The organism is Pseudovibrio sp. Ad26 (genome assembly GCF_001623285.1).
GTDB classification, from domain to species: Bacteria; Pseudomonadota; Alphaproteobacteria; order Rhizobiales; family Stappiaceae; genus Pseudovibrio; species Pseudovibrio ascidiaceicola.
The window spans coordinates 56878-114207 of record NZ_LMCE01000024.1; the positions used below are offsets into that span (position 1 = coordinate 56878).

58 protein-coding genes (2 of these 58 cut by a window edge) are annotated in these 57330 nt (G+C 51.3%); 46 read left to right on the forward strand and 12 right to left on the reverse strand.

Annotated elements, in window-relative coordinates:
* The 3 genes in view from PsAD26_RS04845 to PsAD26_RS04855 are tightly spaced (at most 41 nt apart) and all read left to right on the forward strand, a layout consistent with a single transcriptional unit that may run on beyond the window.
* Positions 1 to 662: the end of a xanthine dehydrogenase family protein molybdopterin-binding subunit gene (locus PsAD26_RS04845; protein WP_063309500.1), read on the forward strand. 1702 nt of this gene lie to the left of the window's left edge; 662 of the gene's 2364 nt are visible here — the last part of the coding sequence; the start codon falls outside the window, past its left edge; it ends in the stop codon at positions 660 to 662.
* A gap of 3 nt (positions 663 to 665) precedes the next feature.
* Positions 666 to 1163: a hypothetical protein gene (locus tag PsAD26_RS04850; protein ID WP_063309501.1), complete on the forward strand. Its 498-nt coding sequence runs from the start codon at positions 666 to 668 to the stop codon at positions 1161 to 1163.
* Positions 1164 to 1204: 41 nt separating this feature from the next.
* Positions 1205 to 2005, forward strand: a complete 801-nt coding sequence (locus PsAD26_RS04855) for a xanthine dehydrogenase family protein subunit M (RefSeq protein WP_063309502.1) — start codon at positions 1205 to 1207, stop codon at positions 2003 to 2005.
* Between the two features lie 32 nt (positions 2006 to 2037).
* On the opposite strand, the gene PsAD26_RS04860 is transcribed toward PsAD26_RS04855, so the two are convergent.
* Together PsAD26_RS04860 and PsAD26_RS04865 are read right to left on the reverse strand one after the other, a co-directional pair.
* Positions 2038 to 2763, reverse strand: a complete 726-nt coding sequence (locus PsAD26_RS04860) for a hypothetical protein (protein WP_208985516.1) — start codon at positions 2761 to 2763, stop codon at positions 2038 to 2040.
* 165 nt (positions 2764 to 2928) lie between these two features.
* Entirely contained in the window at positions 2929 to 3690 is a 762-nt protein-coding gene (locus PsAD26_RS04865) for an SDR family oxidoreductase (protein WP_063291335.1), read from the reverse strand.
* 117 nt (positions 3691 to 3807) lie between these two features.
* Here PsAD26_RS04865 and PsAD26_RS04870 point away from each other — a divergent pair, with 117 nt between their 5' ends.
* A complete protein-coding gene (locus PsAD26_RS04870; protein ID WP_057464194.1) occupies positions 3808 to 4017 on the forward strand; it encodes a (2Fe-2S)-binding protein in 210 nt (69 codons plus the stop codon).
* Positions 4018 to 4071: 54 nt separating this feature from the next.
* Positions 4072 to 4557: a bacterioferritin gene (bfr, locus tag PsAD26_RS04875; protein ID WP_054784322.1), complete on the forward strand. Its 486-nt coding sequence runs from the start codon at positions 4072 to 4074 to the stop codon at positions 4555 to 4557.
* Positions 4558 to 4610: 53 nt separating this feature from the next.
* On the opposite strand, the gene hrpB is transcribed toward bfr, so the two are convergent.
* The 4 genes from hrpB to PsAD26_RS04895 form a co-directional block, all read right to left on the reverse strand.
* Positions 4611 to 7064 carry an ATP-dependent helicase HrpB gene (hrpB, locus tag PsAD26_RS04880; protein WP_063309503.1) on the reverse strand — a complete coding sequence of 818 codons (2454 nt, stop codon included), beginning with the start codon at positions 7062 to 7064 and terminating at the stop codon, positions 4611 to 4613.
* Positions 7065 to 7163: 99 nt separating this feature from the next.
* A complete protein-coding gene (glk, locus tag PsAD26_RS04885) occupies positions 7164 to 8207 on the reverse strand; it encodes a glucokinase (protein ID WP_063309504.1) in 1044 nt (347 codons plus the stop codon).
* A gap of 14 nt (positions 8208 to 8221) precedes the next feature.
* Positions 8222 to 8650 carry a methylglyoxal synthase gene (locus PsAD26_RS04890; RefSeq protein ID WP_063306319.1) on the reverse strand — a complete coding sequence of 143 codons (429 nt, stop codon included), beginning with the start codon at positions 8648 to 8650 and terminating at the stop codon, positions 8222 to 8224.
* Positions 8651 to 8911: 261 nt separating this feature from the next.
* Positions 8912 to 9736: a DUF1194 domain-containing protein gene (locus PsAD26_RS04895; RefSeq protein ID WP_208860247.1), complete on the reverse strand. Its 825-nt coding sequence runs from the start codon at positions 9734 to 9736 to the stop codon at positions 8912 to 8914.
* A gap of 728 nt (positions 9737 to 10464) precedes the next feature.
* On the opposite strand from PsAD26_RS04895, the gene PsAD26_RS04900 reads away from it, so the two are divergent.
* The 22 genes from PsAD26_RS04900 (at position 10465) to PsAD26_RS05005 (ending at position 32748) form a co-directional block, all read left to right on the forward strand.
* Positions 10465 to 11397, forward strand: a complete 933-nt coding sequence (locus tag PsAD26_RS04900; protein WP_244278157.1) for a sugar-binding domain-containing protein — start codon at positions 10465 to 10467, stop codon at positions 11395 to 11397.
* A gap of 69 nt (positions 11398 to 11466) precedes the next feature.
* On the forward strand, positions 11467 to 12465 hold the full coding sequence (locus PsAD26_RS04905) for a BMP family ABC transporter substrate-binding protein (protein ID WP_084403577.1): 999 nt from the start codon (positions 11467 to 11469) through the stop codon (positions 12463 to 12465).
* 306 nt (positions 12466 to 12771) lie between these two features.
* Entirely contained in the window at positions 12772 to 14310 is a 1539-nt protein-coding gene (locus PsAD26_RS04910) for an ABC transporter ATP-binding protein (RefSeq protein WP_063309545.1), read from the forward strand.
* 61 nt (positions 14311 to 14371) lie between these two features.
* Positions 14372 to 15475 (forward strand): ABC transporter permease, encoded by a 1104-nt coding sequence (locus tag PsAD26_RS04915; protein ID WP_063286754.1) that lies wholly within the window; start codon positions 14372 to 14374, stop codon positions 15473 to 15475.
* Positions 15476 to 15485: 10 nt separating this feature from the next.
* On the forward strand, positions 15486 to 16454 hold the full coding sequence (locus tag PsAD26_RS04920) for an ABC transporter permease (RefSeq protein ID WP_057464188.1): 969 nt from the start codon (positions 15486 to 15488) through the stop codon (positions 16452 to 16454).
* A gap of 11 nt (positions 16455 to 16465) precedes the next feature.
* Positions 16466 to 16870, forward strand: a complete 405-nt coding sequence (gene cdd / locus PsAD26_RS04925) for a cytidine deaminase (protein WP_057464187.1) — start codon at positions 16466 to 16468, stop codon at positions 16868 to 16870.
* A 2-nt stretch (positions 16871 to 16872) separates the two neighbouring features.
* Positions 16873 to 17679, forward strand: coding sequence for a purine-nucleoside phosphorylase (locus PsAD26_RS04930; RefSeq protein ID WP_063286755.1), 807 nt, complete (start codon positions 16873 to 16875; stop codon positions 17677 to 17679).
* Positions 17680 to 17693: 14 nt separating this feature from the next.
* Positions 17694 to 18473 (forward strand): deoxyribose-phosphate aldolase, encoded by a 780-nt coding sequence (gene deoC / locus PsAD26_RS04935; protein ID WP_063309546.1) that lies wholly within the window; start codon positions 17694 to 17696, stop codon positions 18471 to 18473.
* Between the two features lies 1 nt (position 18474).
* Entirely contained in the window at positions 18475 to 19791 is a 1317-nt protein-coding gene (gene deoA, locus PsAD26_RS04940; RefSeq protein ID WP_057464185.1) for a thymidine phosphorylase, read from the forward strand.
* 99 nt (positions 19792 to 19890) lie between these two features.
* Positions 19891 to 21111 (forward strand): phosphopentomutase, encoded by a 1221-nt coding sequence (locus PsAD26_RS04945; RefSeq protein WP_063309505.1) that lies wholly within the window; start codon positions 19891 to 19893, stop codon positions 21109 to 21111.
* A 250-nt stretch (positions 21112 to 21361) separates the two neighbouring features.
* Complete coding sequence (locus PsAD26_RS04950) at positions 21362 to 22237, forward strand: phytanoyl-CoA dioxygenase family protein (RefSeq protein WP_063291341.1); 876 nt, start codon at positions 21362 to 21364, stop codon at positions 22235 to 22237.
* A gap of 3 nt (positions 22238 to 22240) precedes the next feature.
* Entirely contained in the window at positions 22241 to 23242 is a 1002-nt protein-coding gene (locus PsAD26_RS04955) for an adenosine deaminase (RefSeq protein WP_063309506.1), read from the forward strand.
* A 243-nt stretch (positions 23243 to 23485) separates the two neighbouring features.
* Positions 23486 to 24721: a DUF1688 family protein gene (locus PsAD26_RS04960; RefSeq protein ID WP_063309507.1), complete on the forward strand. Its 1236-nt coding sequence runs from the start codon at positions 23486 to 23488 to the stop codon at positions 24719 to 24721.
* Positions 24722 to 24848: 127 nt separating this feature from the next.
* Positions 24849 to 25478 carry a uracil phosphoribosyltransferase gene (upp, locus tag PsAD26_RS04965; RefSeq protein WP_063309508.1) on the forward strand — a complete coding sequence of 210 codons (630 nt, stop codon included), beginning with the start codon at positions 24849 to 24851 and terminating at the stop codon, positions 25476 to 25478.
* A gap of 171 nt (positions 25479 to 25649) precedes the next feature.
* Positions 25650 to 26312, forward strand: coding sequence for a phosphoribosylanthranilate isomerase (locus PsAD26_RS04970; RefSeq protein WP_063309509.1), 663 nt, complete (start codon positions 25650 to 25652; stop codon positions 26310 to 26312).
* A gap of 182 nt (positions 26313 to 26494) precedes the next feature.
* On the forward strand, positions 26495 to 27004 hold the full coding sequence (locus PsAD26_RS04975; RefSeq protein WP_208985517.1) for a TIGR02281 family clan AA aspartic protease: 510 nt from the start codon (positions 26495 to 26497) through the stop codon (positions 27002 to 27004).
* A gap of 142 nt (positions 27005 to 27146) precedes the next feature.
* Entirely contained in the window at positions 27147 to 28139 is a 993-nt protein-coding gene (locus tag PsAD26_RS04980; RefSeq protein ID WP_063309510.1) for an aldose epimerase family protein, read from the forward strand.
* A 47-nt stretch (positions 28140 to 28186) separates the two neighbouring features.
* On the forward strand, positions 28187 to 29236 hold the full coding sequence (locus PsAD26_RS04985; RefSeq protein ID WP_063309511.1) for a histone deacetylase family protein: 1050 nt from the start codon (positions 28187 to 28189) through the stop codon (positions 29234 to 29236).
* Positions 29237 to 29486: 250 nt separating this feature from the next.
* Positions 29487 to 29930 carry a DUF805 domain-containing protein gene (locus PsAD26_RS04990; protein WP_063300756.1) on the forward strand — a complete coding sequence of 148 codons (444 nt, stop codon included), beginning with the start codon at positions 29487 to 29489 and terminating at the stop codon, positions 29928 to 29930.
* A 102-nt stretch (positions 29931 to 30032) separates the two neighbouring features.
* Positions 30033 to 31202: a succinyl-diaminopimelate desuccinylase gene (gene dapE / locus PsAD26_RS04995; RefSeq protein ID WP_063309512.1), complete on the forward strand. Its 1170-nt coding sequence runs from the start codon at positions 30033 to 30035 to the stop codon at positions 31200 to 31202.
* 24 nt (positions 31203 to 31226) lie between these two features.
* The gene (locus PsAD26_RS05000) at positions 31227 to 31835 is read left to right on the forward strand and encodes a hypothetical protein (RefSeq protein WP_063309513.1); all 609 of its coding nucleotides are present in this window, start codon (positions 31227 to 31229) and stop codon (positions 31833 to 31835) included.
* A 94-nt stretch (positions 31836 to 31929) separates the two neighbouring features.
* Positions 31930 to 32748, forward strand: a complete 819-nt coding sequence (locus PsAD26_RS05005) for a DUF2189 domain-containing protein (protein ID WP_063309514.1) — start codon at positions 31930 to 31932, stop codon at positions 32746 to 32748.
* Positions 32749 to 32813: 65 nt separating this feature from the next.
* Here the strand turns inward: PsAD26_RS05005 and truA are convergent, their stop codons facing one another.
* The 4 genes from truA to def form a co-directional block, all read right to left on the reverse strand.
* Positions 32814 to 33644 (reverse strand): tRNA pseudouridine(38-40) synthase TruA, encoded by an 831-nt coding sequence (gene truA / locus PsAD26_RS05010; RefSeq protein WP_063309515.1) that lies wholly within the window; start codon positions 33642 to 33644, stop codon positions 32814 to 32816.
* A 151-nt stretch (positions 33645 to 33795) separates the two neighbouring features.
* Positions 33796 to 34335 carry an N-acetyltransferase gene (locus PsAD26_RS05015; RefSeq protein ID WP_063309516.1) on the reverse strand — a complete coding sequence of 180 codons (540 nt, stop codon included), beginning with the start codon at positions 34333 to 34335 and terminating at the stop codon, positions 33796 to 33798.
* 55 nt (positions 34336 to 34390) lie between these two features.
* On the reverse strand, positions 34391 to 35335 hold the full coding sequence (fmt, locus tag PsAD26_RS05020; RefSeq protein WP_063309517.1) for a methionyl-tRNA formyltransferase: 945 nt from the start codon (positions 35333 to 35335) through the stop codon (positions 34391 to 34393).
* A gap of 135 nt (positions 35336 to 35470) precedes the next feature.
* Positions 35471 to 35998 (reverse strand): peptide deformylase, encoded by a 528-nt coding sequence (gene def / locus PsAD26_RS05025; protein ID WP_063309518.1) that lies wholly within the window; start codon positions 35996 to 35998, stop codon positions 35471 to 35473.
* A 232-nt stretch (positions 35999 to 36230) separates the two neighbouring features.
* On the opposite strand from def, the gene rmuC reads away from it, so the two are divergent.
* Complete coding sequence (rmuC, locus tag PsAD26_RS05030) at positions 36231 to 37454, forward strand: DNA recombination protein RmuC (protein ID WP_208985518.1); 1224 nt, start codon at positions 36231 to 36233, stop codon at positions 37452 to 37454.
* Between the two features lie 4 nt (positions 37455 to 37458).
* Here rmuC and PsAD26_RS05035 read toward each other — a convergent pair whose 3' ends face one another.
* Complete coding sequence (locus PsAD26_RS05035; protein WP_063309520.1) at positions 37459 to 38376, reverse strand: LysR substrate-binding domain-containing protein; 918 nt, start codon at positions 38374 to 38376, stop codon at positions 37459 to 37461.
* A gap of 172 nt (positions 38377 to 38548) precedes the next feature.
* Between PsAD26_RS05035 and PsAD26_RS05040 the strand changes: the two genes are divergently transcribed.
* The 13 genes from PsAD26_RS05040 (at position 38549) to PsAD26_RS05100 (ending at position 51269) form a co-directional block, all read left to right on the forward strand.
* Complete coding sequence (locus tag PsAD26_RS05040) at positions 38549 to 38974, forward strand: VOC family protein (RefSeq protein ID WP_063295161.1); 426 nt, start codon at positions 38549 to 38551, stop codon at positions 38972 to 38974.
* Positions 38975 to 38984: 10 nt separating this feature from the next.
* Entirely contained in the window at positions 38985 to 39983 is a 999-nt protein-coding gene (locus tag PsAD26_RS05045) for a carbon-nitrogen hydrolase family protein (RefSeq protein ID WP_063309521.1), read from the forward strand.
* Between the two features lie 255 nt (positions 39984 to 40238).
* Positions 40239 to 41237: a carbon-nitrogen hydrolase family protein gene (locus PsAD26_RS05050; protein ID WP_063309522.1), complete on the forward strand. Its 999-nt coding sequence runs from the start codon at positions 40239 to 40241 to the stop codon at positions 41235 to 41237.
* Positions 41238 to 41325: 88 nt separating this feature from the next.
* Positions 41326 to 42270: a glyoxylate/hydroxypyruvate reductase A gene (locus PsAD26_RS05055; RefSeq protein ID WP_208985519.1), complete on the forward strand. Its 945-nt coding sequence runs from the start codon at positions 41326 to 41328 to the stop codon at positions 42268 to 42270.
* A 132-nt stretch (positions 42271 to 42402) separates the two neighbouring features.
* Complete coding sequence (locus PsAD26_RS05060) at positions 42403 to 42618, forward strand: hypothetical protein (RefSeq protein WP_063286776.1); 216 nt, start codon at positions 42403 to 42405, stop codon at positions 42616 to 42618.
* 108 nt (positions 42619 to 42726) lie between these two features.
* Complete coding sequence (locus tag PsAD26_RS05065; protein WP_063309524.1) at positions 42727 to 43239, forward strand: prepilin peptidase; 513 nt, start codon at positions 42727 to 42729, stop codon at positions 43237 to 43239.
* A 230-nt stretch (positions 43240 to 43469) separates the two neighbouring features.
* Entirely contained in the window at positions 43470 to 44249 is a 780-nt protein-coding gene (gene cpaB, locus PsAD26_RS05070; RefSeq protein WP_063309525.1) for a Flp pilus assembly protein CpaB, read from the forward strand.
* Positions 44250 to 44259: 10 nt separating this feature from the next.
* A complete protein-coding gene (locus PsAD26_RS05075) occupies positions 44260 to 45711 on the forward strand; it encodes a type II and III secretion system protein family protein (RefSeq protein ID WP_084403578.1) in 1452 nt (483 codons plus the stop codon).
* An 11-nt stretch (positions 45712 to 45722) separates the two neighbouring features.
* Positions 45723 to 46457 (forward strand): CpaD family pilus assembly protein, encoded by a 735-nt coding sequence (locus tag PsAD26_RS05080; protein ID WP_084403579.1) that lies wholly within the window; start codon positions 45723 to 45725, stop codon positions 46455 to 46457.
* A 182-nt stretch (positions 46458 to 46639) separates the two neighbouring features.
* Positions 46640 to 47749, forward strand: a complete 1110-nt coding sequence (locus PsAD26_RS05085; protein ID WP_244278155.1) for an AAA family ATPase — start codon at positions 46640 to 46642, stop codon at positions 47747 to 47749.
* A gap of 41 nt (positions 47750 to 47790) precedes the next feature.
* Complete coding sequence (locus PsAD26_RS05090; RefSeq protein ID WP_063309527.1) at positions 47791 to 49272, forward strand: CpaF family protein; 1482 nt, start codon at positions 47791 to 47793, stop codon at positions 49270 to 49272.
* Positions 49265 to 50284 (forward strand): type II secretion system F family protein, encoded by a 1020-nt coding sequence (locus PsAD26_RS05095; RefSeq protein WP_063309528.1) that lies wholly within the window; start codon positions 49265 to 49267, stop codon positions 50282 to 50284. The genes PsAD26_RS05090 and PsAD26_RS05095 overlap by 8 nt, the downstream gene beginning before the upstream one ends.
* A gap of 10 nt (positions 50285 to 50294) precedes the next feature.
* Positions 50295 to 51269 (forward strand): type II secretion system F family protein, encoded by a 975-nt coding sequence (locus PsAD26_RS05100; protein WP_063309529.1) that lies wholly within the window; start codon positions 50295 to 50297, stop codon positions 51267 to 51269.
* Between the two features lie 4 nt (positions 51270 to 51273).
* Here the strand turns inward: PsAD26_RS05100 and PsAD26_RS05105 are convergent, their stop codons facing one another.
* Positions 51274 to 52056, reverse strand: a complete 783-nt coding sequence (locus tag PsAD26_RS05105; protein ID WP_063309530.1) for a tetratricopeptide repeat protein — start codon at positions 52054 to 52056, stop codon at positions 51274 to 51276.
* 212 nt (positions 52057 to 52268) lie between these two features.
* Between PsAD26_RS05105 and PsAD26_RS05110 the strand changes: the two genes are divergently transcribed.
* The 5 genes from PsAD26_RS05110 to PsAD26_RS05130 form a co-directional block, all read left to right on the forward strand.
* Positions 52269 to 53651 carry a leucyl aminopeptidase family protein gene (locus tag PsAD26_RS05110; protein ID WP_063309550.1) on the forward strand — a complete coding sequence of 461 codons (1383 nt, stop codon included), beginning with the start codon at positions 52269 to 52271 and terminating at the stop codon, positions 53649 to 53651.
* Between the two features lie 111 nt (positions 53652 to 53762).
* On the forward strand, positions 53763 to 54113 hold the full coding sequence (locus tag PsAD26_RS05115) for a MarR family transcriptional regulator (RefSeq protein WP_063286786.1): 351 nt from the start codon (positions 53763 to 53765) through the stop codon (positions 54111 to 54113).
* 63 nt (positions 54114 to 54176) lie between these two features.
* Positions 54177 to 55046, forward strand: a complete 870-nt coding sequence (locus PsAD26_RS05120; protein WP_063309531.1) for an NlpC/P60 family protein — start codon at positions 54177 to 54179, stop codon at positions 55044 to 55046.
* Positions 55047 to 55186: 140 nt separating this feature from the next.
* Positions 55187 to 55696 (forward strand): pilus assembly protein N-terminal domain-containing protein, encoded by a 510-nt coding sequence (locus PsAD26_RS05125; RefSeq protein WP_208985520.1) that lies wholly within the window; start codon positions 55187 to 55189, stop codon positions 55694 to 55696.
* Positions 55697 to 56060: 364 nt separating this feature from the next.
* Positions 56061 to 57330 carry the 5' portion of a bifunctional enoyl-CoA hydratase/phosphate acetyltransferase gene (locus PsAD26_RS05130; protein ID WP_057464246.1) on the forward strand. Its footprint extends 152 nt past the window's final position, so 1270 of the gene's 1422 nt are visible here — the first part of the coding sequence; it begins with the start codon at positions 56061 to 56063; its stop codon lies off the right edge, out of view.

Sequence of the window (57330 nt, forward strand, 5' to 3'; positions counted from 1 at the left end):
CGAAGAAGATCGCAGCGCACCTGATGGAAGCGTCCGAAGGAGACATCGAAATCGAGAACGGTGAACTGAAAGTCACCGGAACCGATAAGAAACTCACCTTCACCGAAGTTTCTCTGGCAGCTTACACAGCCCACAACCTGCCGGAAGGCATGGAACCCGGCCTGAAGGAAGGTGCCTTCTACGATCCAACTAACTTCACGTTCCCTGCAGGGTGTTACATCTGCGAGGTCGAAGTTGATCCGGATACGGGCGTTGTCTCCATCGAGAACTTTGTCGCTGCTGATGACTTCGGCACCATCATCAATCCGATGATTGTGGAAGGTCAGGTGCACGGTGGTTTGGTGCAAGGCATCGGGCAGGCCATGCTGGAAAACACCCAGTATGACGAAGACGGTCAGCTGCTTACAGCTTCTTACATGGACTACACCATGCCGCGTGCGGATGATGTGCCGTCCTTCACGCTGGAAACCACAGTCACTGAATGCCCGGGCAATCCACTCGGCATGAAGGGCTGCGGTGAAGCTGGCGCGATTGGGTCACCACCTGCTGTCATCAACGCCGTGACGGACGCCCTTGGCATTCGTGACATGAATATGCCTGCCTCGCCAAACCGCGTCTGGCAGCTCATTCAGGACAACGGCATGAAGCAGGCAGCGGAGTAATCAATGGCACAGGCTGGCGCTAAATCGACATTGGATCACAAGTTCATCGCCATCGAACTCAATCAGCGCGCATGGGCTCTCTTAGAAAATGAGAGCCGCTCGCCCGAGGAAAATGACGAGATGCTCCATGTCGCCCACGCCAGCCTTTGGCACTGGCTTCAGGCCGGAACGAAAGTCCATCACCAACGTGGCTTGTGGCTCGTGGGTCGTATCCATGTTCTGCTTGGAAACCGTGAAGCAGCAATGCGTTACGCCCGGCAGACCATGGACCTGACAGAGGTTCATCAAGAGGATATGGCAGACTTTGACCACGCCTATGCTTCTGAACTACTGGCACGCGCCACATTGCTGGCAGGGGAAGAAAGCGAAGCCTCAGTTCTGTTTGAAAGAGCTGCGCGGCTTGGCCAACTGATCCACGGCGAGCAAAATCGCAAGATTTTCTTTTCTGATCTGGAAGCTATTCCGTACCCGAAAACTGAATTGTCTGAACTTAACTCATAGCAACTCTGCCAAAGACCCCTTTAGGGGATGGGAGGCTAAAAATGTACGAGACCAAATATCATCGCGCATCGACAGTGTCAGATGCTGCGGCAATGCTGAAAAATGCTGATGACGGCAAACTGCTTTCTGGTGGTCAGACCTTGATCCCAACCATGAAGCAACGCCTTGCAGCACCAAGTGACTTGATTGATCTGCGCCACATCGGAGAAATTTCCGGCATTGTGAAGCAGGCTGATGGCTCAATCCGCATCGGTGCAGCAACTTGCCATGCAGATGTCGCGGCCAATGAAGATATCAAGGCTGTCCTTCCAGGACTGGCTGATCTGGCAGGCACAATCGGTGATCCGCATGTCCGCCATATGGGTACGATTGGTGGCTCTGTCGCCAACAATGACCCGGCAGCGGATTACCCGGCAGCTTTGTTGGCTCTTGGGGCAACCATCGAGACCAATAAGCGTGAGTTCTCTGCGCAGGACTTCTTTACTGGTATGTTCGAAACTGCGCTGGATGAAGATGAGATAGTGACCGCGGTTGTCCTCCCGGTCGCATCGAACACCGCATATGCAAAGTTCCCCAATCCTGCCTCGCGCTACGCAATGGCTGGTGTCTTTGTAGCAAAGACCGGAGCGGGTGCTCGTGTGGCTGTGACAGGTGCTGGTCAGGATGGTGTTTTCCGCATGCCTGACATGGAAAAGGCTCTGAATGGCAACTGGTCTGCTGATGCGGTTGCAGGCATGGCGCCATCTGCTGACAACATGCTTTCAGACCTTCACGGTACCGCTGCCTATCGCGCTAATCTGGTGACGGTCATGGCGAAGCGTGCTGTTGCGGCATCCAGCTAACACATTGGGGGAAGGGGCTTTGTCCCTTCTCCTCACTTCTCTGGGGTGACATAACCAGCTTGAATTGATCGCTGGAATGTAATGGCCGCGTACTGGTGAACTTCACCCAGATAGGCGAGCAGGGCAGAGAGAAAGGTCGTCAGACCGACCAGTTCAAACGTCTCTTCCAAAATGTAGAAGATCTTGTAGCCAAGCGCATCATAGCCTTCGCTGCCTGCAAACATGGCTCCCAGCATCTCAAAGCCAATCGCGCCTGCAAGATAAACGCTGCCTGACACAACAAACAGAACAGCGAACCGTCGCGGTAACCTTATGAGAAAGCGCAGATAAACGAGGCCTAGCGTTCCAACTAGAACCACAGCAGGCAGCACCCATGCAAAGTAAAAGGCACCACTCAGGTCAAACGCATTGCGTAGTGGATCGATAGTGACTTCATGGATTGCGATGTTCTCATCAACGGACATGTAGAGAAAACCAAAGGCGAGCACCAACCAGTAGGGCCAATTTTGTGGTTTCTTGGAGTGTCGTTCAATGATGCCGATCACAGCAGTTAGACCAGCAATACAAACCATCACCATGGAAGAGAACCATGCGCCGAGGTTGAGTTCTTCATCGAGAGAAATATGCCGCAGGTCTTTCAAAGGGGTTTCAACACCAATGGTGTCAACGAACACCTGTTGAACAATGCCGAGCAGCACGATCAGAAACACCATACCGTACAGAACGACAGGCACCCTTTTTAAGTTGACTGCTGGCATGTGTTTGATCCCCCAACACTTCTTGATGCAACCAGCTAATTAAATCAGAGGATCCATAAAAAAGAGCTAAGAAATATTGCCAATAATTGACGCCCTTCAGCACGCATGCTGGCAACAAAAAAGGGCGCCCAAAGCGCCCCTTTCACGTTTCACATAAGAACGCGTTTATACGTGCTGACCGCCGTTGATATGTATTTCCGCACCTGTCACGTAAGAAGATGGAGCAGAGCACAGGAAGTAGATGGTGTCTGCCACTTCTGTGGTGCTGCCCAAACGGCGCATCGGAATGGTCTCGACGATTTTCTCGGTACCAGGTGAGAGAATCGAAGTATCGATTTCACCCGGAGCAATCGCATTCACACGAACGCCATGCGGCCCAAAGTCAGCAGCCATCTCGCGCGTGAGGGAAGCAAGAGCCGCCTTGGAAGTGGCATAAGCTGTTCCCGCAAACGGATGCACACGGCTCCCAGCGATGGACGTGACGTTCACGACAGAGCCTCTCGCAGCCCTCAGCTCATCAAACAAACCGCGAGCCAGCATAATTGGCGCGAAGAAGTTTACCTGAAACACATCTCGCCATGTTTGCATTGGGGTTGTCAGGGAATCGAGGCGTTGGCCTTCCTCATCTTTCGGGCTGATACCCGCATTGTTGACGAGGGCATGAAGCATGGAGCCGTTGTCTTTCAGACGCTCTTTGATCTGGAGAACGGCGTTTTCCAGATTATCTGCATCACCCAAGTCCACTTCAATGTGGTCTTCCGGCCCGGATGGCCAAGGGCATTTGTCAGAAAATGGTTGTCTGGAACAGCTAATGACCCGATAACCCGCTGAAGAAAATTTCTTTACGGTTGCGTGGCCGATTCCACGGCTTGCGCCCGTTAAGACGATTGTCTTGCGGAGATCCTTCGTCGTTTGGTTGGTGTTCATAGGGGCTTTGCTCGTGATAGGACTGCAGGAAACTGGAGTATTATTCTCTAGTTTTAAAAGATCTACTGTTTATATAATGCTTTGCAAGCGAAATTGGGAGCCCGAAAGCAACCAACAATGATCATTTGTCACTGCAACGTCATTAATGACAAGGAAATAAAACAAGCTGCACGTGAGCTTTGCGAGAATCCTGAGGGGGGTGTCCCCACTCCGGGCGCGGTATTTCGTCATCTTGGGTACAGGCCAAAATGTGGTGGTTGCTTTAAAAGCATCATCGAAGTTGTATACGCTGAGGCTGAACAAGTTAAAGATGACTCTGGACAGTAACTTGGAATTATTCTAAAAAAGGTCAATACCTCAATTTGTCAAGGAGAGAGTGACATGAAGGGTGAACCTAAAGTACTGGAATATCTCAACAAGGCTCTACGCCATGAGCTGACCGCAGTAAATCAATACTGGCTGCACTACCGTCTCCTTGAAGACTGGGGCTTCACAAAGCTTGCAAAAAAAGAACGTGAAGAATCCATTGAGGAAATGGAACACGCCGATAAGCTTATCGAGCGTATCATTTTCCTCGAAGGCCACCCGAATCTGCAGACACTCGATCCGCTGCGCATCGGTCAGGACCTCAAGGAATGCCTTGAATGCGATCTGGCAGGTGAATACTCCGCTCGTGCTCTTTACAAAGAAGCACGCGAAGTTTGCCGTGACGAAGGTGATTACGTCACCATGAAGCTTTTTGAAGACCTGATGGCAGACGAAGAAGGTCACATCGACTTCCTCGAAACCCAGCTGGAACTTCTTGAGAAGATCGGCGTCGAGCGCTACGGCCTGTTGCAGGCAACTCCTGCAAACGAAGGCGAATAAGCTTTTCACCTATGAGTTTTAGAAGGCCGGAGAGCATTGTGCTCTTCGGCTTTTTATTTGCGCGGTTTCACCCGGCGCGTGGCTTCCGCATCCAGCGGATTGTCCGGCCACGGGTGTTTTGGGTACTGCCCCTTCATATCAGCCTTTACATCTGCCCAGGATCCTTGCCAGAACCTAGGTAGGTCCTTGGTGATTTGGATGGGCCGCTGAGCAGGGGAGAGCAGTTGCAACACCAACTGAACTCTTCCACCGCAAATGCTTGGATGATCCGCAAGACCAAACAGTTCCTGTACGCGAACGGAAAGCATCGGCCCCTGTTTGCCGTCATAATCAATCGGAATGCGCGATCCGGTGGGTACGACAAAGTGCGATGGCGCCAGATTGTCCAGTTCCGAACTCAACTCCCAGGGAACCAGCATTGCAAGCGCGTCCCCCAACGTCCCCGCACTCACTTGAGACAGCGCAGTTTTCCCTGCTAGAAACGGACGCAGCCATTCAAAGTCAGCATCCAGACCCTTGTCACTCAGATCCGGCCATTCCTTACCTGCCGTCTTGCGCAGATAAGTTACGCGTCCGCGATAGCGTAACTGATCCTTGCTCCATGGCAGACGGGCCGCGCCTTTGCGGGCAAACTGTTCCAGCAATGCGTCGATGATCGCTTCAGGATCAGGATCAGAGATTTTCTTCTCGTTCAGCACCAACTTGCCAAGGACCCGCTGCCGAACCGCTTTGATGGCACCGTCTGGCATCAGCTGCACCTGCTCCTTCTCGCGGATGTGCGAGGCAAAGCGCGCTTCGAGTTCACTGAAGGAAAGTGGCGCAGCCAGCAAAATGCGTGCGCGGGCGGCTGTTCCTGTGACTTCGGCAACACTCAGGAACTTCTCGGCATACAGCGCTTCGCTCTCTTCCAGCTGAGCTCCACGCCCATTGGCAAGGCGGAAACTTCCTCGTGCGCCGCGTTGCTGTGCGATACGGTCAGGGTAAGCAAGGCTCAGGATATCGCCCGCATCTTCAAAGTTTGCACGCTCAGAGGAGCGTCCGCCAACAAGTTTCACCCAGCGCTTGGCTTGTGCACGGGCTTCTTTGCCTCGTGGACTCTGGTCTTGCATCAAGCGGCGTAAGCGATCTCGCAGGTCAGTCGATCGACCGCCCAAACCATGTTCACCAATTATCACGGCAATCAGCGATGCCAGCTCCGCTTGTCCCTCTTGCCTCGCTTGCACCAGCATGTGTCCAAGGCGAGGGTGCAGCGGCAGTCCCGCAAGATCACGCCCAGCTTTGGTCAGGCCGCCATCTGCATCCAGAGCGTCTAGTTCTTCGAGCAGCTCTTTAGCTTCAGACCAGGCAGCAGCAGATGGTGGCGTCATGAACTTCAATTGAGCGGGATCAGAAACACCCCAATTGGCGACATCAAGTACCAATCCGGAAAGATCACTCTCCAAAATCTCCGGTTTTTCAGCAGCAGGCAGGGCTTTCGTCTGCGCTTCTTCCCAAAGCCGATAACAAATGCCCGATTCCACGCGGCCTGCGCGCCCTTTGCGCTGCTCTGCAGTTGCCCGAGAAACCTTCACGGTTTCAAGGCGTGTTAAGCCTGTCTGCGGATCATAGCGTGGCACACGAGAAAGACCCGCATCAATCACAATGCGGACCCCCTCAATGGTCAGGGATGTCTGCGCAATGGCTGTGGTGAGTACCACTTTCCGCTGACCGGGCTTGGCTGGCCGAACAGCCAGATCCTGTGCTTTACTGTCGAGAGCGCCATAAAGGGGAGCTATGCTCACATCAGCTGCAACGCGTCCTTCCAGCAAGGATTGCGTGCGTTTGATCTCACCTTGGCCCGGCAAAAACACAAGGACCGATCCGGTCTCGTCCGCGAGTGCTGATCGAACTGCCCGTGCTACCTGATCTTCCAGTCGCCCGCGTGGATCACGGCCAATGTAGCGCGTCTCAACCGGATACTGACGGCCTTCACTCTTCAGGATCGGTGCATCACCCAGCAGCTTGGAAACTTCTGCGGCATCCAGTGTCGCGGACATGGGGACGATACGCAGATCATCGCGCAAAGCTTCCTGAACATCCAAAGCAAACGCCAAACCAAGATCTCCGTCCATGGAGCGTTCATGGTATTCATCAAAAAGAACCGCAGCCACACCGGAAAGCTCAGGATCATCAAGGATCATGCGGGTGAAGACGCCTTCAGTCACCACCTCAATGCGGGTTTTGCCTGAAACCTTGCTGTCCATGCGCACACGGTAACCAACCGTCTCGCCAACGCTCTCACCCAGCGTATGCGCCATACGTCGCGCAGCTGCACGGGCTGCAAGGCGCCGAGGCTCCAGCACGATGATCTTACCATCGCCTCGCCATGGAGCATCCAGCAGAGCCAGTGGCACACGGGTTGTTTTACCCGCGCCCGGTTCGGCAACAAGAACCGCATTGGTGTTTTGCTCAAGAGCAGAGAGCAGATCCGGCAAGATCGCTTCGATTGGCAAAGAGGAAGACGTCATGGGCTCCGCAAAATGTAGGCGTCAAAAAAGAGGAAGCAGCTCCACAGACCTTAATCTATGCAAAGCTGCTTCCAGTCAAATTGGAATTTGGGCTCAGTGCTAGTCCGAGGTTGTGGTGTCCTTGCGGTGCCAGCTGCGGCCAGTCAGGTCTACCAGATAATCATCAGGTGCACGGGTATAAGCCGCAAGGCCTTCAAGGGCAGGGCTCTTATGTGTGATGATGTAAGTCGGAATAGACTTCATGATGCTTTCATGCGGTGCTTTGGCCTCAAAAGCAGCGCGGAACTCACCACCATGCAGCCAATGCGAGATCTTCGGCGGAATGCCGCCTGCCAGATACACACCGCCACGTGCGAGATTGGTGATCGCGAAATCCCCAGCAACACGGCCAAGTGCAGCAGAGAACAATCGCAGCACTTTCTGCGCGACCTCATCACCATCATCTGCCGCTAAAGGCACATCAGATGGTTTCTCATAAGTACGATGCACCCCATCAGCCTGCAGCACAGCCTTAGCAAGGCGCACAAGGCCGGCACCACAGACAACCTGCTCAGCACCAACGCGCCCGCCAATGCGCTCGATATGCGGCCAGATGCGGTATTCTTCCTCACTCAGGGGGCCAAGCTCAACATGACCACCTTCACCAGGAACGGGAATCCATTTTCCGCAGGAGCGGATCATTGCACCTGCACCAAGGCCGGTGCCCGGTCCAACAACAAACTTGGTTGCGTTCTGATCAGCTACACCTCCGCCCACCTGATCCAGATCGATTGGGGATAGGGATGGCAAGGCAAGGGCCTGTGCCTCAAAGTCGTTGAGAATAACCACCTGTTCCAGACCAAGCTCTTTGATGAGAGCCGGCGGCTCAATCACCCAACTTGCATTGGTCAGGGCAATCCGGTCGCTGGAAACGGGAGCAGCAACAGCCAGCACCGCAGACCGAGGTGCAGCGTAGCCTTGTTCCAGAACTCCGGCGCGAATGGCATCCTGAATGGTTGCATGCGCCTTCGTACCTTCCTGACCACAAAGCTTGGTAGGCTCATTGGGGCCTTCGATAAGCGCAAAGCGAGCATTCGTGCCGCCGATGTCAGCGACAAGGACCGGATAGGGTAGGTTTCTTGTAAGCGGAGCAGAGTGCAGCATTTATCAGTTTGACTTTATAGTTGGCTGGAAATTTCTGGTGTTTGCGAGGAAGTGGAAAGCCCCGCCAGGCGTGCAGAGCGCAAAATGATGTCTGCTGTACTGCGGTTCAACGCCATTGGAATATCGTAGACCAGCGCCAGACGCATCAATGCTTTCACATCCACATCATGCGGCATTGGGGAGAGGGGGTCGACGAAGAAGAACAGGCCATCCAGCGCGCGGTCAGCAATCATTGCGCCAATCTGCTGGTCACCACCAAGCGGGCCGCTTTTCATGCGTTCTACATCCAGAGATGGACATGCATCCTGAATACGGCCACCCGTTGTCCCCGTCGCAAAGAGCTTATAGTCAGCGAGTTTGCTTTCGTGCAATTTGGCAAACGCGACCATTTCGTCTTTTTTTGCATCGTGGGCGATAAGGGCGAGAGTTCTACGCTCGGTCATTTGGGCTCCGTCAACACGTCGCTGGCGCGCATCCCTGAAAGGTGGTTCCGTTTTTCGGAGAGGGACACGCAGAAACAAAAACTTAGAGCTTGCCTGAAACTGTGCACGACATGCTCTAAGTCTCTTGGGATTACTTATCCTTTAGCGCGTCTTGACAGGCTTTGAAAGAGTCAACTTGCGCCGTTTGTGCCTGATATCTGAGCGGCGACAAACGGCAGCAGGTCATACACAGGTTTCCGAAACATTTCGGAGCCAGCAGCATCAGTCGAACAAAGAGCACATGACCATATCTCTGCGTGACTTGGCGCGGATGAATTTGGGTTTGTCATCGACAAGACCGGCAATCTCCAGCACAAGTTTCATGCGGATGGCATCACTGAAGCCTTCCTTGGAGCGGACTGGAATTGAGAACGCCCCAGGTCCACCAATGACGCAGTCTTCATAGTAATGGTCCAGATGCAGCATGGATTGCCACGAAATACTCTCTTCCTTCAGCATCAAAGGCAGACCGTTGACTGTCATACCCTGCGCGATTGCAGCATCACGCGCTTCGGTGACAGCACTGCCCTGATTGTTCGGACCATCGCCGGAGATGTCGATGACCTGACGCATGCCGTTGTATTCGTTCGCGATGACCAGATTGACCGCCTGTGTCAGCGCGGAGGAGATGGAAGTGCGTTGCACCCGGCGCAAAGGGGCCTCGGCAATCTTGCCTGCAAACTTACCCGCAGTTGCCTCGTCCGAAATAATGGTCCAGTCCGCAACAACAAAGTGCTCGTCTTTGCCACCCCACTCCATGTAGGCAACAGCAATGCGACCGATGGGGCCGTATTTGATCGCATCAAGCACCTCGTCAGATGTCAGTGCCGCAACATACCCTTCTCTTTGAATGCGCTGTTCCTCTGGATCCATGCTTTGAGAAATGTCCACGGCCAGAACCAGTTCAAGGTCCACCTCCTTGGACATATCGAAGTTCAAAGATGCATGAGTATTGGAAGTTGCCAGAATGGGGGTAGAAAACAAGAAACCACCAAGTGCGAATGCGCCCGCAATCGCAGTGAGGGGTTTTGTGCACATGGGCCGCATTTTCAGCCTCCTTTTTTGCAAGGTTCAGGGTGTCCCGGTCACGGACCTCCCCGCCTCAATTTTTTTATTTTGCTGCAATCGGCACTGAGCTAACGAAAACAGGTTACATCCATAGTATTCCCACGGTCATCCATGAATGTGGAAGACCATTCACTAGCATTGATATATATAGGGTTGTATTAAGCTGGCTCTGCGGAAAATAACTGTTTGATTTGCCAGTAAACGCAATCTGAAGATTTTGCGGCGACAAATGTTGTGCCAGTTAGTGCGTTGAAAATATTTTGTTTATTTTACAAATATTGAGAGTTGATCAAATGTTACATAAAGTTGATTAATTTCTTCATGATTGCTTTGCGAATTTGACCTGAGACGTGAGTCGTAACCTAAGTAATTTCCGCAAGTACTTGAATCGAAACTATTTGATTTTATTAGTATGGCAAAAACAGTGGTTTAGTTAGCTAGCAATAAGATTCTGCAAATCGCGCAGTTTATTTCCTTGACCTTCCGTTTCACCTAATGCAAATGTGTGTTTGAAATATTTCTCACGTGGTGAAGAAATATTCTTCTCTGATTTGGGGGAGTGCTCAGAAGCTCTGAAACTGAGCATTTCGGTAGGAAAATTGGGAATGGATTCTGGAGGTATTTCCAGAAAGCCATATAGGAATATAAGAGGCTAGACCATGAAGGCAGACGAATGGACCACATCTTTGGCCATTAGGGCCGCTTGGATGTCTTTCATTGGCCGAAGCACTCAGGGAGAGATTGCTGGCCGCCTTGGGGTTTCTCCTGCAAAAGTTCATCGCCTAATAGCACATGCTCAAAAAGAAGGCTTGATAAAATTTCATATCGAAGCCCGGCCTTCTGAATGCGTTGAATTAGAACAATTTCTCTGTAAGCGAATGAATCTGGAAAATTGCTTTATTGCTCCGGATCTTGGCAGCGGTGACGAAACAGACTCTTTCACTGCAGTTTCATCTTTTGCTGGCCAATACCTTCATTCACTTTTTACAACGAATCCACCTAAGCGCATTGGCGTAGGTATGGGGCGCACACTCCAGTCCACCATTGAGGCAATGCCTCGTGTTCACCTTCCTGAGCTTGAGCTGTTGTCCGTATCCGGCTCGCTCACCCGTCGTCTTTCTGCCAACCCGTATGATGTTGTGCAGCAGCTATGTGCGAAGACAGGCGGTGAAGGTTTCTATCTTCCTGTTCCTTATATTGCTGAAACCAAAGCAGAAAGAGACACCTTCGTGTCTCAGGGCGCTGTTCAGGAGTTGCTCGCAAGAGCGAAGGCCGCAGAACTCTTCATCATCGGCATCGGGTCCGTTGAGAAGGAAGGCCACCTTGTACAACGCAAGCTGATTACCTCCGAAGAACGCGAAGAGCTGCTGGAAAGCGGTGCGTGTTCTGACGTGATGGGCCGCTTCGTCGACATTGACGGCAACGAAGTGTCCTGTTCTCTAAACGAAAAAGCAGTTGGATTGCACTTTGATGACGTCCGTAAGGCGCATGTTGTCGCGATCGTTGGCGGTTACCGCAAGGCGAAAGCAACACTGGCAGCATTGGCGACCGGCATCATCAAGGATCTGATCATCGATGAGGTTTTGGCCAGAGAACTCGCTGGCCTGCTGAAAGAGAACGAGCTCGAAGCAACGACATAAGTTGGGAGTCTGTTCTTCTTAAGGGAGAGTCCTTTCCGCTCTACGGGAAGATATAATAAGGAAGAAACCGTGAAAACCACAACAATCCTCGGTGCAGTTGCTTTAGCAGCAGTCATGACGACTGGAGCTATGGCAGAAACTTTCAAGCCCGCAGTCGTTTATGATTTCGGCGGTCGTAATGACCGGTCTTTCAATGAAGCTGCTTACAAAGGCGCGTTGCAGTTCGAAGAACGCACAGGCATCAAGTTCCGCGATTTTGAGATCCAGAATCCATCTCAGCGTGAACAGGCTCTGCGTAACTTCGCGCGACGTGGTCTCGATCCAATCATCACGATTGGTTTCGCTCAGGCAGCTGCACTGGAGAAAGTTGCTAAGGAATTTCCTGACACGCACTTCGCAATCGTTGATTCCGTCGTAGACCTGCCAAACGTACGTTCCATCGTCTTCAAAGAAGGTGAAGGTTCATTCCTCGTTGGTCTTCTGGCTGCAATGTCAACTGAGTCTGACACCATTGGTTTTGTTGGCGGTATGGATATTCCGCTGATCCGCAAGTTTGCATGTGGTTACAAGCAGGGCGCGAAATACGCGAAGCCTGACATTGAAATCATTGAAAACATGACTGGAACCACCGGCGCAGCATGGACTGACCCACTTAAGGGTGGTGAGCTTGCTCGTTCACAGTTCGCGCGTGGCGCAGATGTTGTGTTCCATGCAGCAGGCCTGACCGGCACTGGCGTTCTTCAGGCAGCAGCAGATGAAGGCAAGCTGGGCATCGGTGTGGATTCCAACCAGAACCACCTGCATCCGGGTTCCGTTCTGACTTCCATGATCAAAGCGGTAGATGTTGCTGTCGATAAGACGCTGACAGACGCTAAAGAAGGTACTTGGACTTCAGGTGTTGAAGTTCTTGGCCTTGCTGAGAATGGTGTTTCCTGGTCTTACGACGAGTATAACAAGCCTCTCATCACAGCAGAAATGCAGTCTGCAGTTGAACAGGCAAAGATGGATATTATTTCTGGCAAAGTAGAAGTTCACGATTACATGGTGGATTCTTCCTGCCCGTTCTAATCTAATGAAAAGTGCCCGCACTATCTGGTGTGGGCATTTTCGCTTACGGTGGTTCTTCGGAACGACCACTCCTTCCAGACTTTCAGTCTTGAAGGGATTTATGAGGGACTTGCGCCCCTGTAGCCCGAGTAGAGTTTTCAGCCTTTGGGAGCGAAGGTTGAGGGGGAAACGAGGATAACTGCATTGGGATCTGTTCTCTGCTTCTCCTGGGGGTGGGGCAACGCTTTTGAAACGGTGTACTTCGAAAGCAGGAACGAGATTGATGCGCAAGTTATTGATTTGATAGACCAGAAAGGCCGGGCAACAGTGGCTGAAAGCAATGTACCTGCCATCGAGTTAATTGGCGTAAGTAAAAGTTTTGGGCCTGTTCAAGCCAACAAGGACATTGACCTTGTTGTAGGAAAAGGGTCCATTCACGGCATCATTGGTGAGAACGGAGCGGGCAAGTCCACCTTGATGTCGATCCTCTACGGTTTTTACCATGCCGATAGCGGAACAATTAAGATCGATGACAAGACAACCACTATTCCTGATTCGAAGAGCGCGATTGCGCAGGGCATCGGTATGGTGCACCAGCATTTTATGCTCGTCGATCCATTCACAGTTCTAGAAAACGTTATTCTTGGCGCTGAGGGCGGCGCACTGTTGAAAGATGGTGTAGCAAACGCACGTCGCGAACTTAAGCGTTTGGCAGACGAATACGACATGACAATTGACCCAGACGCAGTCGTGGGTGAGTTGCCAGTTGGTTTGCAGCAGCGAGTAGAGATTCTGAAAGCTCTGTACCGTGGTGCAGACATTCTCATTCTTGATGAGCCGACCGGTGTTTTGACACCATCCGAAGCTGATCACCTCTTCCGCATTCTTCGCGTACTGCGGGATCAGGGCAAAACAGTTCTGCTGATCACCCACAAACTGCGTGAGATCATGGATGTGACCGATACGGTCTCCGTGATGCGTCGTGGTGAAATGGTGGCCTCTCGCAAAACTGCAGAAACCTCCATGGAAGAACTGGCTGAACTTATGGTTGGCCGTAGTGTTCTTCTGGAAGTGGACAAGCCTGAAGTCGAAGTTGGCAAGCCTCTCCTCAAAGTGGAAGGCCTCAACGTTCGGGATGATCGCGGCGTGATGCGCGTGAAGGATGTTTCCTTCGAAGTGCGTGCAGGTGAAGTTCTTGGTATCGCAGGCGTTTCCGGTAACGGTCAGTCTGAACTCCTCGCAGCTCTTTCCGGCATCACCCGCGCCGAAAGCGGCAAGATGGAGCTGTCAGGCGAGACGTTGGACCTCTCAGCGGCACATAATGCAGCTGAAATGCGCACCAAGGGAATGAGCCACGTACCTGAAGATCGCCACCGGATGGGGCTGGTCAACAAGTTCGCAGAGTATGAGAACTCCATTCTCGGCTACCATCGCGAACCGAAATACTCAAAAGGTATGTTCCTCAATAAAGATGCGATCCGTAAGGAAGCTAAGGAACGCATCGAGAAATACGACATTCGCCCTCCAACCACCGAAATGACAGCTGCAAAGTTCTCTGGCGGTAACCAGCAGAAAATCGTTCTGGCACGTGAAATTGAGTGCAACCCGGACGTTCTTCTGATCGGTCAGCCGACACGCGGTGTTGATATCGGTGCGATTGAGTACATCCACAACCGGATCATGGACATGCGCGCGCAGGGCAAAGCTGTCCTTCTTGTATCCGTGGAGCTTGAAGAAATTCGTTCACTCTCCGACCGCATCATTGTCATGTTTGATGGCAATGTGGTTGGTGAACGCGGGCCAGAAGCAACAGAGCAGGATCTTGGTCTTCTCATGGCTGGTGTCAATCAAGAGGCAGCAGAATGATCATGAACTCCCTGTTTAACAACAAAATTTGCTTTGACCTGACATTTGGGGGAACACAGAAATGAGTAAGGGGCAACTTCCTCGTTGGGTTGACTACGGTGTTTTACCGGCCCTCAACCTGCTCGCGGCATTCATCATCTCTGGCTTGGTCGTTGTAGTAATTGGCGAAGATCCATTCGAAGCCGTTAAATGGCTCGTCTGGGGCGCGCTGGGTTACGGTGAAGGCTTTGGCTATACCCTCTACTACGCAACCAACTTTATCTTTACGGGCCTGGCTGTGGCAGTCGCTTTCCACGCTGGTCTGTTTAACATTGGTGGTGAAGGTCAGGCCTATGTCGGCGGCCTGGGTATCGCTCTGGTCTGCCTTGCCATGGACCGCTTTGTTCCATGGTGGGTGACGTTCCCATTCGCGATTATCGGTGGTGCTGTATTCGGTGCAGCCTGGGCATTCATTCCGGGATACCTGCAGGCAAAGCGCGGCTCTCACATCGTTATTACGACGATCATGTTCAACTTCATCGCATCCGCGTTGATGGTGTACCTGCTGTCTAACATCCTGATCCCTCAGGGTACGATGTCCCCATCCTCTCGTAACTTCGAGGCTGGCGGTCAGCTTCCATTGCTCAGAAACGTCTTCTCAAGCTTCGACTTCGGTCAGTCTCCTGTGAATCTGGCGTTCTTCCTCGCTCTCGCTGTTTGCGTGGTGGTCTGGCTTTTGATCTGGCACACCAAACTTGGCTATGAAATCCGCAGCTTTGGTGCAAACCCGGATGCAGCTGCCTACGCTGGTATCTCCCCGGTTCGCATCACTGTTGTAACCATGCTGATTTCCGGTGCTCTCGCTGGCTTGATGGGCATCAACGTTGTGATGGGTGAGCAGACACGCTTGCTTCTCGACTTCGCAGGTGGTGCAGGCTTCGTTGGTATCGCGGTAGCGCTGATGGGACGAGGGCATCCGATCGGGATTATTCTCGCCTCCATGCTCTTTGGTTTGCTCTATCAGGGCGGCGCAGAGCTGGCGTTCGAAATCCCAACAATCTCACGTGACATGATCGTGGTCATTCAGGCCCTGGTTATTCTCTTCGCTGGTGCTCTTGAGCATATGTTCCGCCCAGCAGTCGTAGCGTTCTTTGATCGCTTCTCATCAAGCACAGCAGAAGCATAGGGAGACGGACATGTTAGACACAATCATTCTTGTTCTCGACAGCACATTCCGCCTGTCAACTCCTCTTCTGTTTGCGTGCCTTGCTGGCCTGTTTTCAGAACGTTCTGGTATCGTTGATATCGGTCTGGAAGGTAAGATCCTCGGCGCAGCTTTTGCTGCCGCTGCCGCAGCCTACGTCTTCCAGAGCCCGTGGATCGGCCTTCTGGCGGGTATCATGGTTTCCGTTATGCTGGCATTGGTGCACGGTTATGCATCTATCAGCCAACGCGGTAACCAGGTGGTTTCCGGTGTGGCGATCAACTTCCTTGCAGCTGGTCTGACCGTATTGCTGGGTCAGGCATGGTTCTCTCAAGGTGGACGAACACCGGCTCTGTCTCCGGCAACCCGCTTTGAAAGCCTCACGCTGCCATTCGCCGACACTCTGGCAAACGTTCCTGTGCTGGGTCCGATCTATGCCAATCTGATCTCCGGTCACAACATTCTGGTTTATGCATCTTTCGCTGCCGTACCGTTGACCTGGTGGATCATTTTCAGAACCCGCTTTGGTCTGCGTCTTCGCGCAGTAGGCGAGAACCCTTCCGCAGCTGACACAGCAGGTCTATCAGTAACACTGCTACGTTACCGTGCGACAATCATTTGTGGTATTCTCTGCGGGTTCTCTGGTGCTTACCTGTCTGTTGCTCAGGGCGCCGGATTTATTAAAGATATGAGTGCGGGCAAGGGCTTTATTGCTCTGGCAGCTCTTATCTTTGCAAAGTGGAAGCCAGTGAACGCCATGTTCACATGCCTTCTCTTTGGTTTCCTAGATGCATTGGCAATCCGTCTTCAGGGCCAGGAAATTCCTGGAATTGGTGAAGTGCCTGTTCAGGTCTTCCAGGCTCTGCCTTACGTGCTGACTGTGGTTCTTCTTGCCGGCTTTATCGGTCGCGCAATCCCACCGAAAGCATCTGGTATCCCATATGTTAAAGAGCGTACATAAGGACAATAATAATGAGCGCATTTGACAAGCTTTTTGAAGAAGCAAAGGCGGCACGAGAAACCGCCTATGCGCCATACTCCAACTTCAAGGTGGGCGCTGCATTGCTCACCACTGATGGCAAAGTCGTCTCCGGGTGTAACGTCGAAAACGGCGCCTACCCGGAAGGCACCTGTGCTGAAGGCGGAGCAATCGCGGCAATGATCCGCGGTGGCTCCACCAAGATCAACGAAGTTGTAGTGCTGGCAGACGCCGCGCTGTGCACACCATGCGGTGGGTGTCGTCAAAAACTTTCTGAATTTGCAAGCAACAAGCAGATCAAAATCCATGTAGCCAACCTCGAAGGTCTGCGTAAAACCTTCACCATGGAAGAACTGCTGCCTGCTGGCTTTGAATTGAATGAACAGATTGAGGATTGATTATGAGCGGATTTGGTAAGGAATCAGCGGAAATTGTACGCGCTGCTCGCCCAGGTGATTATAAAGTTGGGATGATCCTCGGTTCTGGTCTGGGTTCTCTGGCTGACGAAGTGGAAGACGCGGTTCGCGTGTCTTACAACCGTCTCACCGGTTTCCCTGTTTCTTCTGTTACCGCGCACGCAAGTGAGCTGGTTGCAGGCACTCTGGAAGGTGTCCCGGTTGTTATTCTGTCCGGTCGTGCACACTACTATGAGAGCGGCAACCCATCCGTGATGCGCACTCCGCTTGAGACCCTCAAAGCACTTGGCTGTGACACAATCGTTGCAACCAACGCTGCAGGCTCCCTGCGTGAAAATATCAAACCGGGTTCTCCAATGCTGATCAATGACCACATCAACTGGTCTGGTCTGAACCCGCTCATCGGCGAAGAAGATGAGAGTCGTTTCCTCGATCTTTCCGCCGCATACGACCCAGAGCTTCGTGAGCAGCTCAAAAAAGCAGCTGCTGAAACAGGTGAAGACCTCGAAGAGGGCGTCTACATGTGGTTCTCCGGCCCGTCTTTCGAGACTCCGGCAGAAATTCGCATGTCTCAGGTGCTCGGTGCTGATGCCGTTGGCATGTCCACCGTACCGGAAGTGATTATGTCTCGCTTCCTCGGCATGCGCGTCGCAGCAATCTCCACCATCACCAATATGGGAGCTGGCCTACAAGCCCACGGCCTCTCTCATGATGAAACCAAGGAAATGGCCCCGCTTGGAGCGGCCAAGATCAAAAAGATTTTGCGTGCCTTCCTCAAAAACATGGCTTGAAGGAAACTGGCAAAATGACCGAAGCATCAACAAAAGAAATAGCAAAGCGTGCTCTAGGACTTATCGATCTAACCAACCTGAATGATGACTGCACTGCAGAAGATGTAGCAGCACTTATTGAGCGCTCAACTACACCTTACGGTCACACTGCAGCCATCTGCATCTGGCCTCGCTTTGTTAAGCAGGCTGCTGAGCTGCTGAAGAACTCTCCAGTTCGCATCGCGACTGTTGTGAACTTCCCTGCTGGCGGTGAAGACACTGCAGCAGTGATCGAAGAAACCAAAAAGGCTGTTGCTGACGGCGCGGACGAAGTTGATCTCGTCATGCCATATCGCGCATTCGCAGAAGGCCGTCGTGGTTTCGCTGAAGATCAGATCAAACAGGTTCGTGGCGCAATTTCTGCTCCAGCACAGCTCAAGGTTATCCTTGAAACCGGTGAGCTGAAGGATCCTCGTCTGATCCACCTGGCTTCTGAAATTGCAATTGCACAGGGCGCAGACTTCATCAAAACCTCAACAGGTAAAGTAGAAGTCAACGCAACTCTCGAAGCTGCGGAAATCATGCTCAACGTACTGCGTGAAACTTCCAAGGAAGATCACCGTGTTGTTGGCTTCAAGCCAGCTGGTGGTGTGCGCACTGTAGAAGAAGCAGCTGACTACCTGAAACTGGCTGACGACTTGATGGGCAGCAACTGGGTATCCTCAGCAACGTTCCGTTTCGGCGCAAGTGGCCTGCTTGATGCAGTGCTCGCTGGCATCGAAGGCCGTGATAACGACACTAAAGAGACCTACTGATATGCTTCCTCAAGAAATCGTTCGTAAGAAACGTGAAGGCGAAGTCCTGACAGCTGAAGAAATTCAGTTCTTTGTAAAGGGCATCACTGATAACAGCGTAACCGAAGGACAGGTTGCTGCTCTGGCAATGGCCGTGTTCTTCCAGGGTCTCAGTGTTGACGAGCGTGTTGCACTGACACTCGGCATGCGTGATAGCGGTGACGTTCTTGACTGGTCCGACATCGGCGCACCAGTCGTTGACAAGCACTCCACGGGTGGTGTTGGCGACAACGTTTCTCTGATGCTTGCGCCTGCACTTGCTGCAAACGGTGCTGCTGTTCCAATGATCTCCGGTCGCGGCCTCGGCCACACCGGCGGTACTCTGGACAAGCTGGAAACCATTCCGGGCTACTCCGCAAAACCATCCAACGAACTGTTCCGCAAGGTTGTTCGTGAAGTTGGTTGTGCGATCATCGGCCAGACTGGCGACCTCGCACCTGCTGACAAGCGCTTCTATGGTATCCGTGACGTGACCGCGACTGTTGAGAGCATTGATCTCATCACCGCGTCTATCCTGTCCAAGAAGCTGGCGGCTGGCCTTGAAACTCTGGTTCTCGACGTTAAGTGGGGCACCGGCGCATTCATGGCGAACTACGAAGACGCGAAAGCTCTGGCTGAAAGTCTCGTTCTTGTTGCAAACGGTGCAGGTCTTAAAACCACCGCATTGCTCACAGATATGAACGAGTCTCTGGCATCTGCAGCTGGTAACGCGATCGAAGTTCAGAACGCTGTAGACTTCCTGAAAGGCACCCACGTTGACAATCGTCTGTGGGATGTGACCGTTGCAATTGGTGCAGAAGGTCTTGCCAATTCAGGTCTTGCTGACAGCGTTGATGACGGTAAGAAGAAGATGGAAGAAGCCTTCACCTCTGGTAAGGCAGCTGAACTCTTCGGCAAGATGGTCGGTGAACTCGGTGGTCCAAACGACTTCATGGAGAAGCCGGAAGCATACCTTGCAAAGGCTCCGATCCAGCGCGCAATTCATGTGCCAGAAGCATCTTTGGTGACTGGTGTTGATGCACGTGCAGTTGGTCTCGCAGTTGTTGAACTTGGTGGTGGTCGTCGTGCCGCAGCGGATGAAATCGATCCTGCTGTAGGTCTCACAGACATCGCTGGTGTTGGGACTTCCGTAGACAGCGAAACTCCAATCGCCGTCATCCACGCACACACCGAAGATCAGGTAGAGCGTGCAGAGAAAGTTCTGCGTGATGCTTACACCTTCGGTTCTGCAGCGGACGTTAAAGAGTTCGACACAATCCGTGACCGTATTGCGCCTTAATCTGCGCAGCAATAATTAACTGGCAGGACAGCCTCTCACCTCTTTTGAGCAGACAATTATCTGATTGAGAGCTGTCCTCCAAAAACTAAGGAAACGCGAATGCCACGCGCAATTATGTGTGTACTCGACAGCTTCGGTATCGGCGCAGCCGACGATGCTGACAAGTTTGGCGATGTCGGCTCCGACACCCTTGGTCACATTGCCGATGCATGTGCAGAAGGTAAAGGCGATAAAGAAGGTCTGCGCAGCGGTCCTCTCTCCTTGCCAAACATGGATCGTCTTGGACTGGGTGCTGCCGCTCGTGCATCCACTGGTAAAGACATTAAAGGCCTGGATTTCTCCGGCACGCCAGAATCCCATTGGGGTTTTGCTGCTGAAGTTTCCAACGGCAAAGACACACCATCCGGTCACTGGGAAATTGCTGGCGTACCAGTCACATTCGACTGGGGCTACTTCCCGGATGAAAACCCGTCATTCCCTGCTGAACTGATCGAAAAGATCATCGAAGTTGGTGAACTGCCGGGCGTTCTGTGTCTGACGCACGGTTCTGGCACTGTTGTCATCGAGGAATTCGGTGAAGAGCACGTCAAAACTGGCAAGCCAATCATCTACACCTCTGCTGACAGTGTTCTTCAGATCGCTGCCCACGAAGAGAGCTTTGGCCTTGAGCGCCTGCTGGATCTCTGCGTGAAATGCCGCACGCTGGTAGACGAATATAACATCGGTCGTGTGATTGCTCGTCCGTTTGAGGGTTCTGCTGAAGCAGGCTTTGAGCGGACTTCAAACCGTCGCGACTACTCTGTTCTGCCACCGGCTCCAACTGTTCTGGATCGTCTGGAAGATGCTGGCCGTCAGGTGATTGCTGTCGGTAAGATCTCTGACATCTACGCAGCACAGGGCATCACCAAACTGCTGAAGGGTGCTGGCAACGATCAGCTCTTTGACCGCACGTTGGAAGCAATGGATCTGGCGAAAGACGGAGACCTTGTGTTCTCCAACTTCGTTGACTTCGACATGCTCTACGGCCACCGCCGTGACGTGCCGGGTTATGCCGCAGCTCTGGAACACTTCGACAAGCGTCTGCCAGAGCTGATCGAAAAGATGAACGACGGCGACTTGCTCATTCTGACTGCCGACCACGGTTGTGACCCAACCTGGAAAGGCACAGATCATACACGTGAGCATGTTCCTGTACTGGCTCTGGTGAAAGGCGAGAAGGGTTCCAACATCGGAAAACGCCCGACTTTCGCTGATATGGGCGAGTCCGTTGCCAAACATCTTGGAATTTCAACTGGCGAAAACGGAAATAGTTTTCTGTAGATCCAGTAGGAAATTTTGAAAATAAGCCGGGCAAGCATTGTTTGCCCGGTTTAGTGTACCGCGATATATTTCTGAATTGCCTATGATTTGCAATTGTTAGAGTGCGTTCCGTTTGTTTGGACACAATCAAACGGCAAGAATTCACTCCAATAAAAATGTTAGAGCATGATGCGTGACTTTAAAGGAACGCGGCATGCTCTGAGGATGCTGGGAGAGGCATCCGTCGTGTTACATGAGAGGGGAATGCAGCATGCAGGCTCGCACGTTTACTGCACAGCAAGATGGAAGCTTAACGCCTGAGATGAAGCAGGCGTTTGAAGAGGACGGCTTCCTCGTTCTTGAAGGATTTGCATCGCCGGAAGAGTGCGATCAATTGAAAGCACGCATGGCTCACCTGATTGACGAGTTTGACCCGTCAACAGTCGCGTCCGTGTTTGAGACCAATGCGCAAACGCATGCGAAGGACGCTTATTTCCGTGAAAGCGGTGATAAAATCCGTTTCTTCTTCGAGGCAGAAGCATTTGACGAAAATGGTGCTCTGACCAAAGACAAACATCAGGCACTGAACAAAGTCGGCCATGCCCTGCATGACTATGACCCTGTGTTTGAACAGTTTTCACGCTCCCCGAAAATGGAACGTGTTGCCAAAGATATCGGACTGACAGAGCCGCTGCTTGCTCAGTCCATGTACATCTTCAAACCGCCTCACATCGGCGGAGAAGTAAACAACCATCAGGACTCTACATTTCTCCACACAGCGCCGTTGACCTGCACAGGCTTCTGGTTCGCTTTGGAAGATGCGGATGAAACCAACGGTGGTTTGTATGGCGTTCCAGGCGGTCACCAAGGACCGCTTCGCAAACGCTTCCATTACAACGGCGAGGGCCTTGTGATGGAGACCCTAGACGAAACCCCACTCGAAAAATCTGCAGATGATGCGGCGCCACTTGTTGCCCCGAAAGGGACCCTTGTTATCCTTCATGGACTTGTGCCGCACAAATCTGCTCCGAACCGCTCTGATAAGTCCCGTCATGCCTATGCAGTGCATATGGTAGACGGAACTGCAAAATGGTCGGATGACAACTGGATTGTTCGGGCTAAAGACAAGCCAATGCACGGATTTTAAGAAATGAGACCAAAGCAGAACGTGGTGCCACGTGCCGAACTGCACTGCCACATTGAAGGTGCAGCACCTCCAACGCTCGTAAGAAAGCTGGCTCAACGCTATGATGTAGATCTGGGTGATCTGTTCGACACCAACGGAGCCTACAGCTGGCATGACTTTACCACCTTTATTCAGCAGTACGATGTTGCAGCCTCTCTGTTTCGCCGTCCGGGCGATTATGCAGAACTGACTGAAACCTACTACAAAATGCTGGCAGCTGAAGGCGTGATCTATGCGGAAGTGTTTATCTCTCCCGATCATGCAATCAAAGCAGGCCTGAGCTACAACTCCTATCTGGAAGGCCTTGTCGCTGGTCTGGAACGCGCGAAAGCAGACACAGGCATCGAAGGTCGTCTGGTTCCACTCGGCGTGCGTCATGAAGGTGCTGAGTCCGTTGAAGGCGCAGTCAAGGCTGTCATCGACAACCCACACCCAATGGTAACGGGTTTCGGTCTGGCTGGTGACGAGCGCATTGGCCCGGCAAAGGACTTTGAAAAAGCCTTCGCTATGGCCCGTGAAGCTGGTCTTGGCCTCACAGCCCATGCTGGTGAGTTCGGTGGCGCCGAAAGCGTGCGTGATGCACTGGATTACCTGAAGATCACCCGTGTTGGTCACGGTGTGCGTGCTGTAGAAGACGATGCGCTGGTGCAGCGTCTCGTGGACGAGGAGATCACCCTTGAGGTGTGCCCACATTCCAACATTGCACTCGGTGTCTACTCAAACCTGCGCTTCCACCCGGTAAACATGCTGCGTCAGGCAGGTGTGCGTATCACCCTCAACTCCGATGATCCGCCATTCTTCCACACAACGCTTGGCCACGAGTATGTTGAAACATCTCGTGTGTTTGGCTGGACGCGTGACATCCAGAAATCCATCACAAAGAATGCGCTGGAAGCGGCGTTCGTTGATGAGGAAACCCGTGCTGTTCTTCTAAAGCGTTTGGACACTTTAACTGAAGAAGCATGAGTTTTTGCTTGAGTTGAGTGTGCATAAGCAGGAAAACTGGCATAGCCGGGTTTCTTATGCTCAAAACCTCAGAGCATAGATTGCAAAAAGCCCGTACCTTCATAAAAAGGTGCGGGCTTTATAACGTAGATCAATGGGGCACTTTAAGCTTCAGGGCAGGCGTTGCATAAGGCCGCTTCCGGCAAACCAGAAATACGAGTGCTTTACAGGCCTCAACAGGCAAAACGATAGGAACTGACGAAGATGGAGATGCAAGCATCGCAGGCTTTGTCCTTGCTCAACGCAAAAGCAGTCCGTGAACGCTCACATATGCTTTTGGAGCTGGGATTGCAGGGCGAACTTGAGCATTTTGCTGTTGATCTGTCTCACCTTGCAGAAGCCGCCCGCAGAACGCTTGCTGCGACTGACAACACCTATCCAGATCGGCAAATTCCGTTTCATGCCCGCTGGCGCCAGTTTGAGACCGGCGGTATCGACCGCTGGGGTATGCTGGCAGGTGCACGACGCTTTTCTGATGTGCAGGGCATGGGCCGTGCAGCCTGCGATCTGGCCATTGTTTCTGCGCTGCTGGATGCTGCCGCTGGTGAACACTGGACGTATCGCGAAGCAATCACCAACGAAACCTTCAAACATTCTGAAGGACTGGCGATTGGCTCACTGGCCATGTTCTCGGCTGGCTTCTTCTCTCACGAGCCGCTGGACCCACTCAGAGCAGACGCCATCACCTTGTTCCGTCTGGATAAAGATGAACTGGCAGAAGGCCTGCAAATCACAGAGAAGAACCAGCTCATTGGGCTGGATGGACGACTGTCTTTGCTGAACCGTCTGGGAGAAGCCGTTTCCCTTCGCGACGATCTGTTTGGCAAAGAAGATGAGCCACGCCCGGGCGGTCTCTTTGATATCCTCTATGAGGAAGGCCAAAAAGGCCCACTGGATGCAGAACGTATTCTGGAACTGGTTCTGGATGGGTTAGGGCCGATCTGGCCCAATCGTGAGCAGATTGACGGTGTGATCCTCGGGGATACATGGCGCCATTCCAAGGTCACAACTCAGGACAAAACCACCAATCTTGTCCCTCTTCACAAACTTTCTCAATGGATTGCTTATTCTTTAGTTGAACCTCTGTCGTGGGCTGGTATTGAGATGGCAAACATTGATGGTTTGACTGGCCTTGCTGAGTATCGCAACGGCGGATTGTTTTTGGACACGGGCGTGCTGCGCCTGAAAGATCCGAAACAGTCCCTGAACAAACACGAAGTAAGCAGCGAGCTGGTTGTTGAATGGAGAGCGCTCACGATCGCTCTTCTCGATAAGCTCGCGGATTGGATTCGGGCAGATTTGTCTGTCTCCCGGGACCAGCTTCCACTGGCATGTGTGCTGGAAGGTGGGTCTTGGGCTGCAGGACGACAAATTGCCCTTGAAAAACGAGGTGATGGATCTCCACCGCTGATGATTATCAGTGATGGAACCGTTTTTTGATCTATAACCTTTCGTCAATTGCACCCGAAACTATTAGGTGCCTAACTAAGACACGCACTGCCATGTACATGCTGACAAAAGGCAGCTGCATATAAAAGACCCGACTGGGTTGAAAAAGAGGAACACGATGTCCGGCGCAACCGTAATCGCACACCCGCTTGTCCAGCATAAGCTGACCCACATGCGGAGAAAAACAACCCCGACGCAGGACTTCCGCCGCTTGCTGCGCGAAATCTCCTTGTTGCTGTGCTACGAAGTAACACGCGACCTGAAGATGACCACCCAGTCCATCGAGACACCAGTTGCTGAAATGGATGCACCGGTTCTGGCTGGTAAAAAGCTTTGCTTCGCCTCTATCCTGCGCGCTGGTAACGGCCTGCTGGAAGGCATGCTTGAGCTGATCCCATCCGCTCGTGTTGCACATATCGGTCTCTACCGCGATCCTAAGACCCTTGAAGCCGTTGAATACTACTTCAAAGCGCCTCAGGAGCTGGACGAGCGTCTGGTGATCGTTGTTGACCCAATGCTGGCAACCGCAAACTCTGCAATTTCCGCTGTAGACCGCTTGAAGAAGCGCGGCGCAAACAACATGGTGTTCGTTTGCTTGCTGGCTGCTCCTGAAGGTGTTGCACGCTTCAACGAAGCGCATCCTGACGTGCCAATCTACACCGCGTCCATCGATGAAAAGCTCAACGAAAAGGGCTACATCATCCCGGGTCTCGGTGATGCTGGTGACCGGATGTACGGTACAAAATAAACTTTCTTGGTTTAGAAGCGTCAGGCATCAGGTCTGGCGCTTTTTTCTTGGAGGCATCCTCAAGAAATACAGACAGAAATACCGGAGACGATACGCACATCAAAACTGTGTATTCGTCTTTTATGAGGTGTAGACCGTGTTGTAAGGTCATGCGCGCAAGGGGATGATGGAATGCCTAATAAAGCTCGTACCCGTTTGAAGGTTTGCTGTATTTCAACTTCGGGCGAAGCAGCCACCGCTGTTGCTTGTGGCGCCGATGCTGTCGGCCTTGTTGCCCACATGCCGTCCGGCCCCGGTGTGATTGAAGATGACCTCATTCTCAACATCGCCCGGCAAATCCCCCCAGCTGTTGCAACCTGGCTCCTCACATCACGTACCACTGCAAAAGACATCGTCGAACATGTGCTCACCTGCGGCACCAACACGGTTCAAATTGTCAAGCCAATTGATCCGGGCGAATATCAGGAACTGCGTCTGGACTTACCTGCCTGCACACGCATCGTGCAAGTTGTTCATGTCGAAGACGAGTACTCCTTTGAAATCGCACAGGAATATAGCCGCGTTGCGGATGCGGTTCTGCTCGATTCAGGCCGCCCTTCAGAAAATGAACTCGGTGGAACAGGCCGAACGCACAACTGGGATTTGAGCCGCCATATTGTCGAGAAACTCGATATTCCGGTATTCCTTGCAGGTGGGCTGACCCCTCAGAACATTATCGAGGCAATTGAGACTGTCAAACCCTACGGCGTAGATGTTTGCAGTGGCGTGCGTGTGAATGGCCGCCTCAACTCATCTAAGCTCACCGAGTTTGCAGCCGCTATCTCTTGCACCTGAGTCCAACTGTCGCCTCCGGAAAACCTCGGTTTTTAATTAGAATTCTTGCCTTTTTCTTGGCCTCGGCTGTATACCTATGAAAAGTAATGGGCAATACACCGAGCGATCCAAGGTAAAGGCATTCTGCTTTCGTCAGTTTGCGCACTGTGATGTTGTGCTGTCCAGAAGATGTGGGGGCGCGCGTGCAACGTTATATCTGGGTCTTGGTTGTCGTCATTTGTGTCGCGTTGATCGTGCCCAAGGTGCTCGAGGAGCGCTTGCTGGGCGTCGTTGAGGTGCACGAATCTCAATCCGTAAATGAACCTCAGAAAACCTCAAAACGCATCACCAGAATTCGCAAGTCTCCCAATGGCCACTTCATGGCAGCAATCAAAATCAATGGTCATAAGACACCAGCCCTGATCGATACGGGTGCAAGTCTGCTCGCCATACCTTACAGCATCGCCCGTAAGGCTGGCATAAGGGTGCGCAACGAAGATTTCACCGTCGAAGTGCGCACAGCAAACGGCATCACGTCGGGGGCATCAGCCTCAATTTCAAATCTCTATTTGGGCTCAATTCATATACGCAACGTTAAAAGTCTTATCCTTAAAGATGAAGCGCTCTCGCAGGTGCTTTTAGGGATGTCTGCGTTGAACAGGCTTGGCAAAATCACGCTCGGAAACAAAGAGCTGGTGATCGCGCCAAGATAAGCAAAAAAATAAACCCTGCTTTCTACTGCTCTTAGACTGGCGGTATCCTTTTGTCTTGCTTGTACTAATTCTCGTTTCATAGGAGGTTGGTATGGAATGAATGACCTGAGGGGAGGCAGGTCTGCAATGGAAAGGGAAAGCAGTGGCTATTCGTGATTTCGGTGAACTGGAAAACCGGGAAATTGTCAAAGAAGTGACACTGCATGGCGGCAACCTTACCGCAAGCATCCTCACCTACGGCGCCACGGTTCGCAGACTGCAACTGGGAGATCGCGACCTGACGCTCGGCTTTGATAATCTGCGTGACTACGAACTTCACTCCCCCCACATGGGTGCGACTGCAGGCCGCTGCGCCAACCGCATCGCAAACGGTTGTTTTTCAATTGGTTCTGAAGAGTTCCAACTGACGGTGAACGAAGGCGGACGGCACCACCTACACGGCGGACACACAGGCTTTGCCCACTGGATTTGGACCATTGAGGAAGCCAGCGAAGACAGCGTTCTCCTCTCTTTGGAATCTCCGGATGGAGAAGAGGGATATCCTGGCACCGTTCAAATCACCTGCCGCTATACCCTGACCAATGATGATACCCTACGCATTGAGTTTTCTGGCACCACAGACAAGCCAACCCTTCTGAACCCAGCGCACCACAGCTACTTCAATCTGGGAGACCATGAGGATGTCACTAAGCATCAGATCATGATCCCGGCACGCTCTTACCTCCCTGTTTCTGATCAGCTGATCCCAACCGGTGAGATCGTTGATGTTGCAGGAACTCCCTATGATTTCCGTGAGATGCGTGAGATTGCCGATGCGCAGGATTCTCGCTTCGACAACAACTTCTGCCTCCGACAGTTTCGTCTGAAGAAGCCTGAGCTATCCGCTGTGGTGTTTGAACCAGAGACTGAGCTCAAGATGGAAGTTTGGTCAACCGAACCGGGCATTCAGTTCTACGACGGCAGTTCCCTCAATACCCCGGTCCCGGGCTTTGATGGCAAGATGTATGGCCCAAGAGCAGGTCTGTGTCTGGAGCCTCAATGCTGGCCGGACAGCCCGAACCATGAAGAATTTGCGTGTTCCACGCTTCAACCCACTGAGCACTATATACAAGTAACCGAGTACCGTTTCATCTGATGTGCAAAGGAGAGACAGCACATCAGTTGTTGTAAAGGACGATAACAGTGAAGACCATTTTCTCGCCTGATCAGCTGTTGCATGCCCCAACCAAAGAAATCTCTGATGGGAAGTTGGTTCCTGCCAATGAAATCCCGTCTCGTGCCGAAATTGTTCTTGCGCATCTAAAAAAAGCGCAGTTCGGTGAGGTGCTTACACCAAACGAGTTTTCTCTGGACCCAATCCTCAAGGTGCATGATGCGGATTATGTCACCTTCCTGCAGGATTTCTGGAAGCTTTGGCTGGCTGAAGGGCGCACAGTAGAAGAGGTCTTCCCGTTCGTCTGGCCCGTGCATGGTCTTAGGCACGACATTGTGCCGGATCACATCGACGGAAAACTTGGTTTCTATTCGTTCGATGCAGGCTCTCCCATGGGCCAACACACATGGGTTGCAGCGCGCAAAAGTGCAGAAACCGCTCTGTCAGGGGCAGAACTGATCCTGTCAGGCGACAACGCTGCCTTCGCGCTCTGCCGTCCTCCGGGCCACCACGCACACCGCCGCCTCTATGGTGGTTACTGCTTCCTGAACAACGCAGCAATTGCCGCGCAATATCTGCGCGATCAGGGCGTTGGCAAGGTGACGATTTTTGACGTGGACTATCATCATGGCAACGGCACTCAGGCAATCTTCTATGACCGCGCTGACGTGCAATTTCTGTCCATCCATGCAGACCCAAAGGTTGAGTTTCCATATTACCTCGGCCACGCAAATGAACGCGGCTTGAAAGAGGGCGCAGGATACAATCACAATTATCCTCTGCCACACGGTACTGCGTGGGCTCAGTGGGAGGAGGCAATGGAAGACGCCTGCCGCTCCATCGAGAAGTTTGCGCCCGATGTCATCATAATCTCTTTGGGCATGGATCCTTACGAGAATGACCCGATTTCTCAGTTCAAGCTGAAGACGGATGATTTCACAAAAATCGGCGCACGCATTGCCAAACTGGGCAAGCCGACCTTGTTTGTGATGGAAGGTGGATACGCGGTTGGGGATTTGGGCATCAACTGCACCAAAGCGCTAAGCGGATATCTCGATACTGTGAAGGTTGGTTCCTGACCGCCTAACCCACTCGAAATGCTGTGTTTTATGTGATGACGGGGAAAGAACTTTCCTGCCACTTGTGTCTTGCCGCAATGCCCCTCTTGAAAGCGGACCACAATATGCGTACATCCTTGCGAACTGAAATTTCTTAAAGCGTATTCCCGTAAGGTGGGGAACGGTTTACGGATAACAACACGCGAGACCACGAGGGATTAAAGCGGCACAGCCAGTCTGACGAAAGGCGGCTGCTTTAAGTGATCAAAGAATGCCAGAGCAAAATCTAAGAAAAACGAGCCTTCTGTGGTTATTTTGCAATCCGTTCGGACGCATCTCCAAAGGCGTCTACTGGCTGGCAACTGCACTGATCTTCTGTGTTCTATCCATCGCAGTGAATGTTGCCACAAGCTCGCTTGCCGACACCTATATCGAGAACGGAACATCAGATCTCACATTGGCGCAGGCCTATAGTGATTTGCTGACGACAAACCCGTTGCTGTATCCGCTGCTGCTCGTTGCAAACTTCATGGTGTTTATGCTGGTGATCAAACGGTTACAGGACCGCGGTGTCACTGGCTTCGTCGCGCTGACGCTTTTCTTGCCATTCCTGAACCTTCTGGTGCCAATCATCGTTGGTTTCCTAAAGAGCCAGGAAGGCCCGAATAAATACGGCCCGGCATCCAACACTCGCCCATTCCAACGTAAAAAATAAGCGTTTATGTTGAGATTTTACGGTGCTATGTGCCAGTGAAAATCACGAAGTGCTGGCAACTCGTGATTGACCATCAGGCGCAGCACAGCTAAATCTCGAAGCATGACTGATACGCTTTCTCCTGCGGTACAGATCTGCCGCGACCTAATCCGCTGTCCAAGTGTCACACCAGCTGAAGGTGGTGCTCTCACCACGCTCGAAAAGCTGCTCGCTGATGCCGGTTTCGACGTCTCCCGTGTGATGTTCTCCGACGAGAACACACCCGACATCGAAAACTTGTTCGCAACCATCGGCTCCGGCAAACCGCACTTCGTGTTTGCAGGCCACACTGACGTTGTACCAGTTGGAGATGAAGCAGCCTGGACCCACGGTCCGTTCGACGGCACCATCGCAGATGGCATGCTTCATGGCCGCGGAACCGCAGATATGAAAGGCGGCGTAGCAGCGTTTGCCGCTGCTGCAATCGACTATGTTAAAGCGCATCCAAATGGAATTCCCGGCCAAATCTCTTTCCTGATCACAGGCGATGAAGAGGGACCGGCAATCAATGGCACTGTCAAACTGTTGGAATGGGCCAAAGAGCAGGGACACGTTTTCGATGCCTGCATCGTTGGCGAACCAACCAATCCGGATGCTTTGGGAGATGCGATCAAAGTTGGCCGTCGTGGATCTTTGACAGGCACAGTAAAAGTCAACGGAACCCAAGGCCACGTTGCCTATCAGCACCTTGCGGACAATCCGGTCCCGGGCATACTCAAACTTCTGAGTGCGGTTGCTGAGGTCGAGCTGGACAAAGGCAACGAGCGGTTCCAGCCATCCAATCTAGAAATCACCACGGTTGACGTCGGCAACACCGCGACCAACGTCATTCCAGCCCACGTCATGGCGAAATTCAACATTCGCTTCAACGATCAGTGGTCTGTCAGTTCTCTGAGCCAGCACATTGAGAAGCTTCTGAACGATGCTGCACCGGAAGGTCTCGACTGGAGTATTGAGTTCGCCAGAGAAGCTACCGACAGCTTCCTGACCCACGATGAAGCGTTGATCCAGACCCTGTCCAATTCCATCAAAACGGTCACTGGTCGCACACCTGAGCTGTCCACCGGCGGCGGAACCTCAGATGCACGCTTCATCAAGAATTACTGTGCTGTAGTCGAGTTCGGCCTTGTCGGTCAGACCATGCACAAGGTTGATGAACACGTTGCTGTAGCTGACATTGAGCAGCTCGCAGACATTTACCTCCGCTTCCTGCAAGATTACTTTCAGGCTTAAGCTAATAAGGAACAGGGTGTTGTGATGGTTCTTGGCACACAGGAAATTCGCCAATCCTGCATTGCATCCTGGAAGATCATGAGGGGCGAGACGGAAGCCTTGCAGCAGTTTGATCTTTCTGCAGATGGCTTCTGGCGCTCCTTTCTTGTCATCTTCCTCCTACTTCCGTTTTATTTGCTAAGCCTGATCGCAGAACATGCGTTGATGGTTGAGCACATTATGACCCAGGGGCAAGAGAACACTGAGATGGTAACTGGTGGCTTCCAGTTGTATTTCGGAAAGTTCCTCTCCCTGTTTGTCGATTGGATCACATTCCCGATCGTTGTTGGGCTTCTCGCTGGATCGTTGGGGCTGAAGCGTAACTTCGGGCCATACATCATCGTCCGCAACTGGAGCACGCTCATCATCCTGCTCCCGCAGACGCTGCTGTATCTGCTTTATATGGCGGGGCTCATTCCCTCAGAACTGCTGATCATGTTGACCTTCCCCATCATCGGATGGGTACTGTGGTACAGATTCCAGATTGCACGTGTGGCAGGGGACTGCAGCTTCTCAATCTCGATTGGCTTGGTGGTTCTGGATCTGGTGCTTTCCATACTGATCAGTACCTCACTTGACCGACTGTTTGCGTAGTAATACCTATTTTCACATACCCCTTTAAATTTTCAGTAGCGCTCATCCCAGTTTCCGCGCACACTTGACGTGGAGGAAAATTGGGAGGGACGGAATGTCAGACAATCATCTGACTGTGCCTACGGGCGCGCAAAACTCACAGCATAAACCGGCGAAGCCTATCGTTCGTCAGGTTACCCTAGAGGATATAACAAGCTCCCTGAAGCTTGGAATTCTGGACTTTGTGAAGACGCCTGTTATTGGCCTTACCTTTGGCGCCTTCTTTGTCGTCGGAGGGGTACTGGTCACGCTGCTCTCGTTCTGGGTGGACATGAGCTACATCAGCTACCCATTGGCCTGCGGCTTTCTGCTGTTAGGACCATTTGCAGCTTTGGGGCTCTATGAGGTTTCCAGACGACTGCAGGCAGGCGAGACACCGCGCATGAGTGGCCTTTTTACGCTGATGTGGGAGCAACGCCGCGGCGAGATTGCATGGATGGCCTTTGTCGTCATCTTCATCCAGTTCCTATGGATGTTTAAGGTTCACCTGTTGCTCGCGCTTTTCTTGGGCATGCAGGGTTACGGCACATTCTTGCAATTCGCTCAGACGATCTTTGAAACCTCAGACGGTGTCTTGTTCTTGATCGCAGGCCACCTTGTCGGAGCGTTTTTCGCCATTCTGCTGTTCGCGGTCAGTGTCGTGTCATTCCCGATGCTGCTGGACACGGAAGTGGATTTCGTGACTGCAATGATCACAAGCTTCAAGGTGGTGACGGGAAGTCCGGTGATCATGGTGGGTTGGGGATTGCTCATCACGGCGATACTGATGGCTTCAATGATCCCTATGTTTGTTGGCTTGCTGGTTACATTGCCAGTGCTCGGCCACACAACATGGCATCTTTACAAACGGGTCGTGTCATTCGAAGAAAAGTAAGACCTTGTGTAACCGGAGGTGGACGGCCTCCGGTTTCCTAACGACTTAACGGAATGAAGAGAGACTTAATCTTCTTCATCCGCAGGGGCTTCATCAGCACCAACGTTTTTCAAGCTGTCCTGATAGGCAAGGAACGACGCTTCATCCTCTTCTGGACTGCGATAATCGACCTGCGTAAGATACAGCCCCTCAGGTACGGCAACAGGCCCGCACGCTTGTCTGTCACAGGCTTCCAGTGCCGCTCTCAGATCGTCCTTAGTCCAGCGGCCTTCACCCACAAGACGAAGGCTACCCACCATGGAACGAACCTGATTGTGCAGGAATGAGCGGGAGCTGCATTCAAGGAAGACATGATAGCCTTGACGATAAACGCAGATGCGCTCCATCGTCTTCCACGGGCTCTTCGCCTGACAACGCGTATGGCGGAAGGTCGTGAAATCATGATGACCCAGCAGCACTTGCGCCGCGTCGTTCATAGCCTCTGCATCCAGCTCCGGCTTCACATGCCATGCCAGCCCAAGGTCGTGTGTCAGCGGCTCAAGACGGTTTGCGATCTTAAAGCGATAATGACGGCGGATTGCTGAAAACCGGGCATCAAAGCCCAGACCTGCCTTTTCACAAGCCAGAATAGCAACAGGGTCCGGTTGCGCATGAAAGTTCAGCGCATTCTTCACGGTTTCTGCAGGCCAATCCTTTGCAAGGTCCAGATGCGCCACCTGACCGGTCGCATGCACACCAGAGTCCGTGCGTCCGGCACCGCCAATGGTCACTGTCTCACCCGTGAAGGACTTGATTGCGCGCTCAATAACACCCTGGGCTGTCAGCCCGTTCTCCTGACGCTGCCAGCCAACAAAAGGGCGTCCGTCATAATCAATGGTAATTTTGTAACGCGGCATTCTTGTTCTTTGCAAAGGTTAGGCAAGCAGACTGTAAGCCAGTTTGCAGGCGTGAGACAGGTATGAGCCTGCAGGATATCTCTGAAATTTTGCGCTGTACTATCAGATTTGAAAGGGCAAGACCAGACCTGACGGTAAGCCTGAAAGGAACCTATTCGAACTCTCGGAAAGGTGTGGCATAGGTAACCTCAACCGGCAGGTCTTCGCGCCCCGCCTGCGTAAAAGGCAATGCCATGAAGATTGGCCCGGCATACGGCCCTTGCACCTTCTTTGCCAGCTCGCTGTCAAAGCCAAAGCGGGAGTAGTAATCAGGAGATCCCAACACCAGAACCAGATCTTCCCCCAGCCCTTGTAAGTCATCCAGAGCTTCCTGAATGAGCTTCGTGCCTACGCCCTTGTTTTGAGAGGCGGGATCAACACAAACTGGTGCAAGGCAGCTGATTTTCAGGCGGTGTCCTTCTCCCGTACCCGTCACACGAGAAAACGCGAGGTGGCCGAGCAATTTGCCATCATCATCCGTTGCAATCCGCTCAAGAACCAGCGCACCACAAGCACGCAGTCGCTCAACCAGACGTCCTTCGTTGCTCTGACCAAAGGCTTTGACGAGCAAAGACAAAATGGCAGGCTCGTCTTTCTTTTCAGGCGTACGGAGACCAACTTGATCCTCTCCAATCTGGTGGAACTCAACCATGATGCCTCCGTGTTTCCTGATGTTTCTTAAGAAAAGCCTATATGATTAATCAGGGTCAGGAAACCGTGTCTCCGGCACTAAGCTTAGAGCCACGTAAAAATTCCTCAGCAGACATCGCCTTTTTGCCAGCCCGTTGAACCTGAACCAGCTTGATCGCGTCAGAACCACACGCAATCGTCAGCGTAGTATCGTCAACAACCAGAACCTCACCAGCTGCACCAGAACCATCGGCTAAGCTGCTGCGCAGGATCTTCACACGTTCAGGGTTCTTGCCACCCAACTCCATCTCGCACCAGGCGCCAGGGAACGGAGATAGGCCACGAATGTGGTTGTGCACTTGTTCAGCTGGCAAAGACCAGTCGATGCGTGTTTCGCTCTTCTGGATCTTCTTAGCGTAGGTCACGCCCTCATCAGGTTGAGGCGTTGCACCAAGACCACCACGAGACAGAGCAGAAAGTGCACGCATCATCAAATCGCCGCCCAAAGCAGACAGGCGGTCATGCAGCTCGCCTGCTGTCATGTCCGGGGTGATTGCGACGGTCTCAGACATGCAGACCGGACCAGTGTCCAGTCCTTCTTCCATCTGCATCACCTGAATGCCGGAAGCTTTGTCGCCAGCCATGATCGCCCGGTTAATCGGCGCGGCACCGCGCCAGCGTGGAAGCAGCGAGGCATGGCCATTCAAACAGCCGTGCTCGGTGCCCTCCAGAATGGCTTTCGGCAGCAACAAGCCATAAGCGACCACAACAGCCACATCCGCTTCAAAGGAGCGGAACCGTTCCTGTTCTTCTTCGCTCTTCAGTGATGTTGGTGTGAAAACAGGAATACCGAGGCTTTCAGCAGCTTCGTGCACAGGCGTCTTTTTCAGCTCCATGCCGCGTCCGGCTTTGCGTGGTGGCTGCGAGTAACAAGCGACCAAATCCCAACCTTGCCCGACGATCTCAAAGAGTGTCGGAACGGAGAAATCAGGAGTACCCATAAAGATGACGCGCAATGACATAGCTGACCTGCTTGGCTGTAATTCTTGTATTCCAGACTTAATGCGTCAGCTGGTGGGGAAGGACAAGGAAAAAACAACAAAAAAAAAGCGGCTCTCCAAAGAAGGCCGCTTAATCCACTCGCAATACCAAGATGATCAGGCTTGTTTCGCCTGCTTGATCATCTTCTTCACGATCCGGTCACGCTTCAGCCGGGACAGGTAATCGATGAACAGCACACCGTTCAGATGGTCCAACTCATGCTGAATGCAGGTTGCCAGCAAACCGGCAGCTTCAATTTCCTGCTTCTCGCCTTCAACGTTAAGGAAGGAAACGCGCACTTCGCTTGGACGCTCAACATCCTCATAAACGCCAGGGATGGACAAGCACCCTTCCTGATAAGTGCTCTTCTCCTCAGAAGACCAGGTGATCTCTGGGTTGATGAACACCATTGGCTGTTTCTCAACGGAATCGTCTTCTTCGCTCTCGCGCTCTGCAACATCAAGAACGAACATACGTTTCAAAACGCCAATCTGACTTGCTGCAAGGCCAATACCCGGCGCGTCATACATGGTCGCCAGCATGTCGTCGGCAAGTTTTCTGATTTCGTCGTTGATGTCTTCAATCGGAGCGCACTTCTCGCGAAGGCAGTTTTCCGGGACAAATTTTATCTCGCGAATCGTCATAATTACTTTTGAAGTTGTTCTCGTTGCAAAGCTGTCTGCTCAACGTGAGGCCAGCTGATAGTGTTGTTTACGCTTCATATCCTCTTATAAGAACTTTGCCAAGTCGTTGACTATAGGCTTTTGGTTAGCGGCTATTAATGGATACTCCCCATCAATTGAAGGATGTGGGTTGCAGTGCATCCAAGAAAGCTGAGAGGTATCCCGGTGTTGCAAAGTGTTCTATGTTTGTTTCATGGAACAGACAGTCTTCACATACGGTGCATTCACCCTCTCATATATTCAGGCAGCCATAGTTAGTGGAGGCCTTTTTTTCCTTTTGCTGCTCATCTGGATCATGAGCCTGCGCGCAAAACTGAACAAAGTGCGTGGTACATCGGTGCTGGAGCAAAAGCGGGCAGAATACACAGAAGCCGCGCTGGCGGATCTGGTCCGCTCTCAGGGAGAAATGACAGGTCGCATGCAAACCATGGCAGAGGTTTTCGGCTCCCGTCAGTCAGATCTGATGCGTGTGGTGAATGATCGCCTTGATGGTCTTGGTAAAACGCTGGGTGCGTCTGTTCTGGAAACCCATCGTCAAACCCATGCCAGTCTGACAGGCCTGCAGGAGCGCATGGCACTGCTCGACAAAGCGAATAAAACCATGGGTGAGCTGGCAGGGCAGGTGACTGACCTGCAGATGGTTTTGAACGACAAGCAAACCCGGGGTGCATTTGGCCAAGGACGAATGGAGGCAATCATTGATGATGCATTGCCCCCAACAAGCTTCTCGTTTCAAAGCTCACTCTCCAATCGCTCCCGACCTGACTGCCTGATCCATATGCCGACGGGAGCCCCGCCACTGGTCGTTGATGCCAAGTTCCCACTGGAGGCCTTCGCTGCCATCAAGGATGCAGAAACCAAGCAGGACTTGAAAGAAGCTGCCGCTCGCTTCCGAAAGGATATCTCCAAGCATCTGGAAGACATTGCAGGCAAATACCTCCTCCCGGGAGAAACACAGGACACGGCGCTTATGTTCGTGCCCTCTGAGAGCCTCTTTGCTGAGATCCACGAAGGCTTCCCAGACCTGACGCAAAAAGCCCACCGCTTGCGCGTGGTCATCGTCTCACCGTCTCTGCTTGTCCTCGCTGTGCAAGTTATTCAATCTGTGCTGCGCGATGCTCGCATGCGCGAACAGGCTCATCTCATTCAGGCTGAAGTTGGCAAGCTCTTGCTGGATGTTGGCCGTCTGACAGAGCGTGTCTCCAAACTGCAAACCCATTTTGCCCAGACCAACAAAGATCTGGATCAGATCATGATCTCAGGCGACAAAATCGGCAATCGAGCTCGTAAGATTGATGAGATGCAATTGGGCGGCAAAGCAACAGATCACGTCTCCTCAGCTGCATCACAAGCCCCACAAACAACACACCTTGCAGAAGATGAGTTGCCATCACCCTTTCAGTTTGACCGGCGGTAAGCGCCTATTCGCTCTGTAGAAGATGATCACGCAAGGCAGCCACTGCCGGACGCCTCCAGGCAGCTGAACTCCCAACAATGTAATAGGTGTTCCCCGTCAGATGCCGTGCAGGGACTGGCTCGATCAGTGTCCCATCCGCCAGATCTTTCTCAATGAGCAAAGAGGGAAGCAAGGCGAGGCCAAGGCCCTGACGCGCAGCCTCCAATACCATGAAGAAATGTTCGAAGGAGAGGGAGGTGTCTCCGGGCAAGTAGCTTGAAAGCTTGTGTGCCTCCGCCCAGTATTCCCAACTGCCCAGGCGTGTGGAGTGAATGAGGCGGGGGAGACCCAGAAGATCTTCTATGCTCTCCGGCTGGGTATCCCTCAACAGGCTTGGGTGACAGACCAGAACCATCTCTTCATCACAAATCCGGAAGCTCTCCAGAGCAGGCCAACTGCCACGGCCCACAGTAAGCGCCACATCCACACTGGAAGGATCCCAGTTGACCGGATCTTTATGACCAGCCGAAAAGTCGGCTGGGATGGTAACAAGATCAACGCTGATGGCGGGATAGGCCTGCTTAAAGCCTTTGATCCGCTCCATGAACCAGAGATTGGCAAGTGAGGGTAGCGTCCCGATACGCAGCTGACCTGAAACAGACCCCTTCAATTCATGCTCAAGATCCTCAACCAGCTTCAATGCATTCTTTGCCTTCTGGCTCAGCAGCAACCCGTCTTGAGTAAGTGCAAGCGTTTTCCCCTGACGCGAAAACAGCACCAGTCCCAACTGATCTTCCAAATTCTGAATGCGGCGGGACACAGCCCCTTGTGTGATGCCAAGCTCCCGTGCCGCCCGGGTAAAGCTCCCATGACGCGCTGCTGCATCGAAAACAGGAAGAACGGAAAGGATCTGTGAAGTGATCGAAAGACTATGTCGGCTCATACTATGAGTTTAACTCATGTCTATGTGACTGTCATTGGTCTATCTATGAAATTTTACGTAGTTTAAAACAACTCCAGCATGAGTTTTGGGTATAGAGCCTATTCTAGGTAAGTGGCCTTCAGGGCTTCTACCAGAATACGGATTTTAATTTGCAAGTAAGGTGAGGCTGAACATGGCGCGTCCATTCCATCTGGCATTTCCGATTGATGATCTGGAACAGACCAAAACGTTCTACATGGGCGTGCTTGGGTGTAAGCAAGGCCGAGAACTTGAAGGCAAGTGGGTCGATTTTGACCTGTTCGGACACCAGATGTCCGCCCACCTTCGTGAAAAAACACAGTTTCCCCTTGGAGTCACTGGTGTCGTTGATGGCGACGCTGTGCCCATTCCTCACTTTGGCGTTGTTTTGCCAATGGATGAATGGAAGATGCTTGCTGATCGACTGAAAACACATGAAACTATTGAATGGTTGTTGGAGCCTAAGATCAGGTTCGAAGGGCAACCGGGAGAGCAGGGAACTTTTTTCATTAAAGACCCCTCGGGCAATGCTCTCGAATTCAAGGCATTCGCCAGTGACTCTGACATTTTCGCAACCTGAGTAGATCCCCATGGAAATTTTAGAAGCAACACATACAACACAAAATCCTGCCGAATCTGACCGGATCAAAGTAGCGCTCGCACAGATCGCTCCGGTCTGGTTGAAGCGAGAAGAAACACTGAAAAAAGTGGCTGATGCAGTAGAGCTCGCAGGCAAACAGGGCTGTCAGCTTGTCACCTTCGGCGAAGCACTGGTCCCGGGCTACCCGTTCTGGATTGAACGCACCGACGGGGCACGTTTCAACGATCCAAAGCAAAAAGCGATTTACGCGGAATACCTTGAGCAAGGTGTAGTGATTGAAGACGGCCATCTCGATGGCATCTGTGCGATTGCCAAGAAATACAACATCGCTGTGTATCTCGGTGTCATGGAGCGTGCTGCAAACAGAAGTGGTCATAGTCTCTATTGTTCGCTGGTCTACATCGATCAGAACGGTGAGATCGGCTCCTCACACCGCAAGCTACAACCAACCTTTGAGGAACGCCTTGCATGGGCACCGGGCGATGGCAACGGCTTGCGTGTCCATCCGCTGGGCCGCTTTACCGTTGGTGGTCTCAATTGCTTTGAAAACTGGATGCCCCTGTCCCGCGCAGCTCTGTACGCGCAAGGGGAAGACCTTCACGTTGCCGTTTGGCCGGGTGGTCTGCACAACACCGAAGACACAACCCGCTTTGTTGCGAAGGAAAGCAGAAGCTATGTGATCTCAGTCTCTGGCCTCATGCGCCCAACAGATTTCCCGGAAGACACGCTGGAGCTTGCCAAGATCCTTGAGAACAGCGATGACTTTCTTGCAAACGGTGGTTCCTGCATCTCTGCGCCAGATGGGTCTTGGGTTGTTGAGCCGCAAGTCGGTAGGGAAGTTCTGATTACAGCAGAATTGGACCATGCCGTGGTACGTGGTGAACGCCAGAACTTTGATCCAACAGGTCATTACAGCCGACCAGATGTGACACGCTTGATCGTTGATCGGAAACGTCAACAACTCGCGGATTTCATCGACACTGAATAAAATTAAGTACTCAGGCAGATTTATTGGGGCAGGGTTTTGATTAGCTTAGGTTTTGTCTCTCAAAAAATTCAGTAAAGTTGAGGGATACGACCAGCTACAGGCACCCCTACCTCATAGTAAGATCAAGATCTGAAACAACAGAATCTCAAAGCAGGTAGTGCTGACGTGCTTCAGTGCCTGAATGATAGACTCTGTTGTTTGCAGCCCCGCCAAACCCGAGTGTGATCTTCGCATCTGCAAGCTGAGTATTGAATCATGGAAATTTTAGAAGCAACGCATTTATCTCACGACCCGTCCGCATCTGACAAAATCAAAGTCGCCCTCGCGCAGATCGCTCCAGTCTGGCTGAAGCGTGAAGCGACCTTGGACAAAGTGATTGATGCGGTAGAGCTTGCTGGCAAGCAGGGCTGCCAACTTGTTGCATTTGGAGAGACACTGGTGCCGGGCTATCCGTTTTGGATTGAACGCACAGACGGTGCACGCTTCAATGACCCAAAGCAAAAAGCCATGTACGCCAAATGCCTTGATCAAGCCGTAGTGATTGAGGACGGTCATCTGAATGCTGTCTGTGAAGCGGCGAAGAAACACAGCATTTCCGTGTATCTCGGCGTTATGGAGAGGGCAGCAAACAGAAGCGGGCATAGTCTGTATTGTACGCTGGTCTACATCGACCAAAACGGAGAGATCGGTTCTGCGCACCGTAAACTGCAGCCAAGCTATGCAGAACGTCTTGCGTGGGCACCGGGAGATGGCAACGGTTTGCGTGTCCATCCGCTGGGCCGCTTTACGGTTGGTGGCCTGAACTGCGCTGAAAACTGGATGCCCTTGTCACGCGTCGCCCTGTATGCGCAAGGAGAAGACCTGCACGTGGCCGTCTGGCCGGGTGGCCTGCGGAACACAGAGGATCCAACACGTTTTGTTGCCAAAGAAAGCAGAAGCTACGTACTATCAGTCTCAGGGCTGATGCGTGCTGCAGACTTTCCAAAGGATACGCCAGAACTAGCAGAAATACTCGAAAACAGTGGTGAGTTTCTCGCTGATGGCGGGTCTTGTATCGCTGCACCTGATGGGTCATGGGTGGTCGCACCACAGGTAGGCAAAGAACTCCTGATCACAGCAGAATTAGATCACGCATTGGTGCGGGCTGATCGCCAACTCTTTGACCCGACCGGCCACTACAGCCGACCGGATGTGACACGTCTCGTCGTCGATCGTAAGCGCCAACAGCTTGCTGAATTCGTCGACTCTGAATAAAACAAATCACAGATTGATATATTACAGCGTATTTGTGAGATGAGCCTGCTGGTCTCAAACAAAAATACGCTCAACAATGGAGTGCCTCATGAACCTGGTCTTATCTCTCAAAAGCTTCAACGAACCTGAGTGGATCGACCGTTTGCAGGCACTTCTTCCCAATCGAAAGATTGAGGGCTGGAACGGCGGCGTCGCTGAGCCCGAAAAAGCAGAATATCTCCTTGCCTGGAAACCGGACCCTGCCGTCTTTTCTGCCCTGCCAAACCTCAAGGTGATCTTTTCACTGGGCGCAGGTGTCGATCATCTGACCTCATTGCCGGAACTCCCCAACCTCCCGTTGGTCCGGATTGTTGACCCAGACCTCACCAGCCGCATGACAGAGTGGGTGGTCTTCCAAACGCTTCTCCACCATCGCCAACATTTAACTTATGCCGCTCAGCAGGAGGCAGGTGTTTGGCATGGACACAGGCAATGGGCAGCAAAGGACGTACGCGTTGGTATTCTGGGGCTTGGTGAGCTGGGGTTGGATTCAGCAAAAGCCCTCAAAGCGCTGGGTTTCAACGTTGCCGGGTGGTCTCGCTCGCCAAAAGATGCAGACGGCATTGAAAGCTTTGCCGGTGAAGACCAGCTTGAGGCGTTCCTTAATCGTACAGACATTCTGATCAATCTGTTGCCCTCAACACCTGCCACGCACAAGCTGGTCAATGCAGAGCGATTGGCTATGTTGTCTCAATCTGGCGCATTAGGAGGGCCTGTCTATATCAACGCCGGACGTGGTGCGACTCAGGATGAAGCTGCGATCAACACAGCTTTGACATCCGGCCAGCTCAAAGGTGCCAGCCTTGACGTGTTCGCTATTGAGCCTCTGGCTGACACAAGTCCTCTCTGGCAGCAGAGAAATTGCATCATCACACCGCATGTGGCAGCTGAGAGCGACCCACAAGCTCTCTCCGAATATGTTGCCCAGCAAATCAAGGGATTTGAGCGAGGTGAAGCGCTCGAGAACCTAGTCGATTTGGAAGTCGGGTATTAAGTTCACCTGATTCTTGATGAAACCTTAGTTTAGAGTGCCAAATACCGGAAGAAGTTGAGTGCGCAGATCAATCTAAGGTTTAGCTGCAAGGAGTAGCATCAAACACAACTATAACAATTAAGTTGTGACCTGATGCTCTCCATAATCCGAGGTTTGTTCCAGCGAGATCTGGGCAGCGCGACTATTGAATTCAGCCTCATCTCTGGCCTCATCGCTCTGGCGATTCTTGCCATGGTGTCCGCACCAACGCTCACCAGCACCTCTTTTATTGCTAAAAATACCACTGCGCAGCCAAACGCAGCCGAGCGTGATCTTCAATTGTGGGAACTGGTGAAGCCAAACAATTAAATTTGTAAATAAATGAATTTTAGCGAGACAAAACTACCAAGTGTTAAGGCCTTCTTTGGAATTACCCTTGCAAAACCATAACATGGTATTTGTGGGGGAGATCACGACATGATTGCAAATGGACTATTGATCATTTTTCCATTGCTGCTTGCAATCGCCGCATTCTTTGATCTCTTCACAATGACGATTCCGAACAAGCTCAACCTGATTATAGTCGTTGCCTTTGTCAGTCTGGCCTTCTTATTGCAATTGCCCCTAGAACAGGTTGGCATGAGCTTCACACTCGGCTTCGGTGTGATGGTTGTCGGCTTCGGTCTGTTCGCGCTCGGTGTTATGGGCGGCGGTGATGTGAAGTTCCTCGCTGCAATCTCTCTTTGGCTCGGTCTCTCGATGAACATGCTGGACTTTATTTTGCTGACCAGCATTTATGGCGGAGCATTAACGCTGGTTATCCTGGCCTTGCGTAGGGTTCCGTACTTTCCGCAGTTCATGCAGGGGCAGGAATGGCTCTTAAGATTGCATGACAGAAAAGCAGGCGTTCCATACGGGATTGCAATCGCAATTGCGGGGATTCAGGTGTACCCGAAGACCTTCTGGTTTGCTCAAATTCCAACTTTCTGAGCATTTCGCGAGCAAATCATCTTAGTAAAGTATTAATGTTTTGAACTAGTGTGCTTTCACTGGCGCTAACCTATTGCTGTTCATGCATATTCCTAATTTGACTCTATGCACATAAGTAAAAAATACAAATGTAGTGATGTTACGGAATATTAACTATGTCTTGACAATCTTTGCTCAAATTAGGGTTAACGAATGCTGCTTAGCTAAATCTCTTAGAGGGTGGGTGCCACATGAAGGCCTCCAGATTACTAGTTTTAATTATCGCTTTAAGCGCCGGCGGGTTGGCCGCCTGGCTGAACCTGTCTTCCGGTTCCCGGGAGCAGTCGCCAACTATTGTTGTGCAAGAACAAGAAATACCATCACTGGAAATTCTTGTTGCAGCGCAGGACCTCAAAGTCGGTACATCTCTTACCCAAGGTGATTTAACTTGGGCCAAATGGCCGGAAGAATCTGTAACTGACGGTGTAATCTTGCGCGGCTCAAGTCCAAATGCAGATGAAGAGTTTCTGGGACAGATTATCAAAGCAGCGATGTTTAGCGGCGAACCAATTCGCGCAGAACGTCTCATCGATACGGACAAAGGCTTCCTGGCAGCGATCCTCCCAAAAGGAAAACGCGCCGTTGCTGTTCCGGTTGATGCAGTCTCTACCGCAGGTGGTTTCATCCTTCCAGGAGACAAGGTTGACGTGCTGATCAGCATGCAAGCCAAAAAACGCGAAGACGGCTTCATCAGTGAAACGCTCCTCGAGAATATCAAGGTGCTCGCTATCGATACCACGACGGCCTCTGAGAACAGCGAGAAGGCAATGTCTCCGGACCAGACAGCCACACTGGAACTCTTCCCTCATGAGGCAGAAACCATCGCTCGCGCAACCCAGATGGGAACTCTCTCACTTTCATTGCGCAGCGCAGCAGACTCCAAAGACGGTGTGAAGCAGCCTCCGCGCGTCAAAGGTGGTGTGAAGTTTGTAAAGTATGGGATTGCCTCCCAGTCTGTTAACGGAAATTAGTAGGTAAACTATGGTTTTTCATCGACAAATTAGTCTGGCGAGAAGTTTACCGCATAAAGACCGCGTCAGAGGAGCTCTCTTACAGTTCCTTCTGGTCTTTGCCTTGGTTTTAGTCGGACCGCAGATAGCATTCGCTCAGAGTAATTTCGAAGCGACTGTGGAAGTCACCTCTCAGCACCGCGGCAAAGTTCGCCAGCTGAATGTTGGTGAGGGAAGATCTATCGTGCTCAACACAAACGAGGAAGTCCGTGACGTCCTCGTCTCAAATCCAGAAATTGCAGATGCTGTTGTCCGCACCAGAACCCGCGTATTTGTCTTCGGAAACAAAATTGGCCAGGCATCATTAGTTCTGTTTGGCAATGGTGGCCGCCAACTGGCATCGTTCAACCTGAGCGTACAACCTGACCCGTCAGGCCTGGTGGAACTCATCCAACGATTGCTGCCGAATTCTGCGATCAATGCCGATATTGTCAATCAAAGCGTTGTCCTCTCAGGAACAGCAATCTCTGCCCTCGAAGCCCAACAAGCCTACGATATTGCGCTGAAGTTTGTAGGCAACGATGAAAGAAAGATCGTCAACACAATTGCCGTCGCCGAGAAAGATCAAGTCCAGCTCAAAGTTACAGTAGCTGAAATTGAACGCACAACGATCAAACAACTTGGTGTGAACCTTCAGGGCTCACTCAAAATCGGCGCACTTGATGCAAGTTTCAACACGTCACCTGCTTATAACATCAACCCTTCTGTTGTGAATGCTGGCACCCTAGCAGGAAAGTTAGGGTTTGATGGCGGAACACTCAATCCTACAATTAAAGCGCTAGAGCGCGAGGGGGTGATGAGAACGCTGGCGGAACCAACATTAGTTGCAGTTTCCGGTGAGAACGCCAGCTTCCTGGCTGGTGGCGAGTTCCCTATCCCTGTCGCTTATGAAGACAACAAAGTTAGTCTTGAGTTCAAGCCTTTCGGTGTTGGACTTGATTTCACTCCTGTCGTTTTGTCAGAAGGACGGATCAAACTTCGTGTAAGGACTGAAGTCAGTGAATTGAGTTCTGAAGGGGCTGTAAGTATTGCAGGCGCTATTTCAGTTTCAGCACTTAAAGTACGTAGAGCTGAATCTACACTTGAACTGCCCTCAGGAGGAACTTTGGTTATGGCAGGCCTTCTGAAGCATAATTATGGGCAAGAAATTGATGGGATACCTGGACTAAAGAATATCCCGATTCTTGGCACAATGTTTAAGAGCCGTGATTACATCAATCGCCAAACTGAACTTGTGATCTTTGTAACGCCTTATGTTGTAAGGCCTATTGCACGCTCTCAGATCGTGCGCCCTGATGAAAATTTTGCAGCGCCAAGCGATCAGTCTACAATATTCTTAAATCAATTGAGCCGTATTTACAGGACAACAGATGCACCTGTGAAAGGAAGTTATCACGGCAAAATTGGTTACATTTACGAGTGAGGACAAGTGAAATGAGTACCCTGCTGTCGCCCACTTTCAAATGTGTCACTAAATTGAAAGCAGCCTCTGTCGTGCTTAGTACTATTGTCATGCTCGGAGCATGCCAGTCGCAACCATCCTATGTCGAACAGCAGTCGATTGTGGATTTTGACTATAGAAAAAGGCATCCAATTGTCATTACAGAAGCGCCTGAAAATTTTGATATTCCCGTAGCTGGGGAGATGCGCAAAATTAACGGATCCATGAAAACGGCTGTTGCTGCTTTTGGTCAGCAAGCAAGCATAGATGGAAATGGATTTGTTGAGGTTTTGGTTCCATCAGGCTCCGGGAATGAGGCCGCCGTGAGAGCAGTCTCGCCGCAGATCCGTACTGCATTGAAAAAAGGTGGAGTAGCAGCCGATCATATTGTCATGAGAAGTTATGCGGTATCGGACATGGCTGCATCTGCTCCCGTTCGACTTTCATTTATGCGTGTTAAAGGCGTTGTTCGTGATTGCGGCAATTGGCCCAATGCAATGTTAGGCGATAACCAAAACGCAGATTACTACAACTTTGGGTGTGCAACTCAGGCAAACTTAGCTGCAATGATCGATAAGCCAAACGATCTATTGCGTCCACGCCCATTGGGGCCGGGCGACCCAGCTAGGACAAATGTTATCCTGACAAACAACCGTTCGGGTGCTGTAACAGCAGGCGAATACAAAACTGGCGTCGGGGCAACAATTTCAGCCATTGGACAGAATTAGTGGGCCAAAATATGAATGATTTTGCACATTCTAAATTGGATGTTGAACAGAACCATGATGTATCTGGTCAGCTTTCAACTTCAGACTTTAATCTTGTTAGTATCCCTCGGATATCAGTACAAGCCTTTTGCTTGGATGCCCAAACTGCAGAAACAATCCAGAAGGCGAGCGCAGATCGTCGGATGTCTAAGACCCATACAATGGTGCGGCAAGGCGGTATCCGGGCAGCTACTGAGACATTTCAAAGTGCGGCGACACCTAATTTTCTCATAGTAGAGTCACTTGCAAGCTCAAGCGAGATGATTGAAGAGCTCGATCGGCTTGCAGAGGTTTGTGATGCCGGCACCAATGTTTTGGTTATTGGACGTGTTAATGACGTAAATCTCTATCGCGCGCTGATCCAGCGTGGTGTGGGTGAGTACATTGTTGGGCCCATAGATATCGCACAGCTTATCAATACGATTGGTCAGTTTTATTCTGATATTGATGCGGAGCCATTCGGGCGAACAATTGCGGTTCTGGGTGCAAAGGGTGGTTGTGGAGCGTCTGCTGTAGCTCATAACCTGTCCTGGTCAATTGCAAAAACGCTCGACAATGATGTTGCAATTGCTGATTTGGATCTACCATTTGGCACCGCAGGCTTAGATTTCAATCAGGATCCACTGCAAGGTATAATGGAAGCAATCGCATCTCCAGATCGCCTTGATGACACATTGCTGGATCGTCTGCTTGCTAAATGTAATGACCGGTTGAGTTTACTTGCTGCTCCTGCAACGCTTGAACAGACCTATGATTTCGATACTGACAAGTTTGATCAGGTAATCGAAGTGATGCAGAAAGGAACGCCGACCGTTGTTCTTGACTTGCCCCACACATGGAACAGCTGGGTTCGGCATATTCTTGCTCATGTAGATGAAGTCCTGATTGTAGCGGAGCCTGATCTGGCAAATCTTCGAAATGCAAAAAACCTTGTCGATAGCATTGGGCAACTCCGACCAAACGATACAAAACCATATTTGGTCTTGAATAAGGTTGGCATTCCTAAGCGCCCTGAAATTAAGCCTGATGAGTTTAGTAGTGCCTTAGATGTTGTTTCTTTAGCAGCAATGCCGTTTGAACCAGCCTTGTTCGGGACTGCTTCCAACAATGGTCAGATGATTGCAGAGTTTGATAGCAAACATACTGTTGCTGGTTTGTTTGAAGAGATTGCGGCTAAGGTCACGGGCAAGGCTGAAACCTATACAAAAAACAAGTCGCTCATCGCATCTCTTATTAAAAAAGTCCGCAAATAGTCCTCTGGTTGAGTTTGTGCTGATTTCAAAGGCGGAAGAATATGTTTGGTAGACGTGGCAACGGTGAATTTGGAAATAAAGGTCCAAAGTCTGCTCCTGTGAACCCAGTGATGCAGAAACAGTCGGTAACGCCTGCTGTTCAAGACACGCCAAGCGCCATAAGATCTAAATCGCCTGCTGCAGAAGTTCAGCAAGAAAAGCCAAAGGACACAGCTCCGGAGACCAAAAGAACTCAGGAGTACTATGCAACCAAAGCGTCTATTTTCAATGCGCTGGTGGAGGCAATCGATCTTTCGCAGTTGAGCCGGTTGGATCAAGAAGATGCACGTGACGAGATCCGGGATGTCGTCAATGACATCATTGCCCTTAAAAACCTCGTTATGTCGATTGCTGAGCAGGAAGACTTGCTCGAAGACATTTGTAACGATGTGCTGGGCTACGGACCACTTGAGCCGCTATTAGCCCGTGATGACATTGCCGATATCATGGTGAACGGGGCGAACACCATCTACATCGAAACAGCTGGCATGGTGGAGCAAACAAACATCCAATTTCGCGATAATCGCCAGCTGATGAACATCTGCCAGCGGATTGTGTCTCAGGTTGGCCGTCGTGTTGATGAAGCCAGCCCGATATGTGATGCGCGTCTACCTGATGGCTCTCGTGTAAACGTGATTGCCCCACCGCTGTCATTAGACGGACCTGCGCTGACAATTCGTAAGTTTAAGAAAGACAAGCTTACCCTCGATCAGCTGGTGAATTTTGGTTCGATTTCGCGTGAAGGCGCTGAGATCCTTGAAATCATAGGCCGGGTACAATGTAACACGGTTATTTCAGGTGGTACGGGCTCAGGCAAAACCACACTTTTGAACTGTTTGACGCGCTATATCGATAGCACGGAACGCATTATCACTTGCGAAGACAGTGCTGAACTTCAACTTCAACAGCCACATGTCGTGAGATTGGAAACCAGACCTCCAAACCTGGAAGGTGAGGGAGAGATCACAATGCGTGATCTTGTAAAAAACTGTCTGCGTATGCGTCCTGAACGTATCATCGTAGGTGAGGTTCGTGGCCCGGAAGTATTTGATTTGCTTCAGGCAATGAACACAGGTCATGATGGCTCAATGGGCACGATCCACTCCAACTCACCACGGGAGTGTCTAAAGCGTATTGAATCCATGATCGCCCTTGGTGGCTTCTCTCTTCCATCTAAAACAGTACGCGAGATCATTGTTGGCTCGATTGATGTTATCGTCCAGGCTGCGCGCTTGAGAGATGGTTCGCGCCGCATTACTCACATCACTGAAGTTGTAGGTATGGAGGGAGATGTCATCACGACGCAGGATCTCTTCACCTATGACATCACGGGAGAAGATGCGAACGGTAAGATCGTAGGTCAACACCGCTCTACCGGTATTGGCCGTCCGCTCTTCTGGGAAAGAGCAAGATACTTCAACGAAGAAGAACGATTGGCGCGCGCGCTGGATGCTTCAGATGTTTCTGGAGGACTGCATGGCTGACTTGAATAACTTTCTGGCTTCTCCGCTCGCTGATTATCTGATCACAGCCTTAATCATGGTGAGTGTCGTGGGTGTCACGTTTACACTCTTGATGCCCGTGTTTTCCAAAGACAAACTTGGGAAACGAAAAGAGGGGTTGGTTCAGAAAAATGGAACTCAACAAAGTGGGCGGTCTCAGAAAATTGATGTCACGGCCCGTAGGAAAACTGTTCAGGACCAGCTCAACGCTATGGAAGCGGCGCAAGCTGCGAAGAAGAAAAATGCAGACAAACCTATTTTTACGGATTGGATAGGACAAGCTGGTTTGTCTTGGTCTAAGTCCAAGTTCTATTTCATTTCAGTGGTCTGTGGTTGCATTGTCTTCGCGGTAAGTTTTTTTTCAGGACAGTCCTTATGGATTTCAATAGCGCTTTTATTTGTAGGAGTCTTTGGTTTACCGCGATTCTACGTTTCAAGGAGGCGTAAAAAACGCTTCAATCAGTTCCTTGATGAATTTCCAAATGCAGTCGATATCATAGTTCGTGGCATCAAGTCTGGCATGCCATTAGGGGAATGTCTGCATGTTGCTGCTTCTGAGGCGAAAGATCCAGTTGGGTTAGAGTTCGCACTGGTTTTAGATAAAATGCAAATGGGTATACCGCTGGCTGAAGCAATTCAGAATATGCCTAAAAGAGTGCCTTTGCAGGAAACAAACTTCCTTGCAATTGTCTTTGCTATTCAAGCGCAAGCTGGCGGGAGCCTTTCAGATGCGCTCAACAATCTTTCAAAGACATTACGACAGCGCAAGGAGATGAAAGGAAAAATTCGAGCGGTCAGCCAAGAAGCAAAATCATCGGCAGCAATCATCGGCTCCCTCCCCTTCATCGTGACGATCATGTTGTACTTAATCGCCCCAAGTTATATTCGTTTGCTCGTGGATACAGATATTGGTCTAATTCTCGTAGCTATTGGCCTTACCTGGATGACTATTGGGATCTTGGTCATGCGGAAAATGATTGATTTCAAGATATAGGAATCCAGAGATGACATTTGCAGATCTTGGAAATAACAACTTATTTGTAGTCATTCTCACATTGCTCGCAGTATCTGGAACTGCTTATACGCTTTTGATGCCTTTTTTTGAGCGCGATGAACTTAAAAAGCGCATGAAGTCAGTTGCTCTTGAGAGAGAGAAAATTAGAACACGCGAGCGTAATCGCCTTGCCAATAGCAAAGAGTTTCAACGTGCAGCGCTTAGGAGTAGCCCTAAAGAAAGTGTGCGAGACTTTGTCGATAAATATAACTTGAAGAATCTTTTATCGAATGATGGCGTAATAAAAAAACTCAAGATGGCGGGTTATAGAGGGCCATCCCCTCTCTACTCATACCTTTTTCTGCAGATTGTATTACCAATAGGTTTTTTTGCTCTTGCATTTGCTTATCTAGTAATTGTTTTAAAGTTAGATATTCCGATCTTGGGTACTCTTTGTATCAGCCTCCTAATTTCTGCAGTTGGCTTCTATGCCCCAAGTATTTTTGTGCAGAATCAAATTTCGAAGCGGCAAGAGACTATTCGCATGGCGTGGCCGGATGCGATGGACTTAATGCTTATTTGTGTTGAATCTGGTATGTCGATTGAAGCGGCCTTCAAGAAAGTTGCGGAAGAAATTGGAGCGCAATCTGCAGCACTAGCTGAAGAACTAGTGCTGGCCAACGCAGAGCTTTCCTACTTAGATGAGCGAAAGAAGGCCTACCAAAACCTAGCAGAGAGGACTGGCCTTGAAGGCGTCAATAATGTTGTTATTGCTCTAATTCAGGCTGAAAGGTATGGTACGCCAATCGGGAATGCTCTTAGAGTTTTGTCAGATGAGAACCGGCAAACTCGGATGCAGGAAGCTGAGCGAAAAGCTGCGGCGTTGCCTCCGAAACTAACAGTTCCTATGATAATGTTTTTCTTACCTGTGTTGTTCATCGTAATCATCGGTCCTGCGGTAATTCAGGCGATGCAAACATTCTAACCCGTCACGCCTTACCCAACATCGTCTTCAAATACGCCACGTTCTCGGCGGCTTGGCGTGGGTCTATGTCGGATTGGGCGATGCGAACGGCTTCGTCAAAGCGGCCTTGTAGGCCGAGGGTAAGAGCAAGGTTCTGGCGCACCTGGCTGCCAGCTTTGCCCGTATTCAGTGCTGTTCGCAAAGTCGTCTCTGCGTTGTGCAGATCGCCTCCCAGTAGGTAGGACATTCCCAGATTATTCAAAACAGTTGGCTCATTTGGTGAAAGCTTCAGCGCTTGCTGGTAGGTTGAGCGCGCCTGTTTAGTCTCACCAAGCTGATCCAGAATAGCGGCCTTCGCAGAAAGCATCTTCCAGTTTGGCTGTGCTGGGTCGAACGCATTTTCAATGACATTGAGCGCTTCCTGCAACTTGCCGTTTTCAGCGAGCACTTTGCCATAGCTTGCCGCAATCGTGTTGTTATCAGCATTGGCGATGACACCACGTCGTAAAATTGCTTCTGCTTGTTGGCCTTGGCCATCAATTCTCAAAGCTGCTGCAAAGTTCAGGATTGTACGTGGGCTTTTCTGGTCCTTGGCATACGCTCCGCCCCAGTAGGCGAGGGCTTGTTGCATCTCTTGTGAGCCGGGCTCGAGTTGCTGACTCTGAGAGATAGATGCCTGAGCGCGTTGTTTGTTGGTTGCGCAGCCGGAAAGTGCAAGCCCGCAAACCAGCAGCAGTGAAACAGCTGTTGCACTTCTTAAAATGCCACAAGACATCTTGGTTGTGTGTGTGCGGTCAAATACGGCCATGGAACCCTCAGCAACGAAGCAATTCAAATATTGTTTGAAAATCTAATATTATCCCTAATTTCTGGTTAATTTGGCTTGGCTGAGCCCTTGGTTGGGCGGGGGAGCAGCAAGCCGAATGTCTTGCGCAGAACAAGTAACGTCGTTAGGTTGCCACAACGCTGTCCGTATCGGACAGAACACAAATTTCAAACATCTCATAAATGGAGCTCCCGGTGCACGGTCCGTTAATTTCTGCCGATGAAACAGTAAATCCAATCCCGGTTGTAGCGCTCTCCGCGAGTGAGTTGGACGCGCATCTTGATGCCTCTGGTGCCATGGCAAAGTCTTGGGCAAGAGCGCAGGAGTTTACAGCTGCTTTTGGAGAAACTCTGGCAGTTCCAAATGAAGCCGGTGAGATTGAAACCATTCTGTTTGGCTACGGCGAAAGCCAGAGAGACGCTTTAGAAACAGGCGCTGCTCTTAACAAAAAGCTCCCAACTGGCGCGTTTGAACTTTCAAAAGGCTTTGAAGATCCAGCTGGTATCGCTCTCGGTTTCTCTCTCGCAGCCTACCGTTTTGATGCCTACAAGAAAATTCCTGCGCCGAAGTCTCAGCTAGTCATTAGCGAGCCGGGCATTTTGGAAGAGCTGGCACCAATTATCGCTGGCGCGCACCTTGCAAAAGATCTCATCAATACCCCTGCAAATGATATGGGGCCGGAAGAACTAGCTGCAGCAGCCTCTCAGCTTTTTGAAGATCACGGTGGGTCCTCAAAAATCATTATGGGTGATGTTCTGGAGAACGAGTTTCCGCTTGTGCATGCTGTCGGCAATGGCAGTGACAGAGCACCGCGTCTGATTGATGCGGCCTGGGGCAAAGAGACTGATCCGAAAATCACGTTGGTCGGCAAAGGTGTGATCTTCGACAGTGGTGGGTTGGATGTGAAACCAGCTGCCGGCATGATCCTTATGAAAAAGGATATGGGCGGCGCGGCGAATGTTCTTGGCCTAGCAGCAATGATCATGAAAGCCCAGCTACCGATGCGCTTGCGTGTGATTATTCCAGCTGTTGAAAATGCGATCTCGGGCCGTTCATTTCGCCCGTCAGACATTTTCACAAGTCGTAAGGGCCTCTCTGTCGAGATCGGCAACACAGATGCTGAAGGACGCCTGGTCCTGGCCGATGCACTTGCGCTGGCTGATGAAGAGAGCCCGGAGCTGATTGTTGATATGGCAACGCTGACAGGTGCAGCCCGTGTCGCACTGGGGCCTGATTTGCCGCCATACTATACAGATGATGAGGACTTGGCTGAAACGATCGCTGTTCACAGTGAAGCAGTGAATGATCCTTTGTGGCGCTTGCCACTCTGGAAGCCATACAAAAAGTACATCACCTCCAAAACAGCTGATCTGGCAAACATCAACACAAGCGGAGCAGGTTTTGCAGGCTCAATCACTGCAGCTTTGTTCCTTCAGAGATTCGTTGAAAACGCAGGCAGCTGGGTACATCTTGATATCTACGGTTGGACCCCAATTGAGAAAGATTTTAGGACCCATGGCGGAGAAGCCCAGGCAATTCGGGCACTTTTCGACATGTTGAAGACCCGATTTGACTAAGCAAAGTGCGGATTGCGTTGTCAAAATTACTTAATACCTCAATCTGGTAAGGGTCCCGAAATGATTTGCAGGCTAGGTTTTAGCCTGCAATAGGGATTAGGACGAATAAATATGCCCGTAGAGATCCGCCCGTCGCAGGCGCTTAAGCTATGGCATGATGTAGTGTTGGAATTGGTGCGCGCAGCAGATCAGGATTTGACTGCTCGCCAAATGTCTATTCTTTTAACTGTATATCTTGAGCCTCCACCACATACCGTGCGCGGACTTGCGCAAAAGCTAGGGGTTACCAAGCCTGCAATTACACGTGCCTTGGATACACTTGGAACAAACAAGCTGCTTTCCAGAAAGCGTGATGAAAATGATCGACGCAATGTCGTTGTCACACGCACAGTTGCAGGGGCGCTGTATCTGGAACAGCTTGGTGATCTGGTATCAGAAAAAGCTCAAGACCTTTCGCGTTGATCGAAAGGCGGAACCAAGACATTATCATTCCGCTATGCCATTCTGATTGGAGAGAGCTCCCACATGACTGTTCAACTTGACCGCCGTTTACATCCAGTAAGGCCAGATCTGGCTTCGACTGACTATCGCGGTCAGGTGCAATCCGAGCGCTTTGTCGAGGGAACAAACTACTCTGTAAAAGCAGACAAGGTTGAACTACGCGCTCGGCCAGACTTTGCGTGCGGGATCGATACCGAACTGAATTTCGGCGAAACCTTTCGTGTATTCGAAACAACGCCAGAAGGATGGTCTTGGGGTCAGCTGCAAACAGACGGCTATGTTGGCTGGTTGCCGATGAACGCGCTAGGCCCAGTTGAGCAAACAACCCACAGAGTGACGGCTCTGAGAACCTACCGCTACCCGGAAGCCGAAATGAAACGCCCAGTACTAGGGCAGGTTTCAATGGGAGCGCTCGTAAGCGTGGTAGGACACGAGACCACACGAGGACTGGAGTTTGCAAAGCTTGCTGATGGCTCGTTTATAGTCAAAAAACACTTGGTAGAGCAGGCTGAGAAAGCGGTTGACTGGGTAAAAGCAGCTGAAGCTATGGTCGGAACACCATATCTGTGGGGTGGACGATCAACACTTGGGCTGGATTGCTCGGGCCTTATCCAACTTGCATTGCAAACAGGCGGTGTAAATGCCCCTCGTGATGCGGATATGCAGGAAGCTATGCTGGGTGAGCAGCTCGACCTCTCCGGTGATCTTCCAGCTCTGCAGCGCGGCGACTTGATGTTTTGGAAGGGGCACGTGGGCGTAATGTCTGATTCTGAGACCTTGCTGCATGCCAACGGTTACACAATGACAGTTGCTTATGAGGGGATTCAGGCAGCTCTCAAACGCATTGGCGAGAACGAATTTGGTCAGCTCACCTCTGTGAAGAGGCTAAGTTGAGCCGATGTTTACTCGTGCTTAACCATAAAGCGCATTATCGGCATATCTGACCCATCAACACGCGCAAATTAGGTTTTCGTTCACTAAAATTATCGCACAAATAACTGGTAAAATTTAACAGTTATTCGGTGGGGTTTGCCGTGTTTTGGAAGCTGCAAAAACAGATCTCTGATCGTTCGTCAAAAATTGCCTCTGTCGCAATCTCTACTGCGATGACCGCAGGCATTGCAGCGACTTCACCTGCACCAGCCTATGCAGATGTTGAAGTGGTTGCCGACCAGGCAAAAGTTTTCCGTCTCGAAGAGCCTGCCGAAACCATCATTCTTGGAAACCCAAGTATCGCAGATGTGACAGTGCACGACCGCCTGACAATCGTGATCACCGGCAAATCCTACGGCACAACCAATCTGGTCGTCCTGAACGACGCCTCCGAGCCCGTTGTCGAAGAGCTGATCACCGTAACCGCAGAAATGGCCGGCTACGTCGCCGTCCACCGCAACAACAGCCGCTTCACCTACTCCTGCAACCCCGATTGCCAGGAGGTTTTGCGTTTGGGTGACAATAAGAAAAAGATCGAGGATGTCGCCGCCACCATCAGCATGCGTAACGAACTAGCAGAAAATGGGATTTTGGCAAGTAATAGCGAGTAACTGAGCTTGGATGTTTAACCAAGGGCTTCGTGATTTTGCTCTACGGTCCTTAGTGTAGGATATCACGATGGCTGATGTTACATTGCGCTACGAACAATTACGTAAGATTTAGTGCTGTAATCTAAATATTGATGTGTCATAACTTCGCAGATCGCCAAAAACTGCTGTTTTGTGATCTTTACCGATAGATTTGTTAGCTCAAATGTTGAATAAGCGCCCCAAGCTTGGCGAAGAATTTAACGCACATATCGCTGAACAGTCACAGAGCTGCGATAGTATGGCTGAGACCTCCCCTTAAGAGCCCTATCGCAACACTCTTGAGCTCGGGCTGGTGCGGTATGTGGAAAATGAAAAGAGGCTATCAATGGCTACCAATCGGACCTATGACCAAATCCAGGTCGGAGATTCCGTCACTCGCTCCCGCATCTGTACAGCAAACGATCTTTACGTTTTTGCGCACGCGTCTGGCAACATCAATCCACTGCATCTGCCAAACGCGCAGTGGGAAGGCATTGAGAAGAAAGATGGCCCATCCGCACCGTTCATGTGGGGTGCTACTCTGATTTCAGCAGTCGTCGGCAACTACCTCCCAGGTCCTGGCTGCGTATACCGCGATCAGACACTTTCCTTCCATAACAAGGTGAAAGTGGATCAAGTTCTCGACGTCACTGTAACCGTTCTGGAAAAACTGCCAGATAACATCATCCGCCTTGCAACAAGTGTGAAAGTTGATGATGGCACTCTGGTTGCTGAAGGTGAAGCTCGGGTAGAAGCACCAACTAAGTCAATCTCTTACGATGCAGAAGAGCTGCCAGGCCTGCTGATGAAGCGCCACCAGCACTTTGATCGTCTCGTTGCAACTGCTGCCCAGCTGCCAGCGATCCCGACTTCCGTTGTGTGTCCAGACGATGCAAACTCCCTCGGTGGTGCAGTCATGGCCGCTCAGGCTGGCCTGATCATTCCGATCCTGTGTGGTCCTGAAAAACGCATTCAGGCTGCTGCTGAAAAAATCGGTGCAGACATCTCCGGTTACGAGTTGATCGACACACCTGATGAAGGTTCTGCGGCTGCTAAAGCTGTTGCATTGGTTCATGAAGGCCGCGTACGGTCCGTTATGAAGGGGCACCTTCATACAGATGACCTGCTGCGCCACGTTGTGAAGCGCGAAGGTGGTCTGCGCACCAAACGTCGCCTGTCACATGCGTTCGTAATGGATGTTCCAGGTCGTGAAACACCGCTCATCGTCTCTGATGCGGCAATCAACATTGCACCAGACCTGATGTCAAAAGTTGATATCACTCAGAACGCAATCGACGTTGCTCGTGCTATCGGCATTGAGCCTCCAAAAGTCGGCATCCTGTCCGCTCTTGAAACCGTAAACCCGGCGATCCCATCCACCATCGATGCAGCTGTGCTGTCCAAGATGGCTGAGCGTGGTCAGATCAAAGGCGGTATCGTTGACGGTCCTCTGGCGATGGATAACGCGATTGACCTTGAAGCTGCTCGCACCAAAGGCATCGAATCCGTTGTTGCAGGTCGCGCAGAAGTGCTGATCGTGCCAAATCTCGAAGCTGGCAACATGGTTGTGAAAGAGCTGACCTTCCTTGCTCATGCAGAAACAGCTGGCCTTGTAA

What these genes read in the sequence shown, in the direction of transcription:
- PsAD26_RS04860 (WP_208985516.1), bottom strand. Translation starts at nt 2,763, where the DNA reads ATGCCAGCAGTCAACTTAAAAAGGGTGCCTGTCGTTCTGTACGGTATG.
- hrpB (WP_063309503.1), bottom strand. Translation starts at nt 7,064, where the DNA reads ATGACGTCTTCCTCTTTGCCAATCGAAGCGATCTTGCCGGATCTGCTC.
- truA (WP_063309515.1), bottom strand. Translation starts at nt 33,644, where the DNA reads ATGCCGCGTTACAAAATTACCATTGATTATGACGGACGCCCTTTTGTT.
- PsAD26_RS04920 (WP_057464188.1), top strand. Translation starts at nt 15,486, where the DNA reads ATGTTAGACACAATCATTCTTGTTCTCGACAGCACATTCCGCCTGTCA.
- PsAD26_RS04950 (WP_063291341.1), top strand. Translation starts at nt 21,362, where the DNA reads ATGCAGGCTCGCACGTTTACTGCACAGCAAGATGGAAGCTTAACGCCT.
- PsAD26_RS04990 (WP_063300756.1), top strand. Translation starts at nt 29,487, where the DNA reads ATGCCAGAGCAAAATCTAAGAAAAACGAGCCTTCTGTGGTTATTTTGC.
- deoA (WP_057464185.1), top strand. Translation starts at nt 18,475, where the DNA reads ATGCTTCCTCAAGAAATCGTTCGTAAGAAACGTGAAGGCGAAGTCCTG.
- PsAD26_RS04865 (WP_063291335.1), bottom strand. Translation starts at nt 3,690, where the DNA reads ATGAACACCAACCAAACGACGAAGGATCTCCGCAAGACAATCGTCTTA.
- PsAD26_RS05015 (WP_063309516.1), bottom strand. Translation starts at nt 34,335, where the DNA reads ATGGTTGAGTTCCACCAGATTGGAGAGGATCAAGTTGGTCTCCGTACG.
- PsAD26_RS04855 (WP_063309502.1), top strand. Translation starts at nt 1,205, where the DNA reads ATGTACGAGACCAAATATCATCGCGCATCGACAGTGTCAGATGCTGCG.
- PsAD26_RS04955 (WP_063309506.1), top strand. Translation starts at nt 22,241, where the DNA reads ATGAGACCAAAGCAGAACGTGGTGCCACGTGCCGAACTGCACTGCCAC.
- PsAD26_RS05055 (WP_208985519.1), top strand. Translation starts at nt 41,326, where the DNA reads ATGAACCTGGTCTTATCTCTCAAAAGCTTCAACGAACCTGAGTGGATC.
- PsAD26_RS05065 (WP_063309524.1), top strand. Translation starts at nt 42,727, where the DNA reads ATGATTGCAAATGGACTATTGATCATTTTTCCATTGCTGCTTGCAATC.
- PsAD26_RS04970 (WP_063309509.1), top strand. Translation starts at nt 25,650, where the DNA reads ATGCCTAATAAAGCTCGTACCCGTTTGAAGGTTTGCTGTATTTCAACT.
- fmt (WP_063309517.1), bottom strand. Translation starts at nt 35,335, where the DNA reads ATGTCATTGCGCGTCATCTTTATGGGTACTCCTGATTTCTCCGTTCCG.
- deoC (WP_063309546.1), top strand. Translation starts at nt 17,694, where the DNA reads ATGACCGAAGCATCAACAAAAGAAATAGCAAAGCGTGCTCTAGGACTT.
- PsAD26_RS05115 (WP_063286786.1), top strand. Translation starts at nt 53,763, where the DNA reads ATGCCCGTAGAGATCCGCCCGTCGCAGGCGCTTAAGCTATGGCATGAT.
- bfr (WP_054784322.1), top strand. Translation starts at nt 4,072, where the DNA reads ATGAAGGGTGAACCTAAAGTACTGGAATATCTCAACAAGGCTCTACGC.
- PsAD26_RS05075 (WP_084403578.1), top strand. Translation starts at nt 44,260, where the DNA reads ATGGTTTTTCATCGACAAATTAGTCTGGCGAGAAGTTTACCGCATAAA.
- PsAD26_RS05040 (WP_063295161.1), top strand. Translation starts at nt 38,549, where the DNA reads ATGGCGCGTCCATTCCATCTGGCATTTCCGATTGATGATCTGGAACAG.
- PsAD26_RS05005 (WP_063309514.1), top strand. Translation starts at nt 31,930, where the DNA reads ATGTCAGACAATCATCTGACTGTGCCTACGGGCGCGCAAAACTCACAG.
- PsAD26_RS05045 (WP_063309521.1), top strand. Translation starts at nt 38,985, where the DNA reads ATGGAAATTTTAGAAGCAACACATACAACACAAAATCCTGCCGAATCT.
- PsAD26_RS04945 (WP_063309505.1), top strand. Translation starts at nt 19,891, where the DNA reads ATGCCACGCGCAATTATGTGTGTACTCGACAGCTTCGGTATCGGCGCA.
- rmuC (WP_208985518.1), top strand. Translation starts at nt 36,231, where the DNA reads ATGGAACAGACAGTCTTCACATACGGTGCATTCACCCTCTCATATATT.
- upp (WP_063309508.1), top strand. Translation starts at nt 24,849, where the DNA reads ATGTCCGGCGCAACCGTAATCGCACACCCGCTTGTCCAGCATAAGCTG.
- PsAD26_RS05000 (WP_063309513.1), top strand. Translation starts at nt 31,227, where the DNA reads ATGGTTCTTGGCACACAGGAAATTCGCCAATCCTGCATTGCATCCTGG.
- PsAD26_RS05100 (WP_063309529.1), top strand. Translation starts at nt 50,295, where the DNA reads ATGACATTTGCAGATCTTGGAAATAACAACTTATTTGTAGTCATTCTC.
- PsAD26_RS04900 (WP_244278157.1), top strand. Translation starts at nt 10,465, where the DNA reads ATGTCTTTCATTGGCCGAAGCACTCAGGGAGAGATTGCTGGCCGCCTT.
- PsAD26_RS04890 (WP_063306319.1), bottom strand. Translation starts at nt 8,650, where the DNA reads ATGACCGAGCGTAGAACTCTCGCCCTTATCGCCCACGATGCAAAAAAA.
- PsAD26_RS04960 (WP_063309507.1), top strand. Translation starts at nt 23,486, where the DNA reads ATGGAGATGCAAGCATCGCAGGCTTTGTCCTTGCTCAACGCAAAAGCA.
- cpaB (WP_063309525.1), top strand. Translation starts at nt 43,470, where the DNA reads ATGAAGGCCTCCAGATTACTAGTTTTAATTATCGCTTTAAGCGCCGGC.
- PsAD26_RS05080 (WP_084403579.1), top strand. Translation starts at nt 45,723, where the DNA reads ATGAGTACCCTGCTGTCGCCCACTTTCAAATGTGTCACTAAATTGAAA.
- glk (WP_063309504.1), bottom strand. Translation starts at nt 8,207, where the DNA reads ATGCTGCACTCTGCTCCGCTTACAAGAAACCTACCCTATCCGGTCCTT.
- PsAD26_RS05090 (WP_063309527.1), top strand. Translation starts at nt 47,791, where the DNA reads ATGTTTGGTAGACGTGGCAACGGTGAATTTGGAAATAAAGGTCCAAAG.
- dapE (WP_063309512.1), top strand. Translation starts at nt 30,033, where the DNA reads ATGACTGATACGCTTTCTCCTGCGGTACAGATCTGCCGCGACCTAATC.
- PsAD26_RS05105 (WP_063309530.1), bottom strand. Translation starts at nt 52,056, where the DNA reads ATGGCCGTATTTGACCGCACACACACAACCAAGATGTCTTGTGGCATT.
- PsAD26_RS05050 (WP_063309522.1), top strand. Translation starts at nt 40,239, where the DNA reads ATGGAAATTTTAGAAGCAACGCATTTATCTCACGACCCGTCCGCATCT.
- PsAD26_RS05120 (WP_063309531.1), top strand. Translation starts at nt 54,177, where the DNA reads ATGACTGTTCAACTTGACCGCCGTTTACATCCAGTAAGGCCAGATCTG.
- PsAD26_RS05095 (WP_063309528.1), top strand. Translation starts at nt 49,265, where the DNA reads ATGGCTGACTTGAATAACTTTCTGGCTTCTCCGCTCGCTGATTATCTG.
- PsAD26_RS04850 (WP_063309501.1), top strand. Translation starts at nt 666, where the DNA reads ATGGCACAGGCTGGCGCTAAATCGACATTGGATCACAAGTTCATCGCC.
- PsAD26_RS05060 (WP_063286776.1), top strand. Translation starts at nt 42,403, where the DNA reads ATGCTCTCCATAATCCGAGGTTTGTTCCAGCGAGATCTGGGCAGCGCG.
- PsAD26_RS04895 (WP_208860247.1), bottom strand. Translation starts at nt 9,736, where the DNA reads ATGCGGCCCATGTGCACAAAACCCCTCACTGCGATTGCGGGCGCATTC.
- cdd (WP_057464187.1), top strand. Translation starts at nt 16,466, where the DNA reads ATGAGCGCATTTGACAAGCTTTTTGAAGAAGCAAAGGCGGCACGAGAA.
- PsAD26_RS05035 (WP_063309520.1), bottom strand. Translation starts at nt 38,376, where the DNA reads ATGAGCCGACATAGTCTTTCGATCACTTCACAGATCCTTTCCGTTCTT.
- def (WP_063309518.1), bottom strand. Translation starts at nt 35,998, where the DNA reads ATGACGATTCGCGAGATAAAATTTGTCCCGGAAAACTGCCTTCGCGAG.
- PsAD26_RS04930 (WP_063286755.1), top strand. Translation starts at nt 16,873, where the DNA reads ATGAGCGGATTTGGTAAGGAATCAGCGGAAATTGTACGCGCTGCTCGC.
- PsAD26_RS04915 (WP_063286754.1), top strand. Translation starts at nt 14,372, where the DNA reads ATGAGTAAGGGGCAACTTCCTCGTTGGGTTGACTACGGTGTTTTACCG.
- PsAD26_RS05085 (WP_244278155.1), top strand. Translation starts at nt 46,640, where the DNA reads ATGTCTAAGACCCATACAATGGTGCGGCAAGGCGGTATCCGGGCAGCT.
- PsAD26_RS04870 (WP_057464194.1), top strand. Translation starts at nt 3,808, where the DNA reads ATGATCATTTGTCACTGCAACGTCATTAATGACAAGGAAATAAAACAA.